We start from the raw sequence: 57446 nt of genomic DNA on the forward strand, positions 1-57446 counted from the left end.
ACGGTGTAGGCGTAGGCGCCGTCGTGGCGGCCGACCTCGTTGCCCTCGTGGTCGAGGACGGCGCCGGGCTGGGCGCCGAGGCGGTCGCGGAGGAAGCCCTGGGTGTCGCCGTCGGCGACGAAGCAGATGTCGTAGGAGTCCGGCTTGGCCGAGACGGACAGTCCGCGGGCGGCGGCCTCGGCGCGCACCTCGTCCTTGGACGCGACGTCACCGAGCGGGAAGAGCGAGCGTGCCAGGCGCTCGGGGCCCATGACGGCGAGGACGTAGGACTGGTCCTTGGCCATGTCCGCGGCGCGGTGGAGCTCGCGAGCGCCGCCCGGTCCCTCGACGATCCGCGCGTAGTGGCCGGTGGCGACGGCGTCGAAGCCGAGCGCGAGGCCGCGGTCGAGCAGCGCGGAGAACTTGATGTGCTCGTTGCAGCGCACGCAGGGGTTGGGGGTGCGGCCGGCGGCGTACTCGGAGAGGAAGTCGGCGACGACGGTCTCCTCGAACTCCTCCGACAGGTCCCACACGTAGTACGGGATGCCGAGGACGTCGGCGGCGCGGCGGGCGTCGGAGGCGTCCTCGACCGAGCAGCAGCCGCGTGAGCCGGTGCGGTGCTGGGCCCGCGAGCGCGACAGCGCCATGTGGACGCCGACGACGTCATGCCCCGCCTCGACGGCGCGCGCGGCCGCGACGGCGGAGTCGACCCCGCCGGAGAGCGCTGCCAGGACCCGCATGGACGTACCTCTTTCCGTGTGCCTCACGAGCCTACGTCCCCTCCCCGCCCGACGGCCGCCCCTGGCGCCGTCCGTGGTGAAGGCCACCGCAGCCCGGGCGCGGACCTCGCACCAGCGCGGCGTGGGCCGGCCCGTCTCCGACTTTCGTGCCATTGTCGGGACGTGCCCGGCGGCCATAGCGTTCGGGCACTCGGCCCGGCCACTCGGACGCCGCCGTCCGACCGGGCTTCCCAGGGAGATCGCATGAGGGCACGCCTGCTCACCGTCCCCGTCGTAGCCCTCCTGGTCCTGACGCCACTGTCGTGCGCCGGACCGGGACAGGCAGCCGCGGAGGACGCCGCCGTCCCGCTCTCGCAGGGGACGCCGGATGCGTCGCCCGTGACCGACGAGGTCGACGCGAGCCACGTCCTCGCCACGGGCACGCTCAGCGACGCATCGGGCGAGCCGGTCAGCCACGTGCGAGTCACGGCCTACGCCTGGCCGGCGGAGACCCCCGGCGAGGAGAGCACCGAGATCGACCTCACCGAGCTCGGGAGCGCAACGACCGATGCCGCCGGCACCTACCGGATCGCCGCGGACTACAGCATCCTCGATCCCCTCTCGGCGTACGCCGTCCAGTCCGACATCGGGCTCGAGCCCGTCGCGGTCAACGTCGACATCGTCGCGGGCGGGCCGGACGGCGTGGCCACCTGGTCCTTCCCCGTGTGGGTCGCCCCGGACCTCGGCTCGGCCCACGTCACCCGGGAGGACCTGGGACCCGGGGCGAGCCCCACCGTCACCGAGCCGACGTTCCACCTCGAGCTCTATCCGTGAGCTGGCCGGCGGCTCGTGGCTCGGCTCCGGTGCGCCGGCAGGGACGGGCGCCGGCGATCCGTTGCGTCGCACGCAAGGGTGCGTGCCGGTGGAGCACCACACGCCTAGCTTGGACGCCATGACCTCCCACCACGCGACCGGGCACGCGCACCACACCAGTCACGGCCACGGCCCGGCACCGGAGCATGCCACCGGCCTCGCCGAGCTGCTCGACCTCGATGCCGCACTCGGCGCCGGGGTGCTGGCGGCGGCCCTGGACGCTGCCGCTGCGGCACTCGGCACTGCGCCCCGTGACGTCGTCGACCTCGGCGCCGGGACGGGGACCGGGACCCTGGCGATCGCTCGCCGCTTCCCCGGCGCCCGGGTGCACAGCATCGACGCCTCCCCCGCGATGCTCGAGCGGCTCGGCGCCGCGGCGGCCGCGGCCCAGCTCGGCGACCGTGTCGAGGCGCACCTGGCCGACCTCGACGGCGACTGGCCGACCGTCCTTAGCGGCACCGTCGACCTCGCCTGGGCCGCGCTCTCGCTCCACCACGTGAGCGACCCCGCCGAGGTCCTCCGGCAGGTCTTCGGCGCCCTGCGCCCCGGAGGCGTGCTCGTCGTCACCGAGATGACCGGGGCGACGGTCTACGAGCCCGCCGACCTCGGTACCGGTCGCGACGGCCTCGGCGAGCGGCTGGTCGGGGCGCTCGCCGCGCACGGCTACCCGGCGACCGGCGAGTGGACGGCCGCGCTGGAGGCAGCCGGCTTCGCCACGGTCGCGCGCCACGAGACGGCGTTCACCGCCTCGGCCCGCACGCCCGAGGGTGCCCGCTACCTCGCGCTGGAGCTGGAGCGGCACCAGGACAGGCTGTCGGGGGACCTGGACCCGGGCGACCGCGCCGCGGTCGACGCCGTGGTGGCGGGACTGCGGGCCGGGACCTCCCGGCTCGACGTCACCTCGGGCCGCGCCGTCTGGGTCGCCACTCGCGGTGACGAGAGCGATCCGCGCGGTCGTGCGTGACGGCGTCCACCCTGCCGTGCGCCACCGGCGCCGCCGCCGGACGATGGGTCGCATGCCGACCCCCCGCACCTGGCGCTTCACCGGACGCATCGCCGGTTGGGGCACCGCCGGCGGCACGCGCTTCGTCCTCGGCGCCTGGCACGACTCGCCGCTCGGCACCTTCGCCGACGTCATGGTCGAGCGGCCGGACGGGGAGCGGCTGCTCCTCGCGCCGTCCGACGAGGTCGCGGAGTTCGTCGCCACGACCTACCGCTTCGACTCGACGGTGATCACCGCCGTCACAGTCCTGGCCGACGGACGGCCGCTCGGGGACGCCCCCACGAGCGCCGGCCGGACGTGGACGGTCGACGCCGGCCCGCTGTCGGCGCGGATCCAGGTCGGCGGGCGACCCCCGCTCGGCCGCCTGCTCCGGCTGGTCCCCCGCCACGTGGCGACCGCCCCGGCGCTCACCCGGATCACAGACCCGGCGGCCCGGGTGCTCCTGCGCGGGGTGCGGACCCGCGGATCGGCCGGCGGCGGCCGCACCGAGCACTACGGCGCGCACGACCTCCACCGGCTCGCCGCTGCGCACACCCGGTGGGAGGACGCGGACCTCGGTCCGCTGCGCCCGCTCGACCCACCCGTGCGCTTCGGCTTCGGCTCCTCCCCCCGCGAGCCCAGTGTCACCGACCTCGTGACGACGGTGCAGCAGCGGCGGTAGCGGACCGGCCTGACCTCATCGCCGGCTTCCGGGGGCCGGCAGCGCGGGCGGCGGGGCTCAGGTCCAGCGGAAGAACCGGGCGGCGAGCCCGCCGGTCACCACGGCCCAGACGGCGAGCGTCACCAGGTGTGCGGTCTCGGGCTGCCCACCGGCCCACGCCGCGCCGAGCGCCGCGTTGCCGGCGCCGTAGGGCAGCGCCGCGCCGATGGTCTGCAGCACCTCGGGCATCGTCGCCATCGGTCCGAAGCCACCGCCGAGGGCGAGCATGAGGAAGAAGGCGACCAGACCGATCGCGAGCGCGCAGTTCACGGTGGGTGCGACAGCCGCGATGAACGTGCCGATGCCGTACATCGCCGCGATGAGCAGCGCCCCCACGAGCAGTGACCAGCCGAGGCCCGCGGGCAGCGTGACCCCGAAGAAGGCGGCTCCGATCGCCATCATGAGCGCGACGCCGAGCAGCACCTGCGCGAGGCTCACGAGCATCTGCGCCACGAGGATCATCGCCGGCCGGGCAGGGGTGACCGCCAGTCGGCGCAGGATCCCGTACTTGCGGTAGCTGGCCAGGAACGAGGGCATGTTCACGACGCCGACGAGTGCGACGACCATGGAGACGGTCAGCGGCATGATGATCGCGTTCATCACGGTGCTGCCTCCGGGGAGCAGCTGGTCGCCGTCCTGCCCGAGGCCGTTCATCACCATGAGCAGCACCGGGAAGCCGACCGGGACGATGAGCCCGGCAGTGTCGCGCACGACCATGCGCGTCTCCGCGAGGACCAGCTGGCCCCACGCGGCGGCCGGCAGCCTGCGGGTGGGGGGAAGTGTCGTTGTCATGGTCATCCTCTCAGCGGGGCTCGGGACCGGCCACCGGCTCGCCCAGCTCCTGGCCGGTGAGCTGGAGGAACGCGTCGTCGAGGGTGGCGGTGCGGGTACGGAAGTCGGTGGCGGGGACGTCGTGGCGCACGAGCGCCGCGGTGACGCCCGTGACGAGGTCGCCGCGGCCGGTCACCCGGACCTCGTCGCCGTCGACGGCGACGTCGGTGACGCCCGTGAGCGTCGCGAGCACCGCACGGTCGAGCGGGGCGTGCACGCGGAAGCTCACGCCGTCCGCGCCGTCCGCGCGCCCGACGAGCCCGGCGGGGGTGTCCAGGGCGACCAGCCTTCCCGCGTCGAGGAGGGCGATCCGGTCGCTGAGGCGCTCGGCCTCCTCCATGACGTGGGAGACGAGGATGATCGTGATCCCGTCCTCGCGCATCTCCTCGACGAGCCGCCACATCTCTCGGCGCGCGGCCGGGTCAAGACCGCTGGTCAGCTCGTCGAGGACGGCCAGCCGCGGCCGGCCCACCAGCGCCAGGGCGATGTTCAACCGCTGGTACTGGCCTCCGGACAGGTCCTCGGCGCGCGTGTCGCGCACCTGCCCCAGGCCGAGCCGCTCGACGAGGCCGTCCGGGTCGAGGCCGTCCCGGTAGAAGGAGCGGTACATCCGTACCAGCTCGTGGACGGTCAGGCTCATGTGGACGTGGACCCCCTGCAGCTGGACCCCCACCACCTGTTGCACCCGCGCCCGCTCGGCGCGCGGGTCGACGCCGAGGACGCGCACCCGCCCGCCGTCGGGCCGCCGCAGGCCGATGGCGCACTCGACCGTCGTCGTCTTCCCGGCGCCGTTGCGGCCGAGCACGCCGAGGACCTCCCCCGGCTCGACGGTGAGGCTCACGCCGTCGACGACGGCGCGGCCGTCGTAGGTCTTGCGCAGGTCCTCGATCTCGACGACGGGCATCGGTCCTCCTCGGTGGTCGCACCGGCTGCCGCGGCGGGGCCACCAGCTGGGGCACCGCCCCGGCGCCGGGCACCGGCCCCTCCGACCGGTGCACCGACCACGCTAGGAACCGGTACGCCGCGCCACATCTGCCGGTCGTCACCGGTTCGTCCCATGACTTCCGGCACCTGTCCCCGCCGGGTGACCGGTCAATAGGGTGGGCACATGGAGCGCACCGGGCGGGTCCAGATCTGGGCCGGCGTCAGCATGCTCGTGCTGTGCGTGCTCATCGCGGTGGTCGAGGGTGCCGCGGTGCTCGCGGTCGGCTCGTGGCCGTCCTTCGTCCCCTGGCTGGTCGTCCTCCTCGGCTACCTCGCCGCAATCGTCGTCGCCTCCGCCCGCACGACGCCGGCCACGGCACGCGGCCGCCTTCTGCTCGTGGCCGTCCCGGTGCTCCTGAGCAACGCCGTCGTGCTGCTCTCCCCGAGCCGCGGGGGGCTCAGCCTCATCCTCCTCGTCCTCACCGCGGCCATCGCCAGCCTCCACCTCGACACCCGCTGGATCGCCGGTGTCGTCCTGTGGAACTCCGCGGTCGTGCTCGCGAGCGCCGCGGGCCTCGGACCGCTCGTCGACGAGGCGGGGCGGCCCGTCGAGGTCGTGCTCATGACGTTCCTCTACGCCCTCCTCCAGGCGGCGAGCGCTGCCATGGTCTGGTCCCAGCGGCGCGTGGAGGAGGCGCTGCAGGACCTCTCGGTCACCCACGTCGCGCTGCGGAGCACGAGCGCGCTGCTCGCGGAGTCCAGCCAGGCCCAGGAACGGCTGCGAATCTCCCGCGAGCTCCACGATGTCCTGGGACACCAGCTCACCGTGCTGTCGGTGGAGCTCGAGGTCGCCTCGCACCAGGTCGAGGGACCGGCCCGGGAGCACGTGCTGCGCGCCCGCGGCCTGGCCAAGGACCTGCTCGCCGACGTCCGCTCCGTCGTCGGCAGTCAGCGGGGACGCAGCTTCGACCTGCCCACCGCGCTCGCCGGCGTGGTCGAGGAGATCCCCCACCCCCGGGTGCACCTCGAGCTCGACCCTCACCTCCGGGCCGACGACGAGCACGCGGCCACCGTCGTCCGCGCGGTCCAGGAGATCGCCACCAACACCATCCGTCACTCGCAGGCGGACAACCTGTGGATCCGGCTCACCGCCGACGACGCCGGGTTGCGCCTCGAGGCGCACGACGACGGCGTGGGCGCGCGGACCGTCAGGCCCGGCAACGGGCTGCGCGGCCTGCGGGAGCGGGCGGAGTCGGTGGGCGGCCGCGTGGAGGTCGACGGCGCCTCGGGCTTCCGCGTCCGTGTCGCGCTCCCGGCCGGCCGGACGGTCCCGGCGTGAGCGACACCCGCCGGGTCGTCCGGGTCGTCATCACCGACGACCAGACCCTCATGCGGCAGGGCCTGCAGAGCCTCCTCGAGATCAGCGAGGAGGTCACCGTCGTCGGGCACGCCGCCGACGGCGACGAGGCGCTCGCCGCGGTCGCCGAGCTGGAGCCGGACGTGCTGCTCCTCGACCTGCGCATGCCCGGCCGGGACGGGATCGCCACCCTCGAGGCCCTGCGGGAGCGCGGCAGCGACGTCCCGGTCCTCGTGCTCACCACCTTCGACGACGACGAGCTCGTGCTGCGCGCCCTGCGCGCCGGGGCCCGGGGCTACCTGCTCAAGGACGTCGCGCTGGAGGACCTCGTGGGCGCGATCCGCACCTCGCCGCGGGCGGCACGCTCGTCCAGCCCGCGCTCACCGACCGGCTGCTGCGCGGGATCGGCGCGCGCCGAGCCGGACGACTTCGCCCACCTGCCCACCCCCGAGCCGCTCACCCCGCGCGAGACCGAGATCCTGCGCCTGCTCGCCAGCGGCTTCACCAACCGGGAGATCGCCGAGGCGCTCTTCCTCGCCGAGGGCACGGTGAAGAACCACATCTCCACGGTGCTGGCCAAGCTCGGCGTGCGGGACCGCACCCGCGCCGTCCTGCGGGCGCTCCACCTCGGGCTGCTCGGGGCGCCCTCGCGCTAGTCCCGCCCGAGCCCCGCCTCCCGGGCGAGGACGACGGCGGCGGCGCGGTGCGGCACCGCGAGCTTGGTGAGGACGTTGGCGACGTGGTTGCGCACGGTCTTGCCGGACAGGACGAGCCGGCGCGCGATCGCGGTGTTGTCCAGGCCGCGGGCGAGGAGGTCGAGGACCTCCCGCTCCCGCGCGGTGAGCTCGGGGAAGGGCATGCGCACCGCCGCCCGCCCCGGCGCGAGCGCGGACAGGGCCCGGGCCGCGACCTCCCGCCCGAGGATGACCTCCCCGTGCGCCACCGCCCGCACCGCCCGCTCCACCTCCTCCGGCCCGGAGGACTTGAGCAGGTAGCCGCGAGCGCCGACGCGCAGCGCCGCCGCCACCGACGCGTCGTCCTCGCTCATCGTCACGACGAGGACCGCCAGGGCCGGGTCGCGGGCCACGAGCTCGCGGGTGAGGTCGATGCCGGAGCCGTCGCCGAGGTGGAGGTCCATGAGGACGACGTCGGCGCCGACGGGCGCGACCACCTCCCGCGCCCGGGCGGCGGAGTCGGCCTGCCCGACGACCTCGATCCCCGGCAGGGAGGACAGCAGCCCGGCCATGCCGAGCCGGAAGACGGGGTGGTCGTCGACGACGACGACCCGCAGCACGGTCACCGGCTCTCCTCGAGCGCGGGCGCGAGCGGGAGCAGGGCCTCGACGACGGTGCCCCCACCGGGCAGGCCCGCGATGAGCAGCGAGCCGCCCAGCTCCTCGGCGCGCTCGCGCATCGCGCGCGTGCCCACTCCCGTGGGCGCGCCGGCCGCGCGGCCCGCGCCGGCGTCGCGGCACACCACCCGCAGGCCCGCGCCGTCCGCGCCGACCTCCACCTCGCAGCCGGCGGCGCCGCTGTGCCGCGCGGCGTTGAGGACGGCCTCGGCGGCGATGCCGTAGGCGGCCGCGGCGACGGGCGCGGGCAGGGCGCCCGGCACGTCGGCACTCAGCCGCACGGTGAAGCCGCTCTCGGCGTGCCGGGTGGCGAGCTCGCGCAGCGCCGGCTCCAGGCCGAGCTCCTCGAGCACCGGCGGCAGGAGGGTCCGGGCGACGACGCGCACGTCGTCCACCCTCCGGTCCAGCTCCTCCTGGAGCGCGGCGAGCATCGCCTGTGCCCCCTCCGGGTCGGACCCCACGAGGTTCGCGACGCCGCCGAGCCCCAGCCGCAGCCCGGCGAGGGACGGGCCCAGGCCGTCGTGCAGCTCGCGGCGGATCACCTGCCGCTCCTGCAGCCGGGCGCGGGTGAGCCGCTCCCGCGTGCTGGCGAGCTCGTCGGCGGTGCGCCGCAGCAGCAGCCCGGCCGCGACGACGGCGGACAGCTCGTCCAGCGCGCGGCGCGTGCGCCCGTCCAGCACCTCCCCGGCCGGGCCGTGACGAGGAGGGTGCCGACCGGCCCGCCCCCGCCGCCAGCGGCAGCCCGGTGGGCTCCGCCGTCGCCGTCCCCGCCGTCGCCAGCACCGTCCCGTCCGCGCCGCGCGCGCCACCGACTCCAGCCGCAGGGCGGTGCGCACGCTGTCGACGAGCGAGTCCAGGAGCCGGTCGCCGGCGCGGCCGAGCTCCCCGCCCATGCGGGCGGCCACCCGTGAGGGGTCACCCGCGGCCCCGTAGACGAGGCGGTGGACCCGCGGCTCGAGCCACAGCCGGCTCGGCTGGACCGCGACGACGACTGCGGCCGCCGCGAGGGTCTGCGCCCACCCCTCCCCGGGCACGACGCCGCTGAGGAGGACGCTCGCCACGAGGTAGGTCGCCGAGAGCCCGACCGTCAGCGCCCCGGCGAGCACCGTGCGGCTGACCGCGAGCTCGATGCCCCACAGCCGCTGCCGGAGCACGACCGTGAGCACCGCCGCCGGGAACAGCGCCTGGCTGGCGAGGTGGAGCGCCGGTGTCACCCACATCGGCACCCGGCCGAGCGGCAGGAGGAGCGGGACGAAGGAGACGGCCAGGACCAGGGTGCCGAGCGCGAGCCAGCCCAGCCCCACGGCGTCGGGAGCGGGTGCGCGGCGTCGCCGCCGCTCGACCGCGGCCGCGGTCACCAGCCCCCACACGACCGCGGCCCCGAGGCTCGCGTAGAAGGCGGTGAGCAGCAGGCTCACGGACAGCACGGTCGTGCCGACGGCGAGCAGCGCGCCGGTCCCCGGACCCCACCACGGCGCGTCGGCCGGGCGCTCCCGCACGAGCCACGGGACGACGAGGAAGAGGCTGAGCGTCCCGGGCACCCAGGCCCAGGAGACGGCGGAGGCGAAGGGCTCGGGGTCCAGGCCGCGGGCGGTGGCGAGCACGCGCCACCCGCCCGCGGCGGCGGCCAGGCCACCCCCGAGCGCCGCGAGGCCGAGGAGGTAGCCGACGACGTGCCGCCGCCGGGACAGCACGAGCGCCGAGGTGAGCCCGTAGACGAGGGCCACGGTGGCGTCGACGACGAGGAAGAGCGCGTCCTCCCCGAGGACCGGCCGGGCCGCGGCGAACATCGCCGCCCCCGCCACCCCGAGGAGCGCGGCCGCACCGCCGAGCACCACGCCGGGGACCTCGGACGAGAGCCGTCCGAGGTCCGGGCGCACAGCCACCGTGCGGGGCATGGGTGAACTGTAGGGCTGCGCGACGGGTGTCAGGAGCGGTTCCGCAGCATCGCGACGGCGACGACGAGCAGCCACACCGGGCCGATGAACCCGGCCATGTACTGCAGGGGCGAGATGCCGAGCAGGAGGGTGAGCCCGCCGAGGGCGAGGCTCGCCACCCCGAGGCCGCGGCCGGCGGCGCCGTGGCGCAGCGCGGCGAGCCCGACGGCGAGGCCGCTGACGCCCGCCGTCACCCACAGCCACGAGATCGTCGCGACCCAGTGGGAGTAGAAGGAGGCGTCGCTGGGGGCGAGCAGCTCCGGGGTGAGGAAGCCGAAGACGAACTCGGTGTTGAGCCCGGAGCCGAGGACGAGCACGGCCGACAGGACGACCAGCCCGAGCATCGCGACGAGCCCGTGGAGGGACCCGGCCGGGGCGCGCCCCGCCAGGCGCCGGTAGAGGCCGGCGGCGAAGGGCAGGAGCAGGACGGCGGCGAGGACCGTCGTCACGTGGAAGCCGATGAGCTGGGGGACGACGGTCGCGTAGTGCGCGACGACGGCCTCGGGGGTGAGCGCGGCGTCGTTCGGGTAGGGCGGTGAGACGGCGAGGGAGAACCAGATGCCGGCGGCGCCTGTGAGGGCGGCGCCGACGCCGGACAGGGCCCAGCCGCGGCCGGCGGGTGCCGGGCCGGTCGGCTGGGTGGTGCTCGTCTCGCTGGTGACCGTGGTGGACACAGGGAACCTCCTCGAGCCCGCGACCTGTCGGCGGCCACCGTGACCGCTCCGCGCGGGCTCGGGGAGTACGTTCCGGCGCCCGGCGTCCCGGGCGACAGGGGCACGCGTCCCGACTGTCCGGGCACCTGCGCCGGGCAGCCTGTCCGCCAGGTGAACGGCGGACGTCCGGCCGGCGGATGAGAGGTGTCTCATCTGCCCGTCACGAAGGGCTCACCTTGGCGCGATGAACTTCCTGGCATGCCGCGGACCAGGTCCCCGGCGCGACGTGAGAAGGGGGACCCCGCATGACCACGACCACCACCAGGCCCACCGGCCTGGCCGGCCAGCACCCGGGCAGCGCGCCCCGCGGCCGGCGGCTGCGCGTCGCGCTGTACTCGCACGACGCCCTCGGTCTCGGTCACGTGCGCCGCAACCTCGCGATCGCCCGGGCGCTCACCACCCTCGGCCCGGCGCCGGACGTCCTGCTCCTCACCGGCGCCCCGGAGGCGGTCACCGCGCACCGGCCCGCGCACTGCGACCTCGTCTCCTTGCCCGCGCTCGCCAAGGACGCGGCCGGCACCTACTCCGCGCGCCACCTCTCGGTGGACGAGGCGCACATCCGGCACATGCGCCGCAGCATCCTCACCGCGGCGCTGTCCTCCTTCCGGCCCGACGTCCTGGTCGTCGACAAGCACCCCCGCGGCTTCCTCGGCGAGCTCGAGCCCGCCCTCGACCTCCTGCGCGCCGCCGGCACCCGCATCGTCCTGGGCCTGCGCGACGTCCTGGACGACGCCGCCACCTCCCGCCGCGAGTGGGACACCGACCGCGGGGCCCAGGCGCTGCGCCGCTGGTACGACCAGGTGTGGGTCTACGGCGACCGCGCCGTCCACGACCTCGCCGCCGAGCTCGACCTGCCCGCCGCGCGCACCGTCCACACCGGCTACCTCGCCACCGGCCGCCAGGGCGGGCCGGCCGTCACCGAGGTCGTCAGCCCCTACGTCCTCGCGATGGTCGGCGGCGGCTCCGACGGCGCCCACCTCGCCGAGGCCTTCGTCCGCGCCGCCATGCCGGCCGGCCACCACGGCGTCCTCGTCACCGGTCCGCAGATGCCCGCCGACGACGTCCGCAGGGTCGCCGAGATCGCCGCCCACCGCACCGACCTCACCGTCCGCACCTACGTCGAGGACGCCGAGGCCCTCATCGGCGGCGCTGCGGCCGTCGTCGCGATGGGCGGGTACAACACGGTGTGCGAGGCGCTGGCGCTGGGCGCCCGGCTGCTCGTCGTGCCCCGCGTGAGCCCCCGCCAGGAGCAGCTCGTGCGCCCGCCTGCTCACCGCCGTCGGCGTCCTCGACCACCTGCACCCGGAACGGCTCGACCCGCCCGCCCTCGAGCGGTGGCTCGCCGGCGCCGTCACCGCCCCGGCCGCCACCCCAGGCCCCGGCGACGTCGTCGACCTCGACGGCCTCGCCCGCCTCCCCCACCTGCTCGACAGCCTCGTCGCCACGAAGGAGGAGACCGATGTCGCCTGAGCGGATCGGCTACGTGCTCAAGATGTACCCCCGGTTCTCCGAGACCTTCATCGTCTCCGAGCTGCTCGGCCGCGAGGCGCGCGGCGCGGACCTCGAGGTGTTCTCCCTGCGCCCGCCGGTGGACCCGCGCTTCCACAGTGCGCTCGCCGAGGTGCGCGCGCCGGTCACCTACGTGCCCCGGGCCCGCAAGCCCGAGGAGCTGTGGGACGCGCTGCGGGCCGCCGCCCCGGAGCTGCCGCTGCTCCACCGCGCCCTGCCCGAGCTGCTCGCGGCCGAGGCCTCCGACGCCGGCCAGGCGCTCGCGCTCGCCGTCATGGTCGTGCGCCGCGGGATCACCCACCTGCACGCGCACTTCGCCTCGCTCGCGACGACGGTCGCGCGGCTCACCTCGCTCCTCACCGGCGTGCCCTACTCCTTCACCGCGCACGCCAAGGACATCTTCCACTCCTCGGTGGACCCCGCGGACCTGGCCCGCAAGATCGCCGGCGCCCACCACGTCGTGACGATCAGCGACTTCAACGAGCGGCACCTGCGCACCACCTACCCGGAGGCGGTCGCGGCGACCCGCCTCCACCGCATCTACAACGGGCTGGGTCTCGCCGACTTCCCCTTCACGCCCCGGACGGTGGCCGACGACGGCGGCACGGACGTCGTCGCCGTCGGTCGCCTCGTGGAGAAGAAGGGCTTCGACGTCCTCGTCGACGCGCTCGCCCACCTGCGCGACCGCGGCCGGCCGCTGCGCTGCCGGATCGTCGGCGGTGGGGAGAAGGAGGCCGAGCTGCGCGCCCAGGTCGCCGCGCTAGGGCTCGAGGGGCTCGTCGAGCTCACCGGCCCGCTGCCCCAGCACGAGGTCCGCGCCCAGGTCGCGAGCGCCGGCGTCTTCGCCGCGCCCTGCGTCGTCGGCTCCGACGGCAACGCCGACGGCCTGCCCACCGTGCTCCTCGAGGCGATGGCACTCGGCACGCCGTGCGTGTCGACCGACGTCACCGGCATCACCGAGGCCGTGCGGCACGAGGAGACCGGCCTGGAGGTCGGGCAGCACGACGCCGTGGGCCTGGCCGACGCGATCGTCCGCGTGCTCGACGACGCCGCGCTGCGCGAGCGCCTCACCCGCGCCGCCCGCGCGCTCGTCGAGCGCGAGTTCGACACGCGCCGCCAGGTCGAGGCCCTCGAGCGTGCCACCCGGGCGAGGAACAGCTCAGCGCTCGGCGCGAGGGTGGCCCCGTCCGCCGAGACCCCGGTTGCCGCCGACAGCTGGATCTCGCCCGCCGAGACCCCGGTTATGGCCGACAGCTGGATCTCGCCCGCCGAGACCCCGGTTGTCGCCGACAGCTGGATCTCGCCCGCGCAGGAGGTGCGCTGATGCGGATCGCCTACGTGTGCGCGGACCCCGGCATCCCGGTGTTCGGCACCAAGGGTGCCTCCGTCCACGTCCAGGAGGTCGTGCGCGTCCTCCTCGAGGCGGGCCACGAGATCGACCTCTTCTGCCGCCGCACCGGCGGCGAGCCGTGGCCGGCCGCCGCGGCCGCCCGGGCCGCGGGCCGGCTCACCGTGCACGAGCTGGGCCGCATCCGCGGGGCGGACGTCGCCGACCGCGAGCGCCGCGCGATGGCCGCCGACGGCGAGCTGCTCCGTGCCGTCACCGCCGCCGGGCCCTTCGACGCCGTCTACGAGCGCTACTCCCTGTGGAGCACCGCCGGCACCGCCTACGCCCGGGAGCACGGCGTGCCCGCCGTCCTCGAGGTCAACGCCCCGCTGCCCGACGAGCAGGCCCGCCACCGCGGGCTCGTCCACGCGGACGCGGCCCACGCCGTCGTGCGGCAGGCCGCCACCGACGCGAGCGTCGTCGTGTCCGTCTCCGAGCCGGTCGCCGCCTGGGTGCACGACCAGCTGGCGCCCACCGCGCCGGCCGACCGGCCCGTCGTCGTCGTCGAGGCGAACGGGGTGGACGTCGAGCGCATCGTCCCTGCCGCGGGTCGCCCGGACCGGCCCTTCACGGTCGGCTTCGTCGGGACCCTCAAGCCGTGGCACGGGACCGAGACGCTGCTCGAGGCCCACGCCCTGCTGCGGCACGCGGTGCCGGAGGCGCGGCTGCTGCTCGTCGGCGACGGCCCACAGGCCGACGCGCTGCGCGAGCAGGCACGCGCCCTGGGGACCGGGGGGGCGGTCGAGATGACCGGCGCTGTCGCGCCCGTCGACGTGCCCGCCCTGCTCCACCGGATGGACGTCGCCACCGCGCCCTACCCCGTCGCGGGCGAGGGCTACTTCTCCCCGCTCAAGGTCTACGAGTACATGGCCGCGGGGCTGCCCGTCGTCGCCTCCGCCGTCGGGCAGCTGCCGGGCGTCGTCGAGCACGGGCGTACCGGTTTCCTCGTCCCGGGCTCGGACCCGGCGGCGCTGGCCGAGGCGCTCCGCGAGCTGGCCACCGACGCCGGCCTGCGTGAGCGGGTCGGGGCCGCGGCGCGGGCGCACGTGACGTCCGGGCACACGTGGACCCACGTCGTCGAGCGCTCGCTCGCGGCGGCCGGGCTGCCGCTGTCCGGGATTGCCGGCGCTGAGTCAGCCGGCGGCGACAGCTCAGCTGCCGGTCGTCAGTCAGCGCTCGATAACACGTCAGCTGTCGGCGAGAGGGTGGCCGCTGCGGTCGGCGAGCGGGTTGCCGCTGCGGCGGGGGTGGGCAGCTGATGGCCCGCAAGCCCGCCGCCGAGCTGCGCTCCATCGTCCCCTCGCTGCGCCGGATCTGGTCCTTCCTGAGCCCCCACCTGCGGCCGCACCGCAAGGTCGTCGCCGGCGGCTTCGTCGCGCTCTTCGCCGAGGTCGCCTTCCGGCTCCTCGAGCCGTGGCCGCTGAAGTTCGTCATCGACGCCGTCATCGCGCCCGGCGCCGCGCAGGACCCGGGCCTCGTCACCCTCCTCGTGTGGGCGGCGATCGCCGTCGTCGCCGTCGCGGGGCTGCGCGCACTGTCGGCCTACCTCATGACCGTGTTCTTCGCGCTCGCCGGCACCCGCGCGATGACCTCCGTGCGCGCCCAGGTCTACGCCCACGTGCTGCGCCTGTCCCTGCGCTTCCACAGCTCCGCGCGCGGCGGCGACCTCATCACGCGGCTCATCACCGACGTCGGGCGGCTGCGCGACGTCGCCGTCACCGCCGCGATGCCGCTCATCGGCAACGTCGTCACCCTCGTAGCGATGGTGACGGTCATGGTGATCCTCGACTGGCGCCTCGCCCTCGTCGTCGTCGCCGCCTTCCCGCTCTTCGCGCTGTCCTCCTCGCGCTCCACTCGCAAGATCACCTCCGCCTCCCGCCAGCAGCGGCGCCGCGAGGGTGACCTCGCGGGCGCGGCCGGGGAGTCGCTCGGTGCCATCAAGGTGGTCCAGGCCTACTCGCTCGCCGAGCGGCTCGAGTCGACCTTCGCGGCCTCCAACGCCAAGGAGCTCAAGGAGGGCGTGCGGGCCACCCGGCTCTCGGCGGCGCTCGAGCGCAAGACCGACCTCCTCGTGGGCGTGGCCACCGGCGTCGTCCTCCTCGTGGGCGGCTGGTCGGTGGTGCGGGGACGGCTCACGCCCGGTGAGCTCGTCGTCTTCGTCCAGTACCTCAAGAGCGCCTTCAAGCCGATGCGCGACCTCGCGAAGTACACCGGCCGCATCGCCAAGGCCGCCGCCTCCGGCGAGCGGATCCTCGACATCATGCACACCGAGCAGGACGTCACCGACTCCGCCAGGGCCTACACGATCAAGCGGCTCGCCGGGGAGATCCGGCTGGAGAACGTCACCGCCTCCTACACCGGCGCCGACAAGGCGCTGGACGACGTGTCGCTGCGCATCCTGCCCGGCACGAAGGTCGCCGTCGTCGGGCACTCCGGCTCCGGCAAGTCCACCCTCGCCGGCCTCCTCCTGCGGCTGCAGGACCCGGTGGGCGGCGCGGTCAAGCTCGACGGCCACGACCTGCGCGACGTCACCCTCGAGTCGCTGCGCGCCCACGTGGCCGTCGTCCTCCAGGAGTCGGTCCTCTTCCACGGCACGATCGCCGAGAACATCGAGATGGGCCGCCCCGGCGCCACCCCGGACGAGGTCGAGGCCGCCGCGCGCGCCGCCAACGCCCACGAGTTCATCGCCCGGCTCCCCGAGGGCTACGGGACGCTGGTCGGCGAGCGCGGCGACACGCTCTCCGGCGGGCAGCGCCAGCGCGTGGCCATCGCCCGCGCCATGCTCCGCGACGCGCCGATCATCATCCTCGACGAGGCCACCGCCGGCCTGGACCCGAAGAACTCCGCGGAGGTCTTCCAGGCCGTCGACCGGCTCGCCGCCGGGCGCACCACCGTCGTCATCACCCACACCCTGGCCGACGCGCTGGGCTGCGACGAGGTCGTCGTCCTCGACCGCGGCCGGGTCGTCGAGCACGGCCGTCCCACCGAGCTCATGGCCACGCCCGGCTCCCGCCTCGCGCTGCTCGACCCGCAGCGGCACCAGCGGCCCGTCGTCCTCCCCCACCGGAAGGGTGCCTGATGCTCGACCTCGCACCGGCCGACGACCGACTCGCCGCCGCCGACCCCGCGCTCCCCGGCCTGCGCGACGTGCTCGCGCCGCTCGGCCTGGTCCGCCGCCTGGCACCGGGCTGGGGCGTGCGCGCGGCCCGCGTCGCCTACCTGCGCTACAAGCCGGGCACCTCGCTCCTCGCCGGGCTCGTCCTCACCGACGACGACGGCGTCACCTCCTTCGCCCAGGCCCTCGCCCTGCGCGCGGGCTCGGACGAGAAGCTCGCCAAGGTGCGCCGGGCCGGGGAGGCCGACGACGTCGGCCGGGGCGCCGTCGTCGACGGGGGGTTGGGTGTGGCGGTCGCTGACGTCACGGCGGACCGGCGGCTGCCCGGTGTGCGCCGCGTGCTGCGAGACGCCGACGGCGTGACTCCCCTCGTCTACCGGCCCGGCCGCCGCTGGGTGGCGCGGGTCGAGGACGGCCGCGGGCCGGACGAGCTGGTACGCGTGTACCACCCGGGTGCGACCGGTGGCGTCCTCGCCGGGCACCGCGCGCTGGCCGGCCTGCCGGTGCCTGCCGTCACCGCGGTGCGGCGGCGCCGGGGCACGGTGCGGACCGCCTGGGTGCCGGGGACCTCGCTCGACCGGCTCACCGGCGCGCAGCAGCTGTGGACGCAGGCCGGCGCGCTGGCGGCGGCGGTGCACCGCGAGGCCCGGGGTCAAGGGCTGGACCGGGTGGACCGGGACGCCCAGCTCGCGGCCTCGGTGTCGGCCGTGCGCGCGGTGGCGCCGGCGTCCGCGGACGCCGCACGGGTGGCGGCGGAGCGGGTCCGTGCGGGGCTGGCCGGGCGCACGGCCGTAAGCGTGGTGCACGGGGACCTCTCGGCCGACCAGCTCGTCGTGCGGCCCGACGTCGCCGCGGGCACGGCGCCGGACGCGGCGGCCCCCGGCCAGGTGCCGCTCACCCTCATCGACCTCGACCGCGTCGCGCTCGACGACCCCCTCGCCGACCTCGGCTCCTGGTACGGCGCGCTCGTCGCCACCGGTGCGGCGGCGGGAGAACCGGCGCAGGTGCTCGCCCCGCTGCTCGCCGGGTACACCGCCGCGGGCGGGGAGGTCGACGCGCGTGCGCTGCGGCTCCACTGCGCGGCGGCCGTCCTCCAGCGCGCCGTCGAGCCGTTCCGGCGTCACCAGCCCGACTGGCCCGACGGCGTCGCCCGACTCGTCGCCGTCGCCGAGGAGCTCACGTCGTGACCCCCGAGCCCACCCGCCTGCCGGAGCTCGTCCTCGCGGGCGCGCACCGCTACCAGCTGGTGCGCGCGTGGCCCCGCGGGACGGAGCACGCGCTCCTCGAGCTCGCGGCCGAGGACGGGTCGACCGTGGCGGGCCAGTGGTTCGCCGACCCGGCCGCTCTCGAGTCCGCCGCGGCCGCGACGCCCGCACCGGCCCGGGTGGCCGGGGACGCCCTGCTCCAGCCCCGCGGCGCCGACGCACGGCTGCGCGCCCTGCCCGACGTGCTCGCCGAGGACGGCGCCTGCCTGGTCGCTCACCGGCCCGGACGGCGCGCCGTCGTCCGCCTGGACGCCCTGGACGGCTCGGCCCGCGAGTTCGTCAAGGTGGTGCGCGCCAGCCGGGCCGCCGACCTCGCGCGGCGTGGCAGCCTCGTGACCGAGCTCGTCGGGGACGCCGTCCCCGTGCCGCGGCTTCTCGACACCGCCGAGGTGGGGCGCGGCGTCCTGCGGTGGAGCGTCGTGCCCGGCCGCACCCTCCACGCCCTCGGCGCCGACGAGTGGGAGCCCGAGAAGGCGCGGACGGCCTGGGAGGCCGCCGGCCGCGCCGTCCGCCACCTCCACGAGGCGCCACGCGACCGGGTCGCCGCACGCCACGGCGCCACCGACGAGCTCGGCGCCGTCGCCGACTGGCTCCACCCCGCCGTCGTCCACGGCCTGCTCGACGCCGACCTCGTCGCCCGGGCCGGTGAGCGGGTGGCTGCCGAGTTGGGGACCGGAGCGGGCGACTCGGCGCTCGGTGTCCTGCACCGCGACCTCCACGACAAGCAGCTCCTCCTCGACGACGCCGGGACCGTCGGGATGATCGACGTCGACACCCTCGCCGTCGGGGAACGCGCCCTGGACGTCGCGAACCTCCTCGTCCACCTCGAGCTGCGTGAGGCCCAGGGCATGCTGACGCCGGAGCTGGCCACCGCGGCACGCGACGCTTTCCTCTCCGGCGTCGGCGCCGAGGAGCTCCCGCACCAGCGGGTGGCCGCCTACACGCGTGCCACCCGGCTGCGCCTCGCCGGCGTCTACGCCTTCCGGCCGCGGTGGCGGTCCGTCGCCCAGCACCTCCTCGCCCAGGCGGCGGGCTGACCGCGCCCGGTCGGGGTGTCTACGCCGGGTGTGCGGCGCGCCCGGCAGGCGGTCGGACCATCATCCGGCCGACCACCTCGGTGGCCCGCCGCCGTCCGAGCGCCCGTACCGCCGCGGCGGACAGCCTGTTGGCCCGTCCGACGACGACGCCGGGCGGTGGGTTGCGGCGCTCGAGGGCCCCGAGGCCGGTGGCGACGACCTCGCTCGCCGTCATCCGCCGGCCACCACCGTCCGCGGCGTCGCCGGCGACGTCGAAGAACTCCGTCTGCGTGGCGCCCGGGGACACGGCCAGGACGCGCACCCCGCTGCCGCGCGCCTCGTACCACAGGGCCTCGGTGAGGCTCAGCACGAAGGCCTTCGCCGCCCCGTAGACGGCCATGGTCGGGTTGCCCTGGTAGGCCGCCATGCTGGCCACGTTGAGAAGGAACCCGGAGCCGCGCCGGCGCAGGTCGGGCAGGAACGCGTGGCTGATCTCGACGACGGCGGAGACGTCGAGCGCGATCTCCCTCATGAGGTCGCCCAGCGCCTCCTCGTGGAAGAGCCCGTGGTTGGCGAAGCCCGCGTTGTTCACCACCCCGGTCACCTCCACCCCGCGGCCCTCGAGCTCCCCGCGCAGCGCCTGCCCCACCCCGGGCCGGGTGAGGTCCATGACGAGCGTCGTCACGGGCACCCCGTGCGTCAGGCGCAGCTCCCCGGCGAGGACCTCGAGCCGCTCCGCGCGGCGAGCGACGAGGACCAGCCCGGCGCCACGTGCGGCGAGCTGCCGCGCGAACTCGGCGCCGATCCCTGCGCTCGCCCCCGTCACCAGCACCGTCTGCGTCATGTCGTCGCGTCGCATGCCGGCACGCTATGCCCGGCTGGCACTCAGTGTCAATGAGGCCTGCTGTGCCGTCTCCACTAGGGTGGGCGCATGTCAGTGGAGCAGGAGCGGCCCACGCTGTGGCAGCGGACCCGCCGGCGCGCGTACGGGGAGATCACGACGGCGGCGATGGGCCTGTTCCTCGATCACGGGTTCCAGGAGACGACGGTCGACGAGATCGCCGCGGCGGCCGGGATCTCGCGCCGGTCCTTCTTCCGGTACTTCGGCAGCAAGGAGGACGTCGTCATCGACCACCTCGTCGCCGACGGCGAGCTGCTGCGCGCCGAGCTGGAACGCCAGCCGGTCGACGTCGACGTGTGGACCGCCCTCTCCCGGGCGCTGTTCTCGCTGGAGGAGGCGGCCGCCGCCCCGGAGCGGCTCCTGGCGGTCGCGCGCATGGTGTACGGAACGCCGTCGCTTCGTGCCCGGAGCATCGAGAAGCACCTGCGCTGGTACGACGTCCTCGCGGCCGAGGTCGAGCGCCGCCTCGGGGGCGGCGACGACTCCTCGCTGCGCGCGAGGGCGATCGTGGGGTGCTTCGTCACCTGCCTCGACGTCGCCGGCGAGGCCTGGGTCCGTGACGACGCCGCCCACCCGTTGCAGGTCTACCTGGACGCCTCACTGTCCGCGGTGCGCGGCTGAGGCCCAGCGGGAAGGGCGGCGCCGAGCCGGCCCGCCCGCCTCCCCCTGGCGGGCGTCCACGCCTCCCGGGGGCGGTGGCGCTCCGTTGCCCAGGATCTCCCGCACCGAGCCGCCGCGGCCCGCGGAGTACACGTCGCTCCGTGCGTCGGCACTCTCACCGCGCACCTGGTACCGGATCAGCGGGTCCTGAGCCAGGTCGCCATTGAGCACCTTCACCGCGACCAGGCGACCGAGGCAGACGTCGCGTCCGCCAAGCACCCGATCCGTGGTCATTCGGCCTCCCCGAGGTTCCGTGGTTGCGACGACGGTTCAGATTTCCACCGGCGCCGGAGCCCTCGCGTCGGTGAGGACCACCTAGGAGGTCACGGCCCGTCCCTCCGAGGACGTGGCCGTGCACCTGACGGCCTCCGCCGCAACCGTCACGCGCGTCGGGGACGACGAGGGACAGGCGTCCGGGCCGCCGGGTGCGCGACCGTCAGCGGGCGGCGTTCGCGGCGCGGGAGCGGGCGACGACGTCGGGCAGGGCGGCGAGCACGGCGTCGACGTCGGCCTCGGTCGTCGTGCGGCCGAGGGAGAAGCGCAGCGCGGAGCGGGCGAGCTCGGAGGGGTAGCCCATCGCGCCGAGGACGAAGGAGGCCTCCTGGACGCCCGCGGAGCATGCGGAGCCGGCGGAGGCGTTGACCCCGGCCATGTCGAGGCCGAAGAGGAGGGAGTCGGCGTCGGCGCCCTCGACGGTGAGGTGGGCGACGTGCGGCAGCCGCGGCGCCCCGGCCCCGGTGAGGCGCAGCCCGTCCACCGCGGCGAGCGCCCTGGCCACGAGCCGGTCGCGCAGCGCGGCCAGGCGGGCGCCCTCCGCCTCCCGGCCCGCCACCCCCAGGCTCACCGCGAGCGCCAGGGCGCGTGCCCCGGCGACGTCGAGGGTCCCCGAGCGCACGCCGCGCTCCTGCCCGCCCCCGTGGTGCACGGGCGCCAGCGCGAGCTCGCGGCGCGCCACGAGCGCCCCGGTCCCCACCGGTCCGCCGAGCTTGTGGCCGGTCACCGACATCGCCGCGAGCCCGCTCGAGCCGAAGTGCACCGGCAGGTGAGCAACCGCCTGGACGGCGTCGGAGTGGACCGGCACGTCCCCCGCCAGCGCGACGAGCTCGGCGACCGGCTGGACGACGCCCGTCTCGTTGTTCGCCCACATGACCGACACGAGCGCCGGGGCCGCGCCGTCGTCCAGGGCGCTGCGGGCGGCGGCAAGGTCGAGGGCGCCGTCGTCGGTGACGGGCAGCACCGTGACGTCCGCGAGGCCGCGCTCGCCCAGCCAGCCCGCGGCGTCGAGCACGGCGTGGTGCTCGACGGCGCTGACGAGCAGCCGCGGGCGCGGCGAGGGGTGGGCGTAGACGGCACCCTTGACCGCGAGGTTGTCGGCCTCGGTGCCACCGGAGGTGAAGAGCACCTCGGCGGGCTCGGCGCCGAGCGCCGCGGCGAGCTCCTCGCGCGCCTCCTCCAGGCGGCGGCGCGCGTCGCGCCCCACCGTGTGGAGCGAGGAGGGGTTGCCGCCGCGGGTCAGCTCCTCGGCGTAGCGGGCCGCGACCTCCGGCCGGACGGGAGTCGTTGCCGCGTGGTCGAGGTAGGCCATGGGCCCGAGTCTACGAAGCGGTGCCCGACTGTGGGCGATCTCCCAGGATCACCGCCTACCCTGGTCCGGGTGCCGCCGGAGCGGCACGTACGACCACACCGAAGGACTCCCTGTGCGCCGATCCGCCACTGCCACCACCGCCGCTGCCCTGGCCGCGCTCCTCCTCCTCGCCGGCTGCTCGAGCGACGGCAGCGACGCCGAGCCGGCCGCCTCCGAGACGCCCACCGCCACCGAGTCGGCCGGGCCCGAGGCCGGCAACGCGCCCGAGGACGTCGCCGCGCTCGAGGGCGTCACCGTCGAGGGCGAGGCCGGCGGCGAGCCGACCCTCACCTTCGAGCAGCCCCTCAACGTCACCGACAGCGCCGCCGTCGTCGCCTCCCCCGGTGACGGCGAGGCGATCGCCGAGGGCCAGCTCCTCGTCGTCGACTTCATCCAGGTCAACGGCGAGAACGGCGAGGTCCTCGACTCCACCTACGAGAGCGGCCCGCAGCCCCTCGTCGTGAGCGACGAGATGACCGTGCCGGCGCTCAACGACGTCCTCATCGGCCAGCAGGTCGGCGCGCGCGTCCTCTTCGCCAGCCCCACGCAGGCCGCGGCCGCGATCATGGCCCTGGAGGTCGTCGACGCCCGCAGCCGCGCCGAGGGCACCGCCGCCGATGTCCCCGAGGGCGTCCCGGCCGTCACGCTCGCCGAGAACGGTGAGCCGAGCATCGAGCCCGTCGACGGCGAGGCCCCCACCGAGCTCGTCGTCGCCCCCACGATCGAGGGTGAGGGCGAGGAGGTCGAGGAGGGCGACTACGTCTTCGTCCAGTACAGCGGCTGGCTGTGGGACGGCACGTCCTTCGACTCCTCGTGGTCGCGCGGCACCCCGTTCTCCCTCGAGGCCGGCGCCGGCCAGGTCATCGAGGGCTGGGACACCGGCCTGCTCGGGCAGAAGGTCGGCAGCCAGGTCGTCATGGTCATCCCGCCGGAGCTCGGCTACGGCGACCAGGACAACGGCACCATCCCGCCCGGCTCGACCCTCGTCTTCGTCGTCGACATCCTCTACGCCGGCTGACCCCGCACACCCGCCCGCATATGCGGGAAAAGTGCGGTCCGGACAGTGTCCGGGCCGCACTTTTCGCGCATATGCGCTCGAGGGGGGGGGTGAGGTGAGGTGAGCGGGTCAGGCTTCCTTGTGGGTGCGGATCGCCTCGATGGCCTGGGGGAGGACGTTCTCCGCCGCGCCGACGACGCCGAAGTCGGCGAGCTCGAAGATCGGGGCCTCGGGGTCGGTGTTGACGGCGACGACGGTCTGCGCCGCCCGCATCCCCACCGTGTGGTGGACGGCGCCGGAGACGCCGACGCCGATGTACAGCCGCGGCGCGACGGTGACGCCCGTCTGGCCGACCTGCGCCGAGTGCTCGCGCCAGCCCTCGTCGGTGACGTCGCGGGTGGCGCCCACGGCGCCCCCGAGCAGCTCGGCGAGCTCCTCGACGGCGGTGAAGTCCCCGCCCGTGCCGCGGCCGCCGACGACGACGGTCTGCGCGTCGGTCAGCGGCACCTGCCCGGTCGAGGGGTGCTCGGTGCGCTCGACGACGGTGACGGCGCGGGCCCGGCCGGTGAGCTCGACCGGCACACGCACGACCTCGGGCTCCCCCGCCGCCGGCGCCGGCTCGGCGTCCACCGCCGCGGGGCGCAGCGCGACGACGGGCAGCGGCCCGGTCACCGCGCACACCGTCTCCCACGAGGCGCCGAGGACGGTCTTGCCCGCCGCGACCCCCTCCGCGCGCCGCTCGACGCGGTCCGCGTCGACGACCGCACCGGTGCCGAGGGCGACCGCGAGGCCGGCGGCGAGCTCCTTGCCGGCGTAGGTCGACACGAGCAGCACGGCCTGCGGGGACGTCGCCGCGACGACGGCGGCCACGGCCTCGGTCGCAACGGCGGCGAGCTGCGAGGCGAGGCCGCCGAGCTCGGGCACGTGGACGGTGCTGACCCCGAAGCGGCCGAGCTCCGCGCGCGCCGCCTCCCCCGGGCCCTGCGCCCCCAGCCACACGGCCGCCACGGCCGCACCGGCCGCGAGGGTCCGCGCGGCGGTGAGCACCTCGGTCGAGGGCGGCGTGAGCGCACCCTCCTGGTGGTCGACGACGACGAGCACAGGTCCCTGGGTCATGGTGCCTTCCTGGTGGGCGGGGTCGGTCAGACGAGCTTGGCGTCGATGAGGAACTCGGCCAGCTGCCGTCCGGCGTCGCCGGAGTCGGTGACGATGCGGCCCTGCTCGCGGGCGGGACGCTCCTCGGCGGAGAGCACCGCCGTCGCCGGCTCGGGCGCGGCGAGGCCGAGGTCGGCGAGCGACCACGTGTCGACCGGCTTCTTGCGGGCGGCCTTGATCGCCCGGAAGGCCGGGTAGCGCGGCTCGTTGGCCTGGTCGGTGACCGACACGAGGGCGGGCAGCGGCGCCTCGAGGACCTCGACGGCGGAGCCGATCTCGCGCCGCACGCGCACGCGGCCACCGGTGACGGTGAGCTCGCTCGCGAGGGTGAGCGGCGGCAGGTCGAGGGCGGCGGCGAGCGCCGCGGGCAGCATCGAGGTGAGGCCGTCGAGGGAGGCCATGCCGGTGACGACGAGGTCGACCGGTGCCTCGCCCTGGAGCGTGCGGACGGCGGCGGCCAGGACGCGGGCGGTGGCGACGGCGTCGGCGCCGGCGAGCGACTCGTCGCTCACGTGGGCGCCGCGGTCGGCGCCCATCTGCAGGCCGCGCCGCACGGCGTCCTCGGCGTCGTCGGGGCCCATCGTGAGGACGACGACCTCCCCGCCGTGCTCCTCGACGAGGCTCACGGCAGCCTCGACGGCGTTCTCGTCGAGCTCGTTGAGGACGTCGTCGAGACCACGCACGAGGTGGCCGTCGTCGTCCAGCGCTCGCTCGGACTGGACATCGGGGACATGCTTGACGCACACGACGATCCTCATGGCCCAAGCCTGCCACCTCCGGCGGCCTCGTGCCGACACGGCTCGTCACACCGTCCGGACATCCCTATCGGCCAATGCCCCACAGACCTGAGCTGCCGGGCCCGCGGTACATCTCACCCGCAAGCCGCCCCACGATCGCCACGCAGGGTGGCACGATGGGCTCCACCATGAGTATGACCGCTTCATCCGTTCGCACGAGTCCCGCCCGCACCGTCGCCCAGCGGGTGACTGGTCGAGCCCCGGCGCTGGGCGCCCACCTGTGGGGCGACGGCATCGACGTCGCCGTGCTCGCCTCGCACGCCACCGCCGTGGACCTGTGCCTCCTTGACGAGGACCACGGCTCCTTCCGCGAGCGCCGCTTCGCGCTCCACCGCGGCCAGCACGGCGTGTGGCAGGGCCACGTCCCGGGAGTCACCGCCGGCCAGCGCTACGGCCTGCGCGTCCACGGGCGCTGGGACCCGGCCGCCGGGCTGCGGCACAACCCCGCCAAGCTGCTGCTGGACCCCTACGCGCGCGGCGTCACCGGCGAGCTCGTCCACGGCCCCGAGGTCTACGGCCACGCCGTCGACGAGGACCTCGCCCCGGCCCCCGACTGGGCCCCCAGCGACCTCGACTCCGCGGGCCATGTCCGTCACGGCGTCGTCCTGCCCGAGCCCCCGTCGTGCCCGCCGACGCCCGCCCCACGTGCCGTGGGACCGCACCGTCGTCTACGAGGCGCACGTGCGCGGCCTCACGCGGCGCCTGCCTGGTGTGCCCGAGCACCTGCGCGGCACCTACGCGGGCCTGGCGCACCCGGTCACCATCGCCCACCTGCGCGACCTCGGCGTCACCGCCGTCGAGCTGCTGCCGATCCACGCGACCGGCGACGAGCCCTTCCTCATCGAGAAGGGCCTGACGAACTACTGGGGCTACAACACCCTCGGCTTCTTCGCCCCCGAGCCGCGCTACGCCACCGAGGCCGCGCAGGCGCAGGGCCCGGCCGCCGTCCTCGACGAGGTCCGCGGCATGGTCCACCTCCTCCACGAGGCCGGGCTCGAGGTCGTCCTCGACGTCGTCTACAACCACACCGCCGAGGGCGGCGACGGCGGACCGGCGCTCTCGTGGCGCGGTCTGGACAACACCGAGTACTACATGCACGACGGCGTCCGTCCGGCGCACCTCGTCGACGTCACCGGGACGGGCAACTCCCTCGACTTCCGCCGCGTGCGCGTGGTCCAGATGGCGCTGGACTCCCTGCGCTACTGGGTCGAGCGGATCGGGGTCGACGGCTTCCGCTTCGACCTCGCCACGACGCTGGGCCGGCACGGCGCGGAGTTCACCCCGCACCACCCGTTCTTCGTCGCCCTCGCCACCGACCCGGTCCTCTCCCACGTCAAGCTCATCGCCGAGCCCTGGGACGTGGGCCCCGGCGGCTGGCGCACCGGCCAGTTCCCCGCGCCCATGGCGGACTGGAACGACCGCTTCCGGGACGCCGCGCGCACCTTCTGGCTCAGCGAGCCCGCCACCGGCGTGGCCGGCGGCACCGGAGGGGACCTGCGCGACCTCGCCACCCGGCTCGCCGGCTCCGCCGACCTCTTCGCCCACGGCTCGGTCCCGGGCGGGCGCGGCCCGCTCGCGAGCATCAACTACGTGACGGCGCACGACGGCTTCACCCTCGCCGACCTCGTCACCTACAACGGCAAGCACAACGAGGCCAACGGCGAGGACAACCGCGACGGCAGCGACAACAACCGCTCGTGGAACCACGAGGTCGAGGGCCCGGTGACGACCGACCCGCTCACCCCGTTCCACGAGCGCGGCGGGCCCGGTGACGCCGCCGTGCGCGCCGGGGCCACCCCCACCGTCCACGAGCGCGGCGAGGACATCCTCCTCGGCCGCCGCCGCGGGGTGCGCAACCTCCTCGGCACGCTACTCCTGTCCGCCGGCACCCCCATGGTGACCGCCGGTGACGAGATCGGCCGCAGCCAGCTGGGCAACAACAACGCCTACTGCCAGGACACCGAGCTCTCCTGGGTGGACTGGGAGCTGCGGCCCTGGCAGGCCGAGCTGCTCGCCACCTCGCGCCACCTCCTGCGCCTGCGCCGCGAGCACCCCGTGCTGCGGCCCACGTCCTTCGCCACCGGGCACACCGCCGAGGGCGACTCCATCCCCGACCTCGCCTGGTACCGCGCGGACGCCGAGGAGATGGACCCCGCCGACTGGCACGACTCCCGCGTGCGGGTGCTCCAGATGCTCCGCTCCGGCTACGCCGTCGGCGACGGCGACCTCCTCCTCGTCCTCAACGGCTCCCTCGACCGGCAGGACGTCACCCTGCCGCAGGGCGCGGGCGCCGACTACGAGCTGCTGTGGGACTCCGCCTGGGAGTGCCCGCCGGCGGAGGACACCGAGCCGGAGGTCACCGCGCCGGGCGGGACCACGGCGATGGAGGCCCTCACCATGCGGGCGTACCTGAGCCGTCGCTGAGACAGAGCCCCCACTCCGCCGACAGCCGGACTCCTCCAGGCACGAGGCACCATCCCCCGCCGGCAGCCGGAGTTCCTTCGGGCGTCCGTCTTCCGCCGCACGCACGCCGCTGGGCACAATGACAGCGTGGCGGAGCGGCTCACCGGTGAGGCCCGGGACCGGGTGCGGGCGAGCGCGCTGACCTTCGTCGGCGGGCTGACGATCCTCCTCGTCGCGGTCGGCCTCTACGTCACCCTCGTCGGCTCCGAGCAGACGTCGGTGGTGCCGAGCACCGTCGTCGCGGTGTCCGACGACGGCCGGCGCGTCACCGTCGAGCTCGTGCACCGGACGTGCGAGGTGCCGTCCGGGATCGCCGTCGACGAGCGCGCGGACGAGGTCGTCCTCACCGCCCGTGTCATGGCGCCGACGGCAGAGGACGACGCGTGCCTTCCGGTCACGACCCGGGAGAGCGTCACGCTCACCGAGCCTCTCGGCACCCGCGAGCTGCGCACCACCCGGCCCTGAGCCCGGAGAGATCCGGCTCTCGGCGGGATGGGCGCTCCCACATGCGCCGAGAGCCGGATTCCTCGGTGGAGGAATCCGGCTCTCGGCGGGAGGGGTCAGGCCTGGGCGGCGGCGACGAGCGCGAGCTCGGCGGTGCCGGCGACGTGCTCGTGCGTCGGCACGATGCGCACCGAGTACCCGAAGGAGCCGGAGAACTCGAGCTCGACCTCGCCCTGGTAGCCGTAGCGGCCACCCTCGTAGGTCTCGCGCAGCTCGAGCGGGCGGGTGGTGACGTCGACGAGCGTGTCGTCCTCGTCCACCCGGCCTGTGACGAGCTGGACCTCGACGTCCTGCGGGGCCAGCGCGCCCAGCGTCACGTACGCGCTGACACCGACGACGTCCCCGACCTTGACGGCGTCGGCCACACCGGTGGACTCGACGTGGTCGACGCGCACGGCGTGCCAGGCCTCGCGCACGCGGCCCTTCCAGTCCGCGAGCGCCGTCGCCTCGGCGAAGCCGGCGCCGTTGAGGGTGCGGGAGGAGCCGGCGACCGGCGTGTACAGCCGCTCGACGTACTCGCGCACCATGCGGGTGGCCTGCACCTTGGGGCCGAGGGTCGCCAGGGTGTGGCGGACCATCTCGAGCCAGTGCTGGGGCACGCCGTTCTCGTCACGGTCGTAGAAGCGCGGTACGACCGTGTCCTCGAGCAGCTCGTACAGCGCGGAGGCCTCGAGCGCGTCGCGGCGCTGGGGGTCCTCGACGCCGTCGGCGGTGGGGATGGCCCAGCCGTTCTGGCCGTCGTACCACTCGTCCCACCAGCCGTCGAGGATCGAGAGGTTGAGGGCGCCGTTGAGGGCGCACTTCATGCCCGAGGTCCCGGACGCCTCGAGCGGGCGCAGCGGGTTGTTGAGCCACACGTCGCAGCCCGGCATGAGGGTCTGGGCCATCTCGATGTCGTAGTTCGGCAGGAAGACGATGCGGTCACGCACGCCCTCCTCGTCGGCGAAGCTCACGAGCCGCTGGATGAGGCCGATGCCCTGCTCGTCGGCGGGGTGGGACTTGCCGGCGACGAGGATCTGGATCGGCCGCTCGGGGTCGGTGAGGAGCTTCCGCAGGCGCTCGGGGTCCGAGAGCATGAGGGTGAGGCGCTTGTAGGTCGGCACGCGGCGGGCGAAGCCGATGGTGAGCACGTCCGGGTCCAGGACGTCCTCGACCCAACCGAGCTCGGCCGGCGAGGCGCCGCGGTCCATCCAGGACTTGCGCACCCGGCGGCGGGCGGACCTCACCAGCGCCGTGCGCAGCGTGCGGCGCATCGCCCACAGCTCGGCATCGGGGACGCCGCCCTGGTCTGCGGGCAGCAGCCACCCGTCGCCGCTCGCGATCTGCTCGGGGCTCAGGTAGGACTCGGCCATCTGGACGAAGGCCGGGTCGGTCCACGTGGGCCCGTGCACGCCGTTGGTGATCGAGGTGATCGGCACCTCGGAGACGTCGAAGCCGGGCCACAGCTGGTGGAACATCCCGCGGGAGACCTTGCCGTGGAGCCGGGCCACGCCGTTGGCCAGGCGCGCGGTGCGCAGGCCCATGACGGCCATGTTGTAGACCGAGCGGTCCCCGCCCTCGAAGTCCTCGGTGCCGAGCGCGAGGATCTTCTCGACCGGGACGCCGGGCAGCTCGGCCGAGCCGCTGAAGTGCTCGCGGACGAGCTCGCGGGAGAAGCGGTCGATGCCGGCGGGCACGGGGGTGTGCGTGGTGAAGACGGTGCCGCCGCGCACGGCCTCGAGGGCCGCCTCGAAGCTCAGGCCCTCGGCCTCGACGAGCTCACGGATGCGCTCGATGGCGAGGAAGCCGGCGTGGCCCTCGTTGGCGTGGTAGACCTGCGGCGCCGGGCCGCCGGTGAGGCGGGCGTGCAGGCGCAGGGCCTTGACCCCGCCCATGCCGAGGAGGAGCTCCTGCTTGAGGCGGTGCTCGGGGGAGCCGCCGTAGAGGCGGTCGGTGACCTTGCGGCTGGCCTCGTCGTTGTCGGTGATGTTGGAGTCGAGGAGGAGCAGCGGGACGCGGCCGACGTCGGCGCGCCACACCTGGGCGTGCAGCTGGTGTCCACCGGGCAGGGGCAGGCTCACGCGCGCGGGGGTTCCGTCGGCCTCGCGCAGCAGGGTGAGGGGCAGGTTGTCCGGGTCGAGCAGCGGGTAGGTCTCGTGCTGCCAGCCCTCGCGGGTGAGGGACTGCTTGAAGTAGCCCGCGCCGTAGAGGAGGCCGACGCCGATGATCGGCACCCCGAGGTCCGAGGCGGACTTGAGGTGGTCACCGGCGAGGATGCCCAGGCCGCCGGAGTACTGGGGCAGCACCGCGGTGATGCCGAACTCGGCGGAGAAGTAGGCGATGGCGTCGGGCTTGTCCTCGGCGTGGAAGGACTCCTGGTACCAGCGCGGCTGCTCGAGGTACTCGCGCAGGTCGGCGTCGAGCTCGTGGACGCGGGCGACGAGCGCCTCGTCACGCGCGAGCTCCTCCAGGCGCGCCTTGCCCAGCTCCCCGAGCAGCTCGATCGGGTCGCCGTGGAGGGCCTGCCAGCGTTCCGGGTCGAGCGACTCGAACAGGGCCCGGGTGGGCTCGTGCCACGAGAACCGCAGGTTCTGGGCGAGGGTGTCCAGCGGAGCGAGGGGCTCGGGCAGGACCGTGCGGACGGTAAATCGACGGATGGCTCTCACCCGGCCGAGTGTAACCCTGTTCCCGCAACATTTTCAGGGGCTTACGGCCCGTTTCAGCGCGGGTGGACGGCCTCGGCCAACGGGCCAGTCTGGCCGACGGCGCCGGGCGGCGCAGCCCGGGCCCCCAGCGGTCGACCACAGCCCGCCACGTCGATAGGTTCGTGACCGTGAGTCCCGCACAGCGCACCTCCCAGTCCTCGGCGCGAGCAGCCGCGCCCACGCCACCGCCCACGCCCGCCGTGCCACGCCCCGCGTCGGCCACCCCCATCGGCCGGATCCCGGTCATCGAGCTCGCCCCCGTCGTCGAGGGCGGGCGCTGGCCCGCCAAGGCCGTCACCGGTGAGGCGGTCCGGGTGCAGGCGACCGTCTTCCGCGAGGGGCACGACGCCGTCGCCGCCACCGCCGTCCTCACCGGCCCCGACGGCGTCGAGCACAGCCGCGTGACGATGGACCCGGTCGACCCGGGCCTGGACCACATGGAGGCCTGGCTCGTCCCCGACCGCGTGGGCGACTGGACCTTCCACGTCGAGGGCTGGTCCGACCCGTACGGCACGTGGCTGCACGACGCGCCGCTCAAGGTGAACGCCGGCGTCGACGTCGAGCTCATGCTCACCGAGGGGGCGCTGCTCCTCGAGGCCGCCGCCGCCCGGCCCGAGCTGCCCGCCGAGGCGCGCACCGTCCTCACCGACGCCGTCACCGCCCTGCGCGACGCCGGCCGCCCGCCGGCCGCCCGGCTCGCCGCGGGCACCGCCGAGGAGGTCCGCGACGCGCTCGCCGCCCACCCGGTGCGCGAGTACGTCACCCCCAGCGCCGCCTACCCGCTGCGGGTGGACCGCCCGCTCGCGCTCGTCGGCTCCTGGTACGAGTTCTTCCCACGCTCCGAGGGGGCGCGCTTCGACCCCGAGAAGGGCGGCTGGGTCTCTGGGACCCTGCGCACCGCCGCCGAGCGCCTGCCCGCGATCGCGGACATGGGCTTCGACGTCGTCTACCTCACCCCGGTCCACCCGATCGGCACGACGAACCGCAAGGGCCGCAACAACACCCTCACCGCCCAGCCGGGCGACCCGGGTTCGCCCTACGGCATCGGCTCCCCCGAGGGCGGCCACGACGCCATCCACCCCGAGCTCGGCACCTTCGCGGACTTCGACGCCTTCGTCGCCCGCGCCCGCGAGCTCGGCATGGAGGTGGCCCTCGACATCGCGCTCCAGGCCTCCCCGGACCACCCGTGGGTCACCGAGCACCCCGAGTGGTTCACCCGGCGGGCCGACGGCACCATCGCCTACGCCGAGAACCCGCCCAAGAAGTACCAGGACATCTACCCGCTCAACTTCGACAACGACCCCGAGGGCATCTACCACGCGGTCCGCGACATGCTCCAGGTGTGGATCGACCACGGCGTCACCGCCTTCCGGGTCGACAACCCCCACACCAAGCCGCTCGACTTCTGGGAGCGCATCCTCACCGACGTGCGCGAGTCCCACCCCGAGGTCGTCTTCCTCTCCGAGGCCTTCACCCGCCCGGCGATGATGCGCACCCTCGCGGCCGTCGGCTTCCACCAGTCCTACACGTACTTCACGTGGCGCACGACGAAGGAGGAGGTGGCCGAGTACCTCGAGGAGGTGGCCAACGAGACCTCCGACGTGCTGCGGCCGAGCTTCTGGCCCACGACCCACGACATCCTCACCCCGTACATGCAGACCGGCGGGGTGGCGGCCTTCGCGATCCGCGCGGTGCTCGCGGCGACCGGCTCGCCGACGTGGGGCATCTACTCCGGCTACGAGCTCGTCGAGAACGTCGCCCGGCCCGGTGCCGAGGAGCAGATCGACAACGAGAAGTACGAGTTCAAGGCCCGCGACTGGTCCCGGGCCGAGCACATCGGCATCTCCCACCTCCTCACCGAGCTCAACCGCATCCGCCGTGCCCACCCGGCGCTGCAGCGGCTGCGCGGGCTCACCGTCCACCCGACGACGGACGACGCGACCGTGTGCTTCTCACGGCACGTGCCCGCCCACCTGTCGCCGACGGGCCAGACCGACACCGTCGTCGTCGTCCTCACCCTCGACCCCTTCACCACCCGGGAGGGCACCATCGACCTCGACCTCACCGCGCTCGGCCTGCCCGAGCCGGCCCCGGGCAGCGACCCGGGCACCCCGCTCCTGGCCGCGACCGACGAGCTGTCCGGCGAGACCTACTTCTGGGGCCGGCAGCCCTACGTCCGGCTCGACCCCCACCAGCGCTGCGCGCACGTCCTGTCGGTGAGGTCGCTGTGAGCCCGAACAACCCCGTGCGGGCCCTGACCGCCCGCACCGACCCCATCCCGCGCCTCGGTGGCGGCGAGCGCCCCGGCCTCTCCGACGACCCCGAGTGGTACCGCACCGCGGTGTTCTACGAGGTCCTGCTGCGCGCCTTCGGCGACTCCGACGGTTCGGGGACCGGTGACCTGCGCGGGCTCATCGACCGCCTCGACTACCTCCAGTGGCTGGGCGTCGACTGCCTGTGGATCCCGCCCTTCTACCCCTCACCGCTGCGCGACGGCGGCTACGACGTCGCCGACTACACCGCGGTGGCCTCGGAGTACGGCACCGTCGAGGACTTCCAGGAGCTCCTCGAGGAGGCCCACTCCCGCGGGCTGCGGATCATCATCGACCTCGTCATGAACCACACGAGCGACCAGCACCCGTGGTTCCAGGCCTCCCGGGCGATGCCCGACGGCCCCTACGGCGACTTCTACGTGTGGAGCGACGACAACACCAAGTACGGCGACGCCCGCATCATCTTCGTCGACACCGAGACCTCGAACTGGTCCTTCGACCCGGTGCGCCGCCAGTACTACTGGCACCGCTTCTTCTCCCACCAGCCGGACCTCAACTTCGAGAACCCCAAGGTCATCGAGGCGATGTACGACGTCGTCCGGTTCTGGTGCCGCATGGGCGTGGACGGCTTCCGGCTCGACGCCGTGCCCTACCTCTTCGAGGAGGAGGGCACGAACTGCGAGAACCTCCCGCGCACCCACGAGTTCATCCGGGACCTGCGCGCGATGGTCGACCGGGAGTTCCCGGGCACCCTCATCCTCGCCGAGGCGAACCAGTGGCCCGAGGACGTCGTCGAGTACTACGGCACCGAGACCGCGCCCGAGTGCCACATGTGCTTCCACTTCCCGGTGATGCCGCGCCTGTTCTACGCGCTGCGCGAGCAGCGGGCGCACGCGATCCGCGACATCCTCGCCGACACCCCGGCGATCCCGCACGGCGCCCAGTGGGCGACCTTCCTGCGCAACCACGACGAGCTCACCCTCGAGATGGTCTCCACCGAGGAGCGCGCCGCCATGTACGGCTGGTACGCCGAGGACCCGCGCATGCGCGCGAACGTCGGCATCCGGCGGCGGCTGTCCCCGCTGCTGGGCAACTCCCGGGCGGAGATCGAGCTCGCGCACGCGCTGCTCCTGTCCCTGCCGGGCAGCCCGTACCTCTACTACGGCGACGAGATCGGGATGGGGGACAACATCTGGCTGCCCGACCGGGACGCCGTGCGCACCCCCATGCAGTGGTCCCCGGACCGCAACGCCGGCTTCTCCACCGCCGACCCGGGCAAGCTCTACCTGCCGCTCGTCCAGTCGCTGGTCAACCACTACCAGGCGGTCAACGTCGAGGCGCAGTACGCGACGCCCACCTCCCTGCTCCACTGGGTGCGCGGCATCCTCGAGGTGCGCCGCGCCCACCCGGTGTTCGGGACCGGCAGCTTCGAGTTCCTCGAGGTGGACAACGACGCCGTCCTCGCCTTCGTCCGCGAGGACGAGAACGAGGCGGTCCTCTGCGTCATGAACCTCGCCAACACCCCGCGCGCCGCCCACATCCAGGCACCGCGCTTCGCCGGGCGGCAGCTGACCGACATCTTCGGCGGGGCGGTCTTCCCGGCCGTGGACGCGGGCGGCCAGGTGACGGTCACCCTCGGCTCGCGCGACTTCTTCTGGCTGCGGGTCGATGCCGTGGCCACGCCCGTGGCCCCGCCCCGGCGAGCGCCCCCTCGGCGGGCACGCCGCACGAGCCGCTGCCGCCCGCGGACCACCGGGAGCCCTGATGCCCACCCTCACCCCGCCGTTCCCCGACTTCCTGCCCGAGTGGGTCGCGCGGCAGCGCTGGTACACGGCCAAGGGCCGCACGCCCCTGCTGCGGCGCGTCGGCGGCCTACGCCACCAGGACCCGGACGGCGAGGTGGGCGTGGAGACCTGGCTCGTCCAGGACGACGGCGGCCCCTCCCCCGTCGTCTACCAGGTGCCGCTCACCTACCGCGGCGCGGCGGTGCCCGAGCTCGAGCACGCGCTCGTCGCGCAGGCCGAGCACTCCGAGCTCGGCCCCCGGTGGATCTACGACGGCTGCCACGACCCCGTCTACGCGCGGCTGCTCCTCACGACGATCCTCGAGAGCGGCACGGCCGAGTCCGACGGCGGGGCGCAGTACGGGCGCGCCTCGGGGCACCGCGCGAGCGGCGACGGCGCCATGGGCGCCCACACCGGCGGTGAGCAGATGCGGGTGCTGCGCGGGGAGCAGTCCAACACCTCGGTCATCTTCGAGGGCGAGGACGGCCCGCCGGTCATCTGCAAGGTCTTCCGGGTGCTCGCCGACGGCCGCAACCCCGACGTCGTCGTCCAGGAGGCGCTCGCCGCCGCGGGCAGCACGCGCGTGCCCGCCCCGCTCGGGGACCTCTACGGGGAGTGGACCGGTCCCGCCGGGGAGCGCCAGCACGGCCACCTCGCCTTCGCCCAGGAGTTCCTCCCCGGCGTCGAGGACGCGTGGCGGGTGGCGGTGCGTGCGGCGACCGACGGCGAGCACCTCGGCGAGCGGGCCGCGCACCTGGGTGCCGCCGTCGCCTCCGTCCACCGCGACCTCGCGGCCGCCTTCCCCACCCACGAGGCCACCGAGCCGGTCCGCGCCCAGCTGCGCGCCACGTGGCGCGACCGGGCGACCGCCGCGCTCCTCGAGGCGCCCGAGCTCGAGGAGCACCGCGAGGCGATCGCCGCCGTCTACGCCCGCACCGAGGAGGCGGCCTGGCCGGGCCTGCAGCGGATCCACGGCGACCTCCACCTCGGGCAGGTCATCGAGGCCCCCGGGCGCGGGTGGCTGCTCCTCGACTTCGAGGGCGAGCCGCTGCGGCCGCTGGGTGAGCGCACCGCCCCCGACCTCGCCCTGCGCGACGTCGCCGGCATGCTGCGCTCCCTCGACTACGCCGCCGGCGCGGCCCAGCGCGAGCACGGCGCCGACGTGGCCGCGGACTGGGTGGCGCGGGCACGCGGCGCGTTCCTCGACGGCTACGCCCGCGAGGCCGGCCGCGACCCGCGGGAGGACGCCGAGCTGCTCGCCGCCCTCGAGCTCGACAAGGCCCTGTACGAAGCGGTCTACGAGGCGCGCAACCGGCCCGCGTGGCTGTCCATCCCGGTGAGCGGGGTGCGGCGGCTGCTCGGGACGACCGCCCCGTGACCTTTCTCGCGCGACAGCACGGACGTGATGGAAGAGTGGACGACATGACCAATGACGAGCGCCCGGCACCGGCCCCCGCCCCCACCGCCCCCGGGCCTGCCCCGTCGACCACGGCGTCCTCCACGCCGTCGCCGCGGGCCTGCACCACCAGCCGCACGACGTCCTCGGCCCGCACGTCGGCGAGGACGCCGTCACCATCCGCACGCTGCGGCCCTGGCCGACGCCGTCGTCCTCGTCACCGCCGACGGTCGCCGGCCCTTCGAGCACGAGGCCGAGGGCGTGTGGGTGACCTCGGTGCCCGGCACCGAGGTGCCCGACTACCGGCTCGAGGCCACCTACGGGACCGACACCCACCAGACCGACGACCCCTACCGCTTCCTGCCCACCCTCGGCGAGCTGGACCTCCACCTCGTCGGCGAGGGGCGCCACGAGGAGCTGTGGAACGTCCTGGGCGCCCACGTGCGCCGCTACCCCTCCGCGCTCGGCGACGTCACCGGCACGTCCTTCGCGGTGTGGGCGCCCAACGCGCGCGCCGTGCGCGTCAAGGGCGACTTCAACTCCTGGGACGGGCGCACCGCGGCGATGCGGTCCCTCGGCTCCACCGGCGTGTGGGAGATCTTTCTGCCGGGCGTCGGCTCCGGTGCCCGGTACAAGTTCGAGATCCAGTACCGCGACGGCACGTGGCACGAGAAGGCCGACCCGATGGCCCGCGCCGCGGAGCACCCGCCGGCCACGGCGTCGGTCGTCACCGAGTCCCACTACGAGTGGCAGGACGAGGAGTGGATCGCGCGCCGCGCCGCGACCGACCCGCACTCCGGCCCGATGAGCGTCTACGAGGTCCACCTCGCCTCGTGGCGCCCCGGCCTGAGCTACCGCGACCTCGCCGTCGACCTCGTCGACTACGTCGCCGGGCTCGGCTTCACCCACGTGGAGTTCATGCCGGTCGCCGAGCACCCCTTCGGCGGCTCGTGGGGCTACCAGGTGACCTCCTACTACGCCCCGACGGCGCGGATGGGCGGCCCCGACGACTTCCGCCACCTCGTCGACGCGTTCCACCAGGCCGGGATCGGCGTCATCATGGACTGGGTCCCGGCGCACTTCCCCAAGGACAGCTGGGCGCTGGCCCGCTTCGACGGCACCCCGCTGTACGAGGACCCGGACCCGCTGCGCGGGGAGCAGCCCGACTGGGGCACCCTCGTCTTCAACTTCGGGCGGCGCGAGGTCCGCAACTTCCTCGTCGCCAACGCGCTGTACTGGCTCGAGGAGTTCCACATCGACGGTCTGCGCGTGGACGCCGTCGCCTCGATGCTCTACCTCGACTACTCCCGCCAGCCCGGCCAGTGGCGCCCCAACGAGCACGGCGGCCGGGAGAACCTCGAGGCGATCAGCTTCCTCCAGGAGACCAACGCGACCGCCTACCGCCGGGTCCCGGGGATCGTCATGATCGCCGAGGAGTCCACCGCGTGGCCGGGCGTCAGCGCCCCCACCGACCAGGGCGGCCTGGGCTACGGGCTCAAGTGGAACATGGGCTGGATGAACGACACCCTGCGCTACCTCGCGGAGGAGCCGATCAACCGGCGCTACCACCACGGGGAGCTCACGTTCTCGCTCGTCTACGCCTTCTCCGAGCAGTTCGTCCTGCCGCTGAGCCACGACGAGGTCGTCCACGGCAAGGGCTCGCTCGTGCGCAAGATGCCCGGTGACCGCTGGCAGCAGCTCGCCGGCGTGCGCGCCCTGCTCGCCTACCAGTGGTCCCACCCGGGCAAGCAGCTGCTCTTCATGGGCGGGGAGTTCGCCCAGGAGGAGGAGTGGTCGGAGTCCCGCGGGCTGGACTGGCACCTGCTCGACAACCCGGCGCACGCCGGGACCGCCGACCTCGTGCGCCGCCTCAACGACGTCTACCGCGCCCACCCGGCGCTCTTCGCCGACGACTTCTCCCCCGCCGGCTTCCAGTGGATCGAGGCGGGCGACGGCGACCACAACGTCATCAGCTTCCTGCGCACCGACCCGACGGGCCAGGGCCGCGACGTCGCGTGCATCGTCAACTTCGCCGGGGCCCCGCACGAGGACTACCGGGTGGGCCTGCCCCACGCGGGCACCTGGGTGGAGATCCTCAACACCGACGCCGAGGAGTACGGCGGCTCGGGCGTGGGCAACCTCGGCCGCGTGGTGGCCGAGGAGCTGCCGTGGAACGGCCGCCCGGCGTCGGCGCGCCTGCGCATCCCGCCGCTGGGAGCCCTCTGGCTCACCCCGGAGAGCTGACCCCCGCCCCGCCCCCCCATATGCGCGAAAGCGCTGCCCGCCGGCCGGGGCAGCGCTTTTCTCGCGCATATGGGGAGTGTGGGTGGGTGGGGGCGGCCTCAGTAGAGGGCGCTCGCCAGGTTGCGGCGGGCCTCGGCCACGAGCGGGTCGGTGCTGCCGACGATCTCGAAGTACTCGACGACGCGCTTGCGCGCCTCCTCGCGGTCCTCGCCCGCCGTTGCCCGGACGACGGCGATGAGCCTGTCGAAGGCGGCCTGCGGCTGGCCCGCGGCGACCTCCGCGTCGGCCGCCGCGAGGTGGGCGGCGACGTCGGTGAGAGCGCGCCCTCGGCGTCGGCGACCGCCTGCAGGCCACCGGCGCTGGCGGTGCGGATGATGAGCTCGACCTGCGCGAGCGCCGCGGTCGCCTCGTGGTCCGCCGGGTTCTCCTTGAGCGCGCGGCGGTAGGCGTCCGCGGCAGCGGCGTAGTCCTCGCGCTCGATCGCCTCCAGCGCCTCCGCATGGAGCGGGGGCAGCGGGGGCTCCTCCCGTGCGGCGGGCTCCTCCTCGGCGCCCGCGCCGCTCACCGTGCCGGTGACCCCGGCCTGACCGGCGACGCGCAGCAGCTCCTCGAGGACGGCGCGCAGCTGCTCCTCGGGGTAGTCGCCCTGGTACAGCGGGACGGGCTGGCCGCGGACGATGGCGACGACGGTCGGCACCGCCTGCACCTGGAAGGCCTGGGCGATCTGCGGGCTGGTCTCGACGTCCACCCGGGCGAGCTGGAAGCGTCCGCCGAAATCGGTGGCCACCTTGGCGAGCACCGCGGACGGGCCGCCGGCGTACTCGGCCGACACCTCGACGACGACCGGCACGCGCATCGACAGCTCGACGGTCTGCTGGAAGGTCGCCTCGGTGACGTCGACGATGATCGGCTCGTCCGCGGCGGCACCGGCCGGCGCCGCGGGCTGGGGCGGGCGGGCCAGGGCTGAGAGGTCAACGGCTCCGTGCAGGTTGATCGAGGGCTGGCTCATCGGTGTCCTTGCTGTGTGCGGTGAGGTCCTGACGACGACGTTACCCCTCGCCGTCGTCCTCCTCCTCATCCTCGGGAGCCCGCTCGCTCTCACCGACGTTCGCGAGCACCTGCGTCGCGCCGAGGACGGCGACCGGCTCCTCGCTGCCCTCGGGCGGCACGGAGAAGGCGACCGGGATGAGGTAGTGGGCGCGGGCCTCGCCGTCGATGCGGGGGTCCTGCTCCATGAGGAGACCGAGGTCCCCGCCGGCCTCGAGGGTCGAGCCCTCGACCGTGCGGCGAAGGTTGAGGCGGCCGTCGATGACCCCGACGACGAGCGCGCCGCCCTCGGCGGTCTGCATGGCCGAGACGGAGCCCTCACGCACGTCGTAGCTCTCGCGCACCTCGCCGGCGACCTCGACGGTCTCGCGCAGGGCGGAGATCATCTCGGCGTAGCCGGTGCGGAAGGGGTCCTCGGCGAAGAGCGCGGAGGCCTCGCCGTCCGGGTCGGCCAAGAGCTCGGCGTAGCGGGCGACGGTCTCCTGCGGGGTGGCGACCAGCCCCTCGGCGTCGGGCGCCAGCTGGGGGCTGCCGGCGTCGGGGCGCGCGGTGCTCGGGGTCTGCGCGCCCGGCAGCAGCGTGGTCCAGAACCACAGCTTGTACTGGCTGCGGGCGTCGTCCTGGGTGAGGACGAGCAGGAGCGGCAGGTTCGCGTCGTCGGGCACGTGGGAGACGACGTAGAGCGAGCGGGGCCACTCGTCGGTGGCGGCGACGACCTCGACCTGGCTGTTCGTCGTCAGCGGGGTGGGCGTGCGCTCCCCGTCGGAGGCCGCGCTGAGGCGGTACTCCGCCTGGCGCATCGCCAGCGCGGGGCCGGTGACGCGGTCGGTGAGCAGGTCGGGGTCGAGCGCGGCGTCGGCCTCGTCGACGGTCTCCTCGACGTCGGCGAGGATCCGCTCGATGCGGTCCTCGTCGAGCACCGGCAGCGGCGCGGTGGCGGCCGGCTCGGGCGCGGGCCGCGGGACGTCCTCCGCGCAGCCCGCGAGGAGCAGCGCGGTGACCGCGGCGCCGGCGGCGAGCCGGGCGCCCCGGTGCCGGGGGTGGGGGTGGCGCCGGTCATCGTCGCTCCTCTCCGTCGTCGTCCATGGGCTGGGTGGGTGGGGTGGTGGGGCCGGCGGCGGTGCCGCCGAAGCCCAGACCGAGCGCCACGACGGCGGGGCGGGGGTGTACGTCGTCGTCGTCCTCGGGTGAGCCGTCCGGGGTGCCGGCAGGCTCCTCCGGTGCGGACGGGGCCGGCTCAGCGGGCTCGTGCGGCTCCGGCTCGGAAGGCTCGTGCGGCCCAGGCGCGGCCTGCTCGGCCACGAAGGGCTTGCCCTGCTCAGCCTGCTCGGCCACGAGAGGCTCGGCCTGCTCAGCCTGGTCGGCCACGAGGGGCTCGGCCTCCTCGGGCGCAAGCTCGACAGGTTCCGGCTCCGGCTCATCGGCGAGGCCGTCGGCCGTCGCCTCGGGTGCGAGGTCGCCGTCGGCGGCGGTCGGCTCCCACTCGCCGGTCACGTCGTCGGGCGCGGGGGTGGCGCGTGTGTCATCGACGGGCTCGGCGTCGACGATGTCACTGTGCCCGGGTGCGAGCGGGATGCGAGGCACGGCTCCGCCGTCGGCCTCGGCCCGCTCACGGGCCAGCGTCTGCTCGAGCTCGCGGATCTGGCGGCGGGTGAGGCGCTCACCAGTGCCCGGGTCGGTGTCGGAGATGCTGCGCGCCGGCGTCGGGCCCTCCGCGCGGGCGGCGTCACGGCGCTCCCGCTCGCGGCGGGCAAGGGTCTCGAGCACGAGCATCGTCACGCCGGCCACGAGGGCGAGGACGCCGACGACGATCCCCGGGACGAGCCACGGGGTGCTGACCTCACGGCCCCACTCGAGCTCGATCTCCGGCGCAGGGCCGGTGCCGTCGGTCGCGGCGACGAGGCTCCAGCGGCCGGGGCTGTCGGACCAGCTGAGCTCGGCGGAACCGGTCGAGACGGTCTCCACGACCCACAGGTCCGAGCCGGCGGGGTTCGGGAGGCCGGGTGTCTCCTCCGCGGGCTCCTCGGCCGGGGCGTCGGTGGGGGCGGCCTGCAGGTCACCGGTGACGACCTCGGTGGTGAGCTCCTCCCAGGAGGACAGGCCCGTCACCCGCATGTGGTCGGCGCCGCCGAGCCAGGCCTCGACCTCCGAGGTGCGCCCGATGGCGAGGACCACCTGCTCGTCGTCGCCGGCCGTGGCGCGCACGGTGACCTCGGGGTCGACGGCGTCGAGGACGCCGGGGCCACTGACGATGACGGGCACGTCGGGACGCTCGCCGAGCGTGAGCGTCGCGGTGTCGGAGGAACGCACGACGACGGCTGCGATCACGGAGGCCAGGATGACGAGCACGCCGGCCAGGGCGAGCATGAGGGGCAGTCTGCGTCGGGTCACGGGGTGAGGCTTCCTCCCAGGTGGGCGCGGGTGCGACGTCTCAGGATACGCCGGTGGTCGCGGGGGTCGCGTTATCAGGTTGTGACCAAAGTGCGACGATCCCGCGTGGGCTCGGTACGACCCCGGTGGCCCGTCGGGGGCCCCGGTTACGCTGAGCCCGGCCCGCACGAGCGTGCCGACCCCTGAGCAGGAGGACAGATGAGCGAGGACCAGTCCGTGTTCCCCGTGGTCATGCGCGGGTACGACCGCGCGCAGGTGGACCAGCGGGTGCACGCCCTGGAGACCGCGCTCGCCGGCGCCCGGCAGCAGGTGGCGGCGCTCGACGAGCGCACCATGCGGCTGTCCGGGGAGCTGTCCCAGGCGCAGCGCGAGCTGCGCGAGCGTGCCCAGCCCACCTACGCGGGGCTGGGAGCGCGCATCGAGCAGCTGCTCCGGTCCGCGGAGGAGCAGTCCGCCGGCGTCGTCGACCGGGCGCGCGCGCAGGCGGCGCAGGCCGTCGCGACGGCGGAGCAGCGGGCCGCCGAGCTCACCGAGCGCGCCGAGTCCGAGGCCGCCTCGCGGCTCGCCGCCGCCCGCCGCCAGTCCCTCGAGACGCTTGAGGACGCGCAGCGCCAGGCCGGCTCGGCCCTCGAGGTCGCCCAGCGCACGGCCGAGGAGATCGTGTCCTCCGCCGAGCGGGAGGCCGCGCGCGTCCAGGAGACCGTCCGCGACGAGGAGCAGCACCGCCGCGCCGACCTCGAGCGCGAGCTCGCGCTCACCCGGGCCACCGCCGAGCGCGAGGTCCTCGAGCTGCGGACCGCCACGGAGGCCGAGGCCACCCGTCTTCGGTCCGAGGCCACCGCGCTCCACCAGGAGGCGCAGAACGTCCTCGAGCAGGCGCGCGCCGAGGCGGAGCAGCTGCGTCACCGCGCCGAGCTCGAGGCCGCGACGCTGCGCGAGGAGACCGAGCGCGCCGCCGCCGCGGCCCAGGCCGAGGCCCGCGCTGCCACCACCGCGCTGGCCGAGGAGACCGAGCGCCGGGCCACCGACGCCGAGGCGCGTCTCGCCGAGGCCCTCGCCCGGACCGAGTCGGTCATCGCCGACGGCGACGCCGCGGCAGCCCGCCGGGTGGAGCAGGCGCGGGAGGAGGCCGAGCACGTCCTCGCCGAGGCGCGCGCGGAGTCCGAGCGCCTGCTGCACGAGGCCGCCGAGGCCGCGCAGGCCGAGCGCGACACGCTCGCCGCGGAGATCGCCGACCTCGCCCGCCAGCGCGAGGACATCACGACCTACCTCAACGAGCTCCGCGGCGTCCTCGCCACCCGGACGCCCGCGGGACCTGGCGCCCTCGCGGTGCCGGGGCTGTCGGACGAGGCAGCCACCCATCATGACGAGGGCGCCCGGGTCCCGGCCGACGCGGCCGCCGCAAGCGCCGCCGCAAGCGCCGCCGCGCAGGCTGCCACCACCTACGACGACGCGGCCGCCCAGGTTCCGGCCGACGCAAGCGCCGCCGACGCCCAGGCTGCGGCCACCCATGACGACGCCGCCGCCCAGCTCTCGGCCGACGCAAGCGCCGCTGACGCCCAGGCTCCGGCACCCGAGGCGGACCTGACCGACGCCGAGGCGGGCGATGCCGCGGTGACGGACGCCGACGTCGCGGCAGCCGAGGACGCGGACGTCGTCGAGGCGGCCGTCGTCGAGCAGGCCGACGAGGCGGCGAGCGCCGTCGAGGACGTCGACGAGCCCGCGGTTCCGGAGAAGCGTGCCCAGGCGGAGTCCGAGCGCGAGCCGCGGACCGAGGTCATGGACGCCATCTCGGGCGAGACCGCCGTCATCCCCGCCGTGAAGGACGAGCGCCGCTGACACGGTGTGGCATTCGGGTCCCCTGAGGACCCGAATGCCACACCCAGTGCTGGACCCGGTCACCAGGGCGGCACGAGCGCGAGCTCTTGGCTAGCCTGGACGTGGCGCGAACGACTGCCGCCGCGAGCCGGGACGACCCGCTCGCCAGCACGACCACGGGGACGGCCCCGTCAGAAGGACCCGGCCATGTCCACCGTCCGTTCCATCCTCACGCCCGCCGCCGTCGCGCGGCTGCTGCTCGGCTGGGGCGCCGTCCTCGCCCTCGCCCTGTCCGGCTCGCTGCTCGAGCCGCCCGTCACCGGGCCGGTGCTCGTCACGGCGCTCACGGCGATCGTCGGCGTCGTCCTCGTGTGCGCCTTCGGGGTCGTCCACGAGGCCGAGCACCTCGCGCGCCGTCTGGGCGACCCCTACGGCTCCCTCGTCCTCACGCTCTCGATCGTCGTCATCGAGGTCATCCTCATCTCCGCCGTCATGCTCGGCCCGGGTGAGCACGCGACGATCGCCCGCGACTCGGTCATGGCCGTCTCGATGATCATCCTCAACCTCGTCATCGGGCTCGCGCTCCTCGTCGGCGGGCGCAGGTACGGCGGCCTCGCGCCCAACCGGACCGGAACCTCGCAGTACCACGCGATGCTCGTCGTCCTCGTCGCGCTCGCCTTCGCGGTCCCGGCGGCCCTCGGCACCGGCGGCGCGTACACGGCGGGGCAGGCGGTGCCCGTCGTCCTCGTCACGGTGGTGCTCTACGCCTTCTTCCTCGCCCGGCAGACCGGCGCCCAGGCCGCGGACTTCCGCGAGGTCGCCACGGGGGCGGTCGCGCACAAGGACGTGGCCGCGCGGACCGGTGTCCGCGCCGTCGTCGCCGAGCACCGCTCCGAGGTCCTGCTGCGCGCCGGGCTGCTCCTCGCGACGGTGCTGCCGATCGTCCTGCTCTCCCACGACATGGCCGCCCTCCTCGACGACGGGCTCGGCCGGCTCGGCGCCCCCACCGCGCTGGCCGGTGTCCTCATCGCGATGGTCGTCTTCCTGCCGGAGTCGATCACCTCCGTACGTGCGGCCCTCGCCGGGGAGATCCAGCGGGTGAGCAACCTCTGCCACGGCGCCCTGGTGTCCACGGTCGGGCTCACGATCCCCGCCGTCCTCGTCATCGGCATGATCACCGGGCAGACCGTCGTGCTCGCCGAGTCTCCGGTCAACCTCCTGCTGCTGGGCGTCAGCCTGCTGCTGTCGGTGACGACCTTCTCCGCACCACGCGTCACCGCCACCCACGGCGCGGCGCACCTGGCGGTCTTCGCCGTCTACGCCGTCGCCGTCATGTCCTGACGGCGGCTACCGGACCATGCGGAGGTCGGCGATGCCGCCGAAGCGCTCCTCGACGCGGCGCTCGTCGGTGAGGACGAAACCGTTGCGCGCGTAGAAGCGCTGGGCGCGCTCGTTGCCCTCGGCCACCCACAGGTAGGCGGGCGCGTCACCGATCGCGTGCTCGAGGAGCGCCTGGCCCAGTCCCTGCCCGTGCCAGCGGGCGAGGACGTAGAGCGCGGACAGGAGGAGCGGCCGCACCTCCCCGGTGCCGGTGGCCTCGGCGCGGGAGAAGCCGGCGAGCTCACCGGTCTCCCGGACCGTGCCCACCCACGTGGTGCTGGAGTCGGGGTCCTCCAGGCGCCGCCTCCAGCGGTCCGGCCCCTCCTCCTCCATGCGGGCGTAGACGTGCTCGGGCACCTCGTCGGCGTAGGTCTCGCGCCAGGCGCGGACGTGGAGAGCGGCCAGGTCAGCGGCGTCGTCGGGACGCGCCGCGCGGATGTGGAGAGGTCCTGCCATGGGGCACACGGTAGGTCACCCGTCCCCGGTTGCGGACCGTGCGCGCCGCGCCCACCCTGACAGTCACCGCTACGACAGGAGTGACGATGAGCGACCGCCACGACCCCGAGCACCCCGCCAAGCCGGACTCCCCCACCGACATCAAGAAGCCGTCGTGGACCTACGTGCTGCGCAAGACGATCCGTGAGTTCAGCCGTGACGAGTGCACGGTGCTCGCGGCGGCGCTCACCTACTACGCGGTGCTGTCCCTGTTCCCCGCGCTCATCGCGCTCGCCTCGATCCTCTCCCTCGTGGGACAGGGTGAGCAGGGCGCGAGCCAGATCACCACGCTGGTCGAGGACACCCTCCCCGAGGACACGGCCAAGCAGCTCGAGCCCATCATCGAGAACATCACGAACGTCGGGGCGCCGGGCATCGGCCTCGTCATCGGTCTCCTCGTCGCGCTGTGGACCGCCTCGAACTACGTCACCGGTTTCGCCAAGGCGATGAACCGCATCTACGAGGTCCCCGAGGGCCGCCCGGTGTGGAAGCTGCGTCCCTGGACCTACCTCCTCACCCTCGTCCTGCTTCTCCTCGTCGCGCTCGCGATCGTCATCCTCGTCGTCAGCGGTCCCGTCGCCCAGACCGTCGGCGACCTCATCGGCCTCGGCTCCACCGCCGTCACGGTGTGGAGCATCGCCAAGTGGCCGGTCCTGCTCGCCATCGTCATCGTCATCATCGCGCTGCTCTACTACGGCGCCCCCAACGTCAAGCAGCCCAAGCTCAAGTGGATCAGCGTCGGCGCGGTCATCGCCATCGTCGTCGCCGCGCTCGCCACGGTCGGCCTCGGCTTCTACGTCGCCAACTTCGGCAGCTACAACGAGACCTACGGCGCCCTCGCCGGCGTCATCGTCTTCCTCCTGTGGCTGTACATCATGAACCTCGCCCTGCTCTTCGGTGCGGAGTTCGACGCCGAGCTCGAGCGCGGCCGCCAGCTGCAGGCCGGCATCGAGGCCGAGGAGAAGATCCAGCTCCCGGCGCGCGACACCAAGGCCGCGGAGAAGAAGGCCGAGCAGCGGAACGAGGACATCGACCGCGGCCGCGCCCTGCGTGAGTCGCACGGGCGTACCCAGGACGAGGACGCCGCCTCCTCCGGTGGCCGCCACTCGCGCAGCGACAGCTGACCACGGCCGGGTGGGCTCGCCGGAGGGCTCCGGCGGGCCCGTCCGGCCGTCTACGCTAGGACGGTGAGCGACGAGCGCGACTGGGCGCAGCAGCGGCGGGAGGCCGCGGCCGTCCACGCCGACATGCTCGAGCAGCGTCAGCGCGCCGAGCACGAGCGCGCCGCCCGGCTGCTCCGCGAGTTCGCCGCTGTCGCCCGCGACCGGCTCCCGGCCGAGCCGCTGCGGGTCCGTGGCTACGGCGGCCGCGGCGCGGCCCGCAGCGCACTCACCGGCTGGTACCTGCGCACCGACCGCTCCGCCGGGCTGAGCACCGACGGCGACTTCTACGTCCTCACCGCCCCGCTCGGTCTGCGCGAGCGGCTGCGCGGCGTCGACCTGCAGCCCACCCCGCCGCCCATGGTCCTCGGGGCCGGCGGCCGGGACGGGGAGTCCATCGACCTGCCCGACGCGCTCGAACGCCTGCTCCCCGGCTGGCGCACGCCCGGCTGAGCCGGGCGGCCCCTCAGGCCACGGAGGCGTGCAGCCGCCGCAGCGCCTGCGCGACGGCGGCCGGGTCCTCGACGGCGCTCATGTGCCCGGCCCGCGGGACGACGACGAGCTCGGACTCCCCGCCCAGGGCCCGTGCCATCACCTCCGCGGCCTCCTGGGTGCTCGTGAGGTCCTCCGCGCCGCGCAGCACGAGACCGGGCACCTCCAGGTCCTCGAGCGCGCTCAGGCGGGCGGGCCGGGCGGCCATCGCCCGCTGCGCCCACGCGATCCCGGCCGGCGTCCCCTGCGCCGCCCACCCGCGCACGCGGTCGACGACCTCCGGTCGCTCGACCCGGGTCGTCTCCCCCAGCACGACCTCGACCATCCCGGCCACCGCGTCGGCGCCGCTGCGTCCGGCCTCCTCGGCCATGCGCAGCCGGTTGGCGCGGGCATCGTCGCCGTCGGCGTCGGCCCGCGTGTCGAGGAGACCGACGGCGGCGAGCAGCCCGCGGTGCCGCTCCGCGATCGCGAGCGTGACGTAGCCGCCCATCGACAGGCCGGCGACGACGGCGCGGTCGACGCCCTCGCCGCGCAGGGTCGCGGCGACGGCGTCCGCGTAGGTCTCCAGCGACGGGCCGGGCTCCCGGGAGACCGCCGCGGCGAGGTCGTCGGGAGCCGGGGAGGCGCCGAAGCCGGGCGCGTCGAGGGTGAGGACGGGGACGTCGGCCAGCTGCGCGACGACGTCGTCCCACATGCGCGCGTCCAGCGGGAAGCCGTGGAGCAGGACGAGGGGCAGGCCGCTCGCCGGCCCGTGGCGGTGCAGGGCAAGAGGTGCGGTGCTCATCCTCCGAGGATGGCACGCCGGTGTCCCGGGCCGCACGCAGTCACGTGCGGCCCGGGACGTCCCGTCAGTCGGTGCTGACGTTCTCGTAGGCCCGCATGACGGTCGCCTGCGCGTCGGCGAGCGCCTCCTCGGGCGTCTTGTCCTCGAGCAGCGCCGCCGTCATCGCGTTGGTCAGCTCGTTGGTGATCTCCTGGCCCACCGGCGAGGCACCGAAGGACTGCCCGTACTCGACGACCTCGTAGTAGGTCTCGATCACCTGGTCGAAGGCCGCGTTGCCGGAGGGCTGCACGTGGGCCTCACGGATGGCCTGGTCGGCCTCGGGCGAGCCGGTGAACAGGCCGGTGTTGACCCCGCCCTCCTCCGCGATGGTGGCCGCCCGGGCCTCGCCCGCCGCCGTCCATGCGTCGAGGGAGGTCACCTCGACCATCCACGCGCACGCCCCGTCCGGGTTCTCCGCCCCGACCGGCACGACGAAGGCCGTGCCGCCGGCGACGGAGAAGTTCTCGCCGTTCGCGTCGCGGAAGGGCACGGCGCCGAGCTCGACCTGGTCGACGTAGGGCGACAGGACGTTGGGGTACCACTGCGCGTTGATCTGCGCGCCGACCTGGTCGGCGACGAACTGGTTCTGCTCGCCGAAGAAGTCGAAGGAGTCCGCGAAGCTCTTGTAGGGCGCGTAACCGCCCTGGGCGTCGATGATCGCCTTGACGTGCTCGATCGCGGCGACGTTGGCCGGGTCGTCGAGGGTGGGGGTGCCGTCGTCGTCGGTGAGGGAGCCGCCCATGCCGAGCACCCACAGCGGGGCCTGGCCGGTGGGCTGCGGGTCGAAGCCGAGCGTGCTCGGGTTGTTCCCGTTCGCGGCGTACATCGCCTCGACGGCGGGCAGGAGGACGTCGAGGTTCGAGGTGTCGATGGCCTCGTCCTCGACCCCGGCCGCGCTCATGACGTCCCGGTTCAGCAGCACCGCGGGGGGCTGGTAGAACTGCGGGGTCGCCCAGACCTGGTCCTGCCACCGCACGTCGTCGACGACGAAGGGGTACCAGTGCTCGTCGGGCACGACCTCGTGCGCCTCGAAGCACTGGTCGAGGGGCTGGACGAGCCCCTGCGCGGCGTAGGTGCCGACGTAGCGGCGGTCCATCTGGACGACGTCGGGCACGTCACCGCTGGCGATGCGGGTAGTGAACTTCTGGGCGTCGAAGCCCGTGGGGTCGAGCTGGATGTCCAGGTCGGTGAGGGTCTCCTCGGCGTGGTCGAGACGGGCCTGACCGACGTCGTCGGCGTTGTCGAAGGCCCACGCGTCGATGGCACCGGTGGCCTCGGCGGAGAAGGAGGTGCTCTCGCCGTCTCCCGAGCCGCCGCCGTCGTCGTCCGAGCCGCCGCAGGCCGCGAGGAGCAGGAGGGCCGGGACCATCCCTGTCGCGACGAGTGTGGAGTGACGCCTGTTCATGTCGTTCCCTTTCTCACGGTGGAGGGTGGACGGCGGGGCTCGTGAGGAGACCGCCTCACCCCTTGCGGCCGGTGGTCGCGATGCCCTCGATGAAGTACCGCTGCCCGAAGGCGAACAGGACGAGCATCGGCAGGGTGACGAGGAGCGAGGCGACCATGACGTACTGGTAGTCGCCGTGGCCGCCCGCCGTCGGGCTGTAGCGGGTCATCGCGTAGGCGATGCCCAGGGGCGCGGTGAAGTCCTCGACGCCGCCGGCGTTGAGGTAGATGAGCGCCGCCTGGAGGTTGTTCCAGCTGGCCTGGAACTCGAAGAGGAAGACGATGATGAACGAGGGGATCGACAGCGGCATGACGATCCGCCAGAAGATCCGCCAGTAGCTCGCCCCGTCCATCCGCGCCGCCTCGAAGAGCTCGCGCGGCAGGCCGAGGAGGAACTGGCGCTGGAGGAAGATGTAGAACGCCGAGCCGAAGAGGTTGAAGGCCCACAGCGGGGCCCACGTGCCCAGCAGGCCGATCTCCTTCCAGATGAGGTAGGTCGGCACCATCGTCACGGCGCCGGGCAGCATCATCGTGCCGAGCACGAGCCCGAAGAGGGCGTTGCGTCCCGGGAAGCGGAAGTGCGCGAAGCCGAAGGCGACCATCGTGCTCGAGATCGCCACGGTGGTGGCGGCGAGGAGCGCGATCGCGAGGCTGTTGAACAGCCAGCTCGTCAGCGGGAGCTGCTCCCAGACGTCGGCGTAGTTCGACCACACGAAGGTCTCGGGGATGAGCTTGTTGTCGAAGACCTGCCCGCGCGGCTTGAGGCTGGCGGCCAGCAGCCACGCGAAGGGGTACATGAAGACGAGGGCGAAGAGGATGACGAGCACCCACAGCACGACCTTGCCGGGCGTGAAGCGGAACGGGGGCTTGCGCCGTCGTCGGGTGCCGTAGCGCTCGGTGCCGGCCGCCTCGTCGGCGATGCGGTCGGTGGCGACGACCGCCTCGGGTGAGTTGAGAGCCGACATCAGCGCTGCCCCTCGTAGAAGACGAGCCGGTTGCCGACGCGCACCTGGATGACCGTGACGATCATGATGATGACGAACATGAGCCAGGCCATCGCCGAGGCGAAGCCGAAGTTGAACTGCCGGAAGGCCTGCTGGAAGAGGTAGACGGCGTAGAAGAGCGAGGCCTCCGGGGCGGCGTTGTTCTGGTCGCGCCAGAACAGGAGATAGGCCTGGTCGAAGGTCTGGAACGCGGCGATGCTCAGGACGATGACGTTGAAGAACAGCGCCGGGGAGATCATCGGGAGGGTGATCCAGAAGAACTGGCGCACCGGTCCGGCGCCGTCGATCGAGGAGACCTCGTAGAGCTCCTGGGGCACGTTCTTGAGGGCCGCGAGGAAGATGACCATCGTGCCGCTCACCGCCCACAGCGACATGAGGACGATCGAGGGCTTGACCCAGTCCGGGTCGACGAGCCACTGCGGGCCGTCGATGCCGATCGCGGCGAGGCCCTGGTTGATGGCGCCGGTGTTGCCGTTGAGGAGGAGGAAGAAGACGGCGGCGGTCGCGACGGCCGGGGTCATCTTCGGCAGGTAGTAGATCGTGCGGAAGACGCCGCTGCCCCTTCCCAGCCTGGACAGCAGGAGGGCCAGCGTGAGGGCGAAGACGATCTCGAGCGGGACGAGCATGATCGCGTAGAAGAGCGTGTTCGCCAGCGAGGTCGCCACCCGCGGGTCCTCGATGAGGTTCTCGAAGTTCCGGGTGCCCACGGGCCGCATCGCCCCGGTGGCGAGGTTGTAGTCGCTGAAGGCGATGAACAGGCTCCACACCATGGCGCCCGCGGTGAAGATGAGGAAGCCGACGATCCACGGGGAGATGAAGAGGAGGCCGGTGAGGGCCTCACGGCGGTTGTAGCGGACGTTGCGCCGGCTCTTGCGCGCCTTGCGGGCAGCGGACGGCGAGCCCCCCGCACCCAGCGTGACGGACTCAGCCACCGGAGGGTCCGCTTGTGCTCGTGCCGTCGTGCGGCGCCATCCGTCGTCCCTTCGCCCAATCGTCCCGGCACCCTTGCCAGATCGCGACACTATCGGCGCCCCACGGCTCCGGCAACAGGTGGAGAAGCGCTTCTTCGGGGGGCCGTTCACCGGGCGGTGGTGTGGGAGCCGGGCTGGGCCCGATGTCAGTGGCCCGTCGTACGCTTTGCACAAGCGTTCGACCAGGGGAGGTGCCGGTCATGACCACGACGACGACGTCGCCCACCGGCCCTGCCCCGCTCGCTGGGCAGGTGCGCGCCGGCGTGGCGGCTCTCCTGTCCGGCGCCCCCGGGACGGGCGCCGGTGGGTGGACCGGTGAGGAGCGCGAGGCGGTCGTGGCCGAGCTCGACGCGGCGATCCAGGAGCTCACCGTCTACCGGGGCCAGATCCTCCTCGCCCACCGGAACGACGGCCGCTGGGGCTCGGTGCAGGACCGGGACTTCGCCGACTACCGCTCCCGCTCCACCGGCATCGGCCGCGGCGCCGCGCTCGGGGACCTCAGGCTCGCCGAGGGGCTCGAGGCCATGCCCGCGGTCGCCGAGGCGGTGGAGCGGGGCGAGGTGACCCTCGAGCACGCCAGGGCGCTCACCCGCCTCCGCGAGAAGGCGTCCCCCGAGGTGCAGGACGCGCTGGCCGGCGGCGGCCTCGACACCCTCCTCGAGCGGGCCACCCGCCGCGGCCTCACGGCGCCCGAGCTGGGCAAGGAGGCCAGGGCCGGGGCCGCCCGGGTGGCCGCCGCGGCCGCACGGGCCGAGTTCGAGGCCGTCCGCCGCCGCCGGTCCCTCACCATGCGCAAGCACGCCGGCGGCGTCGCCGGGGAGTTCTTCCTCGACCCAGTCGCCGGTGACGAGCTCCGCATCGCGCTGGAGGCCATCACCGGCCGGCCCGCGGCCGACGACGACCGCACCCGTGAGCAGCGGATGGCCGACGCCCTGTCCACCATGGCGAGCCGGACCCTGCAGGTGGGCTCGGACCTCAACGGTGCGCAGGTGCGGCCACACCTGGCCGTGCTCGTCCCGGGGGCGACGTGGGTGGGCATCCTCGCGCGGCGCCGCACGTTCGCGACCTGCCCCGACGGGCCACGTCCGCCGTGGCCGGACGTGCCGCCCGGCCAGCTCGAGGACGGCACGGTCGTGCCCCTCGGGGAGCTGGAGCGGCTCATGTGCGACAGCGAGATGACCCGCATGGTCATGGACGCCGCGGGGGTGCCCCTGGACGTCGGCCGGACCCAGCGCACCTACAGCAAGGAGCTCCGGCGGGCGATCACCACCCGCGACCGCCACTGCATGTGGCCCGGCTGCCGGCGGCGCGCGTCCTGGTCCGAGGTCCACCACATCACCTGGTTCTCCCGCGGCGGGCGCACGAGCCTCGCCGAGGGCATCACTCTCTGCAGCTACCACCACCACCGGGTCCACGAGTTCGACGTCGTCATCACGACGCTCCCGGACGGCTTCGACTTCCACCACCGCGACGGCCGCCACATCGGCACCTCCGCCAGAGGGGACCCCGGGCCGCTCCTGCCCGACGCACCCGGCGTCGCGCCGTCGCCGGCTGCTCCACAGGCAGGTGAGGTGACCGCCGGTCCACCGGGAGGACGGTCCGCCGACGTGAGGATCACGTCGCCACCCCCGGCGGCCAAGGGCGGTGGAGCCGTGGCCACGATCCGCGGGGCACCGCCGCCTCGTCCCCTCTCCCCCGCCGTCGCCCAGCCCCTGTGGGATGCGCACCTGCCGAGCTGAGCCCGCGAGCCTGTGGGCTCAGCCGCGGCGCCAGCGGGTGGAGCGTGCCTCAGCGGCGGCCCCAGCAGGCGGTGTGCCAGTGGCGGCGCTCCTCCAGCCCCGGTCCGAGGAGCGCCTCGGTGGGCCACGCGACGACGTGGCCGATCCCGGGCGGGATGAGCTGCTGACACCCGGGGCAGCGGTAGGACTTCTCCCCGCCGCGCACCGTGCGCACGGTGTACGTCTCCCCACGCGGGCCCGTCTCGCTGCGGACGACGCCGCCGAGACGGTCGGGGTCCAGCGGGACGTGAGCGTCCCCGTAGGGGCGCTTGCGTCCCCGGCGCGCGCGGGCCATCAGCCCTCCAGCGGCGGCAGCGCCGCAGCCTCCTCCACGCCGGGCAGCCGCCCGGTGCGGATGAGCTCGCGGTACCACAGTGCCGAGTCCTTGGGGGTGCGCTGCTGGGAGTCGAGGTCGACGTGGACGATGCCGAAGCGCTTGGAGTAGCCGTAGGCCCACTCGAAGTTGTCGACGAAGGACCACGCGAGGTAGCCGCGCAGGTCCACGCCGGCCTCCCGGGCCCGCAGGGCGGCGGCGATGTGGGAGTGGAGGTAGGCCACCCGCGCGGTGTCGTGGACGCGGCCGTCCACCGGCACGTCGCCGTCGAAGGCGGCGCCGTTCTCGGTGACCATGAGCGGCTGGTCGGGGTAGGCGTTGTCGAGGGCGAGGAGGAGCTCCTCCAGGGCCTCGGGGCGGATGTTCCAGCCCATCGCCGTGTGCGGAGGGTCGACGGGGAGGAACTCGACGGTCTCCTCCGTCCCCACCCACGGCGAGGCGGTCGCCGCGCCGTGCCCGTCGGCGCGCGGGGCGCCACCCTCACCGACGTGGCGGCGCACGAGCTGGGTCGAGTAGTAGTTGATGCCGAGGACGTCCAGCCGCTGGCGCGTGACGGTGAGGTCGCCGGGGCGGACGAAGGACCAGTCGGTGACGTGGGCGGTGTCGCGCAGCAGCTGCGTGGGGTAGCTGCCGTCCATGACGGGGCCGAGGAAGACGTGGTTGCCGACGGCGTCGACCTGGGCGACGGCCTCGAGGTCCGGCCCGGACTCCGGGTCGGCCGGGTGGGTGACGTGGAGGTTGAGCGAGATCGAGACGGGGGTGTCCTCCCCGAGCTCCTCGCGGATGGCGACCGTCGCCAGGCCGTGGGCGAGGTTGAGGTGGTGCGCCGCGGCGAGGGCGGCGGCCGGCTCGGTGCGCCCCGGGGCGTGGACGCCGGAGGCGTAGCCGAGGAAGGCGGTGCACCACGGCTCGTTGAGGGTGGTCCACAGCGCGACGCGGTCACCCAGCTCGCGCGCCATGAGGCGGGCGTACTCGGCGAAGGCGTAGGCGGTATCACGGCTGGGCCAGCCGCCGGCGTCTTCCAGCTCCTGCGGCAGGTCCCAGTGGTAGAGCGTGACGACGGGCGCGATGCCCCGGGTGCGCAGCTCGTCGAGGAGCTCGCGGTAGAAGGCCACGCCCTCGGGGTTGAGCGGGCCGCGGCCGCCGGGCTGGACCCGCGGCCACGAGATCGACAGCCGGTAGGCCTGCACCCCGAGCCGGGACATGAGCGCGACGTCCTCGCGCCAGCGGTGGTAGTGGTCGACGGCGACGTCACCCGTGTCGCCACCCTGCACCCGGCCGGGAGTGTGCGAGAACGTGTCCCAGATCGACGGGCCGCGCCCGCCCTCCCGGGCCGCGCCCTCGACCTGGTAGGCGGCCGTGGCCACGCCCCAGCGGAAGTCCTCCCACATCACAGCTCCACCCCTCCCTTGACGACCCGCACCGGCCGCAGGTCCGCATCGGTCACCACGACGTCGGCCCGCCGGCCCGCCTCGAGCGCTCCCACGCCGTCGTCGCCGAGGACGGCGGCAGGGGTGGTGGCGGCCGAGTACACGGCGTCGACGAGGTCCACTCCCCCGGCGACGGTCGTGCGGACGACGTCGATGAGGTGCGCGGTGCCGCCCGCGATCGACGTGCCGCCGGTGAGGCGCGCGACGCCGTCGGCGACGGTGACGGCCAGGGAGCCGAGCTGGTAGTCACCGTCGGGCATGCCGGCGGCGGCCATCGCGTCGGTGACGAGGGCGACGTTCTCCCGGCCGGCGATCTCCATGAAGCTCCGCACGAGGAAGGGGTCCAGGTGGGTGCCATCGGCGATGAGCTCGATGACGAGGCGGCCGTCGGCGGCGGCGGCGAGGAACTCGGGGATCGGGCCGGGCTCGCGGTGGTGCATCGGGTTCATCCCGTTGCACAGGTGGGTGACCGTGGGGCGCGCGGACCGGGCCGCGGGCGCGTCGGCGAGCATCCGCCCGGCCTCGACGACGGCGGCACGCGACTGCGGGGCGGTGGCGACGGTGTGGCCGAAGGAGGGCAGCGCGCCGCCCGCGGCGAGGGCGGCGGCGACGCCGTCCTCCCCGGTGACGCCGGGGGCCTCGGGGGCGAGGGTCATCGTGACGACGTGGCCGCGGCCGAGGGCGAGGAGCTCGCGGGTCAGCGCCGCGTCCGGCTGCTGGATGGCGGCGGGGTTCTGGGCACCGCACCGGTCGGCGGAGATGAACGGGCCCTCGTAGTGGATGCCGGCGATCTCCCCCGCCTCGGCGAGCGCGACGAGGACGCCGGTGCGCTGGCGCAGGACCTCCGGAGCCGCGGTGACGAGGGAGGCGACGAGCGAGGTGGTGCCGTGGCGCAGGTGCTCGGCGACGACGACGCGCGCCGTGTCGAGGTCCTCGGCGTCCGGGAAGCTGGCCCCACCACCGCCGTGGCAGTGGAGGTCGACGAGGCCGGGCAGGACGTAGCCGTCGACGGGCGTGGCGGCGGCGACGGCCTCGCGCAGCCCGGCGGGCGCCTCTCCGGCGTCCCCGACCCAGGTGAGGCGATCGTCCTCCCACGCGACGGCGCCGTCGTCCAGGACGGCGGTGGGGGTGACGACACGTCCGCGGACCACGCGCGGGGAGGCAGTGCTCATCCCCCCATCATGCCAACCGCCGCGAGGGCGGGAGCACTCAGAAGAGGCGGGTGTCGGGGTCGTCGAGGCCGCGCATGGCGTTGTAGTCGAGGACGACGCAGCGGATGCCGCGGTCCTCGGCCAGGACGCGCGCCTGGGGCTTGATCTCCTGGGCCGCGAAGACGCCCTGGACGGGCTTGAGGTGCGGGTCGCGGTTGAGGAGCTCAAGGTAGCGGGTCAGCTGCTCCACGCCGTCGATCTCGCCGCGGCGCTTGATCTCCACCGCCACCGCTCGCTCCTGCGGGTCGCGGGCGAGGATGTCGACCGGGCCGATCGCCGTCGGGAACTCGCGGCGGACCAGGCGGTGGCCGGGGCCGAGCAGCTCGATCTGCTCGGCGAGGAGCACCTGGAGGTGGGCCTCGACGCCGTCCTTGACGAGGCCGGGGTCGACCCCGAGGTCGTAGGTGCCGTCGTGCAGCACCTCGTGGATCTTGACGACGAGCCGGTCGTCGGTCTTCGTGTTCTGGACCGTCCAGACCTCCTGGACCCCCTTCGCGGCGTCGTCGGCCTCGGGCTGTCCGACCTCGAGCCGGCACGGCGGGCTCATCCAGTTGAGCGGCTTGTAGGAGCCGCCGTCGGAGTGGACGAGCACCGAGCCGTCGGCCTTGACCATGAGGAGGCGGGTGGCCAGGGCGAGGTGGGCGTCGAGCCGGCCGGTGTAGTCCACCGAGCAGCGGGCGATGACGGTGCGCACGTGGGGTTACCTCCGGGACGACGTCGCGAGTAACAAGTCAGCTCTCGGCGCTGGGGGTGGGGCGCTGGGGGCGGGGCGGGGCGCTGGGGGTGGGGCGCTGGCGGGCTGGGGCGGTCAGGCGGCGCCGCGGTCGACGGGTGGGCTGGACTCCAGCCAGCTCGTCAGGCCCGCCAGGGCGTCGCCCTCGAGCGCGAGGTAGAAGCTGTCACCACCGACGTGGCACTCCACCTCCATCGCACCCCACGCGCTGCCGGGCAGCACGCGGCGTCCCGGCTCGATGACGAGCTCGCTGCGTCGCCACCGCGCTGCCGGGCCGGGCCGCAGGGAGAGGATCCGGTACCAGTCGATCCGCTCGACCCCGTACACAGCGACCCCGCTCGCCCAGTCCTGGGACTCGGCGGCGCGCCACGCGCAGGAGAACGAACCGACCACCCGTCCCAGCGCGCGCAGGCGCACGAGCATCCACAGCCCGACCAGCAGCGCGAGCACGGCGAGCAGGACGAGCAGCCACAGCAGCCACGTCCAGCCCACAGCGGCCGCTCCTAGTGCTCGACGGCGGCTTCGGCGTGGTCCGCGCGCCGCTCGTCCTGCTCGTCGACGACGATCATGACGTCGTCGTCGTCGCACGACACGAACCCACCGAGGATGTCCACCGACTCCGAGGCGCCCCCCGCCTGGCTGATGGTGACCTTGCCCGGCCGCAGCACGGCAAGCACCGGCTGGCGGCCGGGCAGGATGCCCAGCACGCCGTCCGCGGCGGGGACGCTGACCGAGGCCGCGTCCCCGCTCCACAGGGTCCGGTCAGGACCCACGA

At 74.5% G+C, this 57446-nt stretch carries 43 protein-coding genes and 7 pseudogenes (2 of these 50 only partly in view); 24 read left to right on the forward strand and 26 right to left on the reverse strand.

The genetic code is table 11. The annotated features are described in order from the left end of the window. Positions 1–719, reverse strand: the 5' portion of a protein-coding gene (gene mnmA / locus ACWPXV_RS03845) for a tRNA 2-thiouridine(34) synthase MnmA (RefSeq protein WP_454083985.1). The gene continues 388 nt to the left of window position 1, outside the view; 719 of the gene's 1107 nt are visible here — the first part of the coding sequence; the start codon lies at positions 717–719; its stop codon lies off the left edge, out of view. Between the two features lie 243 nt (positions 720–962). On the opposite strand from mnmA, the gene ACWPXV_RS03850 reads away from it, so the two are divergent. The 3 genes from ACWPXV_RS03850 (at position 963) to ACWPXV_RS03860 (ending at position 3235) form a co-directional block, all read left to right on the forward strand. Next, positions 963–1532, forward strand: a complete 570-nt coding sequence (locus tag ACWPXV_RS03850) for a hypothetical protein (RefSeq protein ID WP_454083986.1) — start codon at positions 963–965, stop codon at positions 1530–1532. A 118-nt stretch (positions 1533–1650) separates the two neighbouring features. Continuing rightward, positions 1651–2535, forward strand: a complete 885-nt coding sequence (locus ACWPXV_RS03855; RefSeq protein WP_454083987.1) for a methyltransferase — start codon at positions 1651–1653, stop codon at positions 2533–2535. 52 nt (positions 2536–2587) lie between these two features. After that, positions 2588–3235, forward strand: coding sequence for a hypothetical protein (locus ACWPXV_RS03860; protein ID WP_454083988.1), 648 nt, complete (start codon positions 2588–2590; stop codon positions 3233–3235). 57 nt (positions 3236–3292) lie between these two features. Here the strand turns inward: ACWPXV_RS03860 and ACWPXV_RS03865 are convergent, their stop codons facing one another. Next, complete coding sequence (locus ACWPXV_RS03865; protein ID WP_454083989.1) at positions 3293–4066, reverse strand: ABC transporter permease; 774 nt, start codon at positions 4064–4066, stop codon at positions 3293–3295. A 10-nt stretch (positions 4067–4076) separates the two neighbouring features. Then, positions 4077–5009, reverse strand: a complete 933-nt coding sequence (locus ACWPXV_RS03870) for an ABC transporter ATP-binding protein (protein ID WP_454083990.1) — start codon at positions 5007–5009, stop codon at positions 4077–4079. Positions 5010–5213: 204 nt separating this feature from the next. Between ACWPXV_RS03870 and ACWPXV_RS03875 the strand changes: the two genes are divergently transcribed. Further along, positions 5214–6368 carry a sensor histidine kinase gene (locus tag ACWPXV_RS03875; protein ID WP_454083991.1) on the forward strand — a complete coding sequence of 385 codons (1155 nt, stop codon included), beginning with the start codon at positions 5214–5216 and terminating at the stop codon, positions 6366–6368. Further along, positions 6365–7042, forward strand: a pseudogene (locus ACWPXV_RS03880) (response regulator). The gene ACWPXV_RS03875 and the pseudogene ACWPXV_RS03880 overlap by 4 nt, the downstream one beginning before the upstream one ends. Here ACWPXV_RS03880 and ACWPXV_RS03885 read toward each other — a convergent pair. The 3 genes from ACWPXV_RS03885 to ACWPXV_RS03895 are packed head-to-tail and all read right to left on the reverse strand — an operon-like array spanning position 7039 to position 10348. Beyond that, positions 7039–7686, reverse strand: coding sequence for a response regulator (locus ACWPXV_RS03885; protein WP_454083992.1), 648 nt, complete (start codon positions 7684–7686; stop codon positions 7039–7041). The pseudogene ACWPXV_RS03880 and the gene ACWPXV_RS03885 sit on opposite strands and share 4 nt — an antisense overlap. After that, the gene (locus ACWPXV_RS03890) at positions 7683–9635 is read right to left on the reverse strand and encodes a sensor histidine kinase (RefSeq protein ID WP_454083993.1); all 1953 of its coding nucleotides are present in this window, start codon (positions 9633–9635) and stop codon (positions 7683–7685) included. Before ACWPXV_RS03890 ends, ACWPXV_RS03885 begins: the two co-directional genes overlap by 4 nt. A gap of 29 nt (positions 9636–9664) precedes the next feature. Beyond that, a complete protein-coding gene (locus ACWPXV_RS03895) occupies positions 9665–10348 on the reverse strand; it encodes a hypothetical protein (RefSeq protein ID WP_454083994.1) in 684 nt (227 codons plus the stop codon). Positions 10349–11391: 1043 nt separating this feature from the next. On the opposite strand from ACWPXV_RS03895, the pseudogene ACWPXV_RS03900 reads away from it, so the two are divergent. The 6 genes and pseudogenes from ACWPXV_RS03900 to ACWPXV_RS03925 form a co-directional block, all read left to right on the forward strand. Continuing rightward, positions 11392–11565: pseudogene (locus tag ACWPXV_RS03900) on the forward strand (glycosyltransferase family protein); the annotation flags it as partial. Positions 11566–11846: 281 nt separating this feature from the next. After that, positions 11847–13220, forward strand: a complete 1374-nt coding sequence (locus ACWPXV_RS03905; RefSeq protein WP_454083995.1) for a glycosyltransferase family 4 protein — start codon at positions 11847–11849, stop codon at positions 13218–13220. Next, a complete protein-coding gene (locus ACWPXV_RS03910; RefSeq protein ID WP_454083996.1) occupies positions 13220–14542 on the forward strand; it encodes a glycosyltransferase family 4 protein in 1323 nt (440 codons plus the stop codon). The genes ACWPXV_RS03905 and ACWPXV_RS03910 overlap by 1 nt, the downstream gene beginning before the upstream one ends. Beyond that, positions 14542–16362: an ABC transporter ATP-binding protein gene (locus ACWPXV_RS03915; protein ID WP_454083997.1), complete on the forward strand. Its 1821-nt coding sequence runs from the start codon at positions 14542–14544 to the stop codon at positions 16360–16362. The genes ACWPXV_RS03910 and ACWPXV_RS03915 overlap by 1 nt, the downstream gene beginning before the upstream one ends. Next, a complete protein-coding gene (locus ACWPXV_RS03920) occupies positions 16362–17585 on the forward strand; it encodes a hypothetical protein (RefSeq protein ID WP_454083998.1) in 1224 nt (407 codons plus the stop codon). The genes ACWPXV_RS03915 and ACWPXV_RS03920 overlap by 1 nt, the downstream gene beginning before the upstream one ends. Beyond that, positions 17582–18700 carry a hypothetical protein gene (locus ACWPXV_RS03925; RefSeq protein WP_454083999.1) on the forward strand — a complete coding sequence of 373 codons (1119 nt, stop codon included), beginning with the start codon at positions 17582–17584 and terminating at the stop codon, positions 18698–18700. The genes ACWPXV_RS03920 and ACWPXV_RS03925 overlap by 4 nt, the downstream gene beginning before the upstream one ends. 19 nt (positions 18701–18719) lie before the next feature. On the opposite strand, the gene ACWPXV_RS03930 is transcribed toward ACWPXV_RS03925, so the two are convergent. Beyond that, positions 18720–19538, reverse strand: coding sequence for an SDR family NAD(P)-dependent oxidoreductase (locus tag ACWPXV_RS03930; protein WP_454084000.1), 819 nt, complete (start codon positions 19536–19538; stop codon positions 18720–18722). A 72-nt stretch (positions 19539–19610) separates the two neighbouring features. On the opposite strand from ACWPXV_RS03930, the gene ACWPXV_RS03935 reads away from it, so the two are divergent. Continuing rightward, on the forward strand, positions 19611–20201 hold the full coding sequence (locus tag ACWPXV_RS03935; RefSeq protein WP_454084001.1) for a TetR/AcrR family transcriptional regulator: 591 nt from the start codon (positions 19611–19613) through the stop codon (positions 20199–20201). A gap of 475 nt (positions 20202–20676) precedes the next feature. Here the strand turns inward: ACWPXV_RS03935 and ACWPXV_RS03940 are convergent, their stop codons facing one another. Continuing rightward, on the reverse strand, positions 20677–21825 hold the full coding sequence (locus ACWPXV_RS03940; RefSeq protein ID WP_454084002.1) for a cysteine desulfurase family protein: 1149 nt from the start codon (positions 21823–21825) through the stop codon (positions 20677–20679). Positions 21826–21937: 112 nt separating this feature from the next. On the opposite strand from ACWPXV_RS03940, the gene ACWPXV_RS03945 reads away from it, so the two are divergent. Beyond that, positions 21938–22882, forward strand: coding sequence for an FKBP-type peptidyl-prolyl cis-trans isomerase (locus tag ACWPXV_RS03945; RefSeq protein ID WP_454084003.1), 945 nt, complete (start codon positions 21938–21940; stop codon positions 22880–22882). 108 nt (positions 22883–22990) lie between these two features. Here ACWPXV_RS03945 and ACWPXV_RS03950 read toward each other — a convergent pair whose 3' ends face one another. Together ACWPXV_RS03950 and ACWPXV_RS03955 are read right to left on the reverse strand one after the other, a co-directional pair. Further along, positions 22991–23977 (reverse strand): electron transfer flavoprotein subunit alpha/FixB family protein, encoded by a 987-nt coding sequence (locus ACWPXV_RS03950; RefSeq protein ID WP_454084004.1) that lies wholly within the window; start codon positions 23975–23977, stop codon positions 22991–22993. Between the two features lie 26 nt (positions 23978–24003). Beyond that, positions 24004–24774, reverse strand: a complete 771-nt coding sequence (locus tag ACWPXV_RS03955) for an electron transfer flavoprotein subunit beta/FixA family protein (protein WP_454084005.1) — start codon at positions 24772–24774, stop codon at positions 24004–24006. Between the two features lie 167 nt (positions 24775–24941). Between ACWPXV_RS03955 and glgX the strand changes: the two are divergent. Together glgX and ACWPXV_RS03965 are read left to right on the forward strand one after the other, a co-directional pair. Further along, positions 24942–27237 (forward strand): annotated as a pseudogene (gene glgX / locus ACWPXV_RS03960) (glycogen debranching protein GlgX). A gap of 126 nt (positions 27238–27363) precedes the next feature. Continuing rightward, positions 27364–27741 carry a hypothetical protein gene (locus ACWPXV_RS03965; RefSeq protein ID WP_454084006.1) on the forward strand — a complete coding sequence of 126 codons (378 nt, stop codon included), beginning with the start codon at positions 27364–27366 and terminating at the stop codon, positions 27739–27741. Between the two features lie 95 nt (positions 27742–27836). Here the strand turns inward: ACWPXV_RS03965 and glgP are convergent, their stop codons facing one another. Next, a complete protein-coding gene (gene glgP / locus ACWPXV_RS03970; RefSeq protein ID WP_454084007.1) occupies positions 27837–30425 on the reverse strand; it encodes an alpha-glucan family phosphorylase in 2589 nt (862 codons plus the stop codon). 167 nt (positions 30426–30592) lie between these two features. On the opposite strand from glgP, the gene ACWPXV_RS03975 reads away from it, so the two are divergent. From ACWPXV_RS03975 to glgB, 4 genes and pseudogenes are all read left to right on the forward strand, one after another. Beyond that, positions 30593–32695 (forward strand): alpha-1,4-glucan--maltose-1-phosphate maltosyltransferase, encoded by a 2103-nt coding sequence (locus ACWPXV_RS03975; protein ID WP_454084008.1) that lies wholly within the window; start codon positions 30593–30595, stop codon positions 32693–32695. Next, positions 32692–34449, forward strand: a pseudogene (treS, locus tag ACWPXV_RS03980) (maltose alpha-D-glucosyltransferase); the annotation flags it as partial. The gene ACWPXV_RS03975 and the pseudogene treS, both read left to right, overlap by 4 nt. Positions 34450–34501: 52 nt before the next feature. Then, positions 34502–35899 carry a maltokinase N-terminal cap-like domain-containing protein gene (locus ACWPXV_RS03985; protein WP_454084009.1) on the forward strand — a complete coding sequence of 466 codons (1398 nt, stop codon included), beginning with the start codon at positions 34502–34504 and terminating at the stop codon, positions 35897–35899. Between the two features lie 139 nt (positions 35900–36038). Next, a pseudogene (gene glgB / locus ACWPXV_RS03990) lies at positions 36039–38161 on the forward strand (1,4-alpha-glucan branching protein GlgB). A gap of 98 nt (positions 38162–38259) precedes the next feature. Here the strand turns inward: glgB and ACWPXV_RS03995 are convergent. From ACWPXV_RS03995 to ACWPXV_RS04010, 4 genes and pseudogenes are all read right to left on the reverse strand, one after another. Continuing rightward, positions 38260–38415: pseudogene (locus tag ACWPXV_RS03995) on the reverse strand (tetratricopeptide repeat protein); the annotation flags it as partial. Positions 38416–38828: 413 nt separating this feature from the next. Further along, a pseudogene (locus tag ACWPXV_RS04000) lies at positions 38829–39239 on the reverse strand (thioredoxin family protein); the annotation flags it as partial. Further along, positions 39211–40128, reverse strand: a complete 918-nt coding sequence (locus ACWPXV_RS04005) for a hypothetical protein (protein ID WP_454084010.1) — start codon at positions 40126–40128, stop codon at positions 39211–39213. The pseudogene ACWPXV_RS04000 and the gene ACWPXV_RS04005, both read right to left, overlap by 29 nt. Before the next feature lie 136 nt (positions 40129–40264). Then, a complete protein-coding gene (locus ACWPXV_RS04010) occupies positions 40265–41599 on the reverse strand; it encodes a hypothetical protein (RefSeq protein ID WP_454084011.1) in 1335 nt (444 codons plus the stop codon). Positions 41600–41797: 198 nt separating this feature from the next. On the opposite strand from ACWPXV_RS04010, the gene ACWPXV_RS04015 reads away from it, so the two are divergent. Both ACWPXV_RS04015 and ACWPXV_RS04020 read left to right on the forward strand, forming a co-directional pair. Further along, positions 41798–43438 carry a hypothetical protein gene (locus tag ACWPXV_RS04015; protein ID WP_454084012.1) on the forward strand — a complete coding sequence of 547 codons (1641 nt, stop codon included), beginning with the start codon at positions 41798–41800 and terminating at the stop codon, positions 43436–43438. A gap of 186 nt (positions 43439–43624) precedes the next feature. Next, positions 43625–44758 (forward strand): calcium:proton antiporter, encoded by a 1134-nt coding sequence (locus tag ACWPXV_RS04020; protein WP_454084013.1) that lies wholly within the window; start codon positions 43625–43627, stop codon positions 44756–44758. Positions 44759–44764: 6 nt separating this feature from the next. On the opposite strand, the gene ACWPXV_RS04025 is transcribed toward ACWPXV_RS04020, so the two are convergent. Continuing rightward, positions 44765–45253 carry an N-acetyltransferase family protein gene (locus tag ACWPXV_RS04025; protein WP_454084014.1) on the reverse strand — a complete coding sequence of 163 codons (489 nt, stop codon included), beginning with the start codon at positions 45251–45253 and terminating at the stop codon, positions 44765–44767. An 86-nt stretch (positions 45254–45339) separates the two neighbouring features. On the opposite strand from ACWPXV_RS04025, the gene ACWPXV_RS04030 reads away from it, so the two are divergent. Next, positions 45340–46416, forward strand: a complete 1077-nt coding sequence (locus tag ACWPXV_RS04030) for a YihY/virulence factor BrkB family protein (RefSeq protein ID WP_454084015.1) — start codon at positions 45340–45342, stop codon at positions 46414–46416. A 63-nt stretch (positions 46417–46479) separates the two neighbouring features. Then, positions 46480–46905 carry a hypothetical protein gene (locus ACWPXV_RS04035; RefSeq protein ID WP_454084016.1) on the forward strand — a complete coding sequence of 142 codons (426 nt, stop codon included), beginning with the start codon at positions 46480–46482 and terminating at the stop codon, positions 46903–46905. A gap of 13 nt (positions 46906–46918) precedes the next feature. On the opposite strand, the gene ACWPXV_RS04040 is transcribed toward ACWPXV_RS04035, so the two are convergent. The 4 genes from ACWPXV_RS04040 to ACWPXV_RS04055 form a co-directional block, all read right to left on the reverse strand. Beyond that, on the reverse strand, positions 46919–47728 hold the full coding sequence (locus tag ACWPXV_RS04040) for an alpha/beta fold hydrolase (RefSeq protein ID WP_454084017.1): 810 nt from the start codon (positions 47726–47728) through the stop codon (positions 46919–46921). A 64-nt stretch (positions 47729–47792) separates the two neighbouring features. After that, positions 47793–49172: an ABC transporter substrate-binding protein gene (locus ACWPXV_RS04045; protein ID WP_454084018.1), complete on the reverse strand. Its 1380-nt coding sequence runs from the start codon at positions 49170–49172 to the stop codon at positions 47793–47795. Between the two features lie 55 nt (positions 49173–49227). Next, positions 49228–50175, reverse strand: coding sequence for a carbohydrate ABC transporter permease (locus tag ACWPXV_RS04050; RefSeq protein ID WP_454084019.1), 948 nt, complete (start codon positions 50173–50175; stop codon positions 49228–49230). Beyond that, a complete protein-coding gene (locus tag ACWPXV_RS04055) occupies positions 50175–51128 on the reverse strand; it encodes a carbohydrate ABC transporter permease (protein WP_454084108.1) in 954 nt (317 codons plus the stop codon). Before ACWPXV_RS04055 ends, ACWPXV_RS04050 begins: the two co-directional genes overlap by 1 nt. Positions 51129–51385: 257 nt before the next feature. Here ACWPXV_RS04055 and ACWPXV_RS04060 point away from each other — a divergent pair, with 257 nt between their 5' ends. Further along, entirely contained in the window at positions 51386–52924 is a 1539-nt protein-coding gene (locus ACWPXV_RS04060; protein WP_454084020.1) for a DUF222 domain-containing protein, read from the forward strand. A gap of 49 nt (positions 52925–52973) precedes the next feature. Here ACWPXV_RS04060 and ACWPXV_RS04065 read toward each other — a convergent pair whose 3' ends face one another. The 6 genes from ACWPXV_RS04065 to ACWPXV_RS04090 form a co-directional block, all read right to left on the reverse strand. Then, on the reverse strand, positions 52974–53258 hold the full coding sequence (locus ACWPXV_RS04065; RefSeq protein WP_454084021.1) for a hypothetical protein: 285 nt from the start codon (positions 53256–53258) through the stop codon (positions 52974–52976). After that, positions 53258–54688, reverse strand: coding sequence for a GH1 family beta-glucosidase (locus ACWPXV_RS04070; RefSeq protein ID WP_454084022.1), 1431 nt, complete (start codon positions 54686–54688; stop codon positions 53258–53260). The genes ACWPXV_RS04065 and ACWPXV_RS04070 overlap by 1 nt, the downstream gene beginning before the upstream one ends. Beyond that, positions 54688–55899, reverse strand: a complete 1212-nt coding sequence (locus ACWPXV_RS04075) for an N-acetylglucosamine-6-phosphate deacetylase (protein WP_454084023.1) — start codon at positions 55897–55899, stop codon at positions 54688–54690. Before ACWPXV_RS04075 ends, ACWPXV_RS04070 begins: the two co-directional genes overlap by 1 nt. 37 nt (positions 55900–55936) lie before the next feature. After that, positions 55937–56632, reverse strand: a complete 696-nt coding sequence (gene nucS / locus ACWPXV_RS04080; RefSeq protein WP_454084024.1) for an endonuclease NucS — start codon at positions 56630–56632, stop codon at positions 55937–55939. A gap of 114 nt (positions 56633–56746) precedes the next feature. Continuing rightward, on the reverse strand, positions 56747–57163 hold the full coding sequence (locus ACWPXV_RS04085) for a DUF2550 domain-containing protein (protein ID WP_454084025.1): 417 nt from the start codon (positions 57161–57163) through the stop codon (positions 56747–56749). Between the two features lie 11 nt (positions 57164–57174). Further along, positions 57175–57446: the 3' portion of a F0F1 ATP synthase subunit epsilon gene (locus tag ACWPXV_RS04090; protein ID WP_454084026.1), read on the reverse strand. The gene runs 19 nt beyond the window's last position; only the last 272 of its 291 coding nucleotides appear in the window; the start codon falls outside the window, past its right edge; the stop codon is at positions 57175–57177.

This window comes from Georgenia sp. Marseille-Q6866 (assembly GCF_965111665.1).

Bases quoted from the DNA above. Each gene is read 5' to 3' on its own strand.
- ACWPXV_RS03850 (WP_454083986.1), top strand. From the start codon at position 963: ATGAGGGCACGCCTGCTCACCGTCCCCGTCGTAGCCCTCCTGGTCCTG.
- ACWPXV_RS03855 (WP_454083987.1), top strand. From the start codon at position 1,651: ATGACCTCCCACCACGCGACCGGGCACGCGCACCACACCAGTCACGGC.
- ACWPXV_RS03860 (WP_454083988.1), top strand. From the start codon at position 2,588: ATGCCGACCCCCCGCACCTGGCGCTTCACCGGACGCATCGCCGGTTGG.
- ACWPXV_RS03865 (WP_454083989.1), bottom strand. From the start codon at position 4,066: ATGACAACGACACTTCCCCCCACCCGCAGGCTGCCGGCCGCCGCGTGG.
- ACWPXV_RS03870 (WP_454083990.1), bottom strand. From the start codon at position 5,009: ATGCCCGTCGTCGAGATCGAGGACCTGCGCAAGACCTACGACGGCCGC.
- ACWPXV_RS03875 (WP_454083991.1), top strand. From the start codon at position 5,214: ATGGAGCGCACCGGGCGGGTCCAGATCTGGGCCGGCGTCAGCATGCTC.
- ACWPXV_RS03890 (WP_454083993.1), bottom strand. From the start codon at position 9,635: ATGCCCCGCACGGTGGCTGTGCGCCCGGACCTCGGACGGCTCTCGTCC.
- ACWPXV_RS03905 (WP_454083995.1), top strand. From the start codon at position 11,847: ATGTCGCCTGAGCGGATCGGCTACGTGCTCAAGATGTACCCCCGGTTC.
- ACWPXV_RS03910 (WP_454083996.1), top strand. From the start codon at position 13,220: ATGCGGATCGCCTACGTGTGCGCGGACCCCGGCATCCCGGTGTTCGGC.
- ACWPXV_RS03915 (WP_454083997.1), top strand. From the start codon at position 14,542: ATGGCCCGCAAGCCCGCCGCCGAGCTGCGCTCCATCGTCCCCTCGCTG.
- ACWPXV_RS03920 (WP_454083998.1), top strand. From the start codon at position 16,362: ATGCTCGACCTCGCACCGGCCGACGACCGACTCGCCGCCGCCGACCCC.
- ACWPXV_RS03930 (WP_454084000.1), bottom strand. From the start codon at position 19,538: ATGCGACGCGACGACATGACGCAGACGGTGCTGGTGACGGGGGCGAGC.
- ACWPXV_RS03935 (WP_454084001.1), top strand. From the start codon at position 19,611: ATGTCAGTGGAGCAGGAGCGGCCCACGCTGTGGCAGCGGACCCGCCGG.
- ACWPXV_RS03940 (WP_454084002.1), bottom strand. From the start codon at position 21,825: ATGGCCTACCTCGACCACGCGGCAACGACTCCCGTCCGGCCGGAGGTC.
- ACWPXV_RS03950 (WP_454084004.1), bottom strand. From the start codon at position 23,977: ATGACCCAGGGACCTGTGCTCGTCGTCGTCGACCACCAGGAGGGTGCG.
- ACWPXV_RS03955 (WP_454084005.1), bottom strand. From the start codon at position 24,774: ATGAGGATCGTCGTGTGCGTCAAGCATGTCCCCGATGTCCAGTCCGAG.
- ACWPXV_RS03985 (WP_454084009.1), top strand. From the start codon at position 34,502: ATGCCCACCCTCACCCCGCCGTTCCCCGACTTCCTGCCCGAGTGGGTC.
- ACWPXV_RS04015 (WP_454084012.1), top strand. From the start codon at position 41,798: ATGAGCGAGGACCAGTCCGTGTTCCCCGTGGTCATGCGCGGGTACGAC.
- ACWPXV_RS04020 (WP_454084013.1), top strand. From the start codon at position 43,625: ATGTCCACCGTCCGTTCCATCCTCACGCCCGCCGCCGTCGCGCGGCTG.
- ACWPXV_RS04025 (WP_454084014.1), bottom strand. From the start codon at position 45,253: ATGGCAGGACCTCTCCACATCCGCGCGGCGCGTCCCGACGACGCCGCT.
- ACWPXV_RS04030 (WP_454084015.1), top strand. From the start codon at position 45,340: ATGAGCGACCGCCACGACCCCGAGCACCCCGCCAAGCCGGACTCCCCC.
- ACWPXV_RS04040 (WP_454084017.1), bottom strand. From the start codon at position 47,728: ATGAGCACCGCACCTCTTGCCCTGCACCGCCACGGGCCGGCGAGCGGC.
- ACWPXV_RS04045 (WP_454084018.1), bottom strand. From the start codon at position 49,172: ATGAACAGGCGTCACTCCACACTCGTCGCGACAGGGATGGTCCCGGCC.
- ACWPXV_RS04050 (WP_454084019.1), bottom strand. From the start codon at position 50,175: ATGTCGGCTCTCAACTCACCCGAGGCGGTCGTCGCCACCGACCGCATC.
- ACWPXV_RS04060 (WP_454084020.1), top strand. From the start codon at position 51,386: ATGACCACGACGACGACGTCGCCCACCGGCCCTGCCCCGCTCGCTGGG.
- ACWPXV_RS04065 (WP_454084021.1), bottom strand. From the start codon at position 53,258: ATGGCCCGCGCGCGCCGGGGACGCAAGCGCCCCTACGGGGACGCTCAC.
- ACWPXV_RS04070 (WP_454084022.1), bottom strand. From the start codon at position 54,688: ATGTGGGAGGACTTCCGCTGGGGCGTGGCCACGGCCGCCTACCAGGTC.
- ACWPXV_RS04075 (WP_454084023.1), bottom strand. From the start codon at position 55,899: ATGAGCACTGCCTCCCCGCGCGTGGTCCGCGGACGTGTCGTCACCCCC.